The sequence below is a fragment of the Gordonia sp. GONU genome (assembly GCF_024733855.1).
Taxonomy (GTDB): Bacteria; Actinomycetota; Actinomycetes; order Mycobacteriales; family Mycobacteriaceae; genus Gordonia; species Gordonia amicalis.
The window spans coordinates 1-55,059 of the sequence record NZ_JANRHB010000032.1 but is presented as its reverse complement, the minus strand read 5'-3'; the positions used below and the strand labels follow the sequence as shown (position 1 = coordinate 55,059).

The following is a 55,059-nucleotide window of genomic DNA, read 5'->3' as shown; positions in this document are numbered from 1 at the left end:
AGGAGCGGGGGTCAGTTGAGGTCGATGGGATGCGTCGCGAGGAGCGGGGGTCAGTTGAGGTCGATGGGATGCGTCGCGAGGAGCGGGGGTCAGTTGAGGTCGATGGGATGCGTCGCGAGGAGCGGGGGTCAGTTGAGGTCGATGGGATGCGTCGCGAGGAACGGGGGTCAGTTGAGGCTGAGGTCGATGGGGTGAGTCGCGAGGAGCGGCAGCGGCCAGGGCTGCCGGCGGAGGATGTCGAACCAGACGTCGGTTGCGGGCGGGGCCAGCAGGTCGCGGGGGAGTGCCGAGGCGAGCATCCAGCTGAACTGGTCGAGTTCGTCGTCGAGCTGACCGATACCCCATCCGCTGTAGCCGGCGAAGATGCGCACGCCTTCGAGCACCTCGGCGAGCGGTTCCGGGTCGGCGTCGAGATCGACGAGCACGACGCGGCCGTCGACCGGGCGCAGAGCGGGATGGTCCTCGACGTCGTGACCGTGCTTCATGACGCCCAGGCACAGTGCCGCGTCCTGGTTGACCGGACCGCCGACGTAGAGCGCGCGCGGGGACGCCGCGATGTCCGTCCACTGGGGCAGCAGATTGTGCACCGCGGTCTGGCTCATGCGGTTGAGGATCACGCCGAGACTGCCGGCCTCGTTGTGCTCGATGACATAGATGACCGTGCGCGCGAAGGTCGGCTCGATGAGATCGGTCGACGCGATGAGTGCGGTTCCGGGCCGGACGCGATGGGTGGGATCTGCATCCCACGGGACCCCCGGCATGCGGCCACCGCCACCGCTGCCCGCCGAAGGATCCCCGGAGCGGAATTCCGGTGTGGGATCCTCTGCGTCGTCACCGCCCGCCACTCAGCCATCATCGCACGTCCGTCGAGTCCCGAACACGCCACAGTCGACGGACCCGCAACCCGTCGGTGAGTACGCTTGAACAAGTGAACAGCACCGAGGTGAGCCGCCGCCGAGGCTGGTCGGTGTTCATCGATTCGCTCCGTCATTCACCAGGCCTGGGACGGTTGCTGTTCGTCCGTCTCTCCAGCCAAGTCACCGACGGGATCTTCCAGGCCGCACTCGTCGGAAGCATCCTCTTCAACCCCGAACGCCACGCGGATCCGCTCGCCGTCGCCGGGGGTCTCGCGGTGCTGTTGTTGCCGTATTCGCTCATCGGACCGTTCGCGGGAGCACTGCTCGACCACTGGGATCGACGCAATGTGCTGCTGTACGCGAACCTGTTGCGCGGCGCGATCATCGGACTCGTCGCGATCGCGGTCGCCTCCGGGGCCCCCGATGTCGTGGTGCTGATCTCGGCGCTCGCCGCCACCGGCGCGAGCCGGTTCGTGGCCGCCGGCCTGTCCGCCGGACTCCCGCACGTCGCCCGGCGCGAGGTGATCGTGGCGACCAATGCGCTGTTCACCACCCTCGGTGGCGCGATGCTGAGCGTCGGGCTCGGGATCACGCTGGGTCTGCGCGCGATCTTCGGCGACGACAATTCGGGCAGTGCACTCACCATGCTGGCAGGCATCGCACTCGCCGTCGTGTCCGGCGGTCTGGCCCACCGATTCCGACCGCTGCAGCTGGGTCCCGACGTACCCGACGATCCGGGCAGGTCGGCGTTCCACGCGGTGTCGGTAGGTCTGTGGCACGGCGCCCGGGCGGTCGCGCACCACAAGACCGTTGCGGCCGCACTCACGGCCATCGGCGCCCACCGGCTCGTGTTCGGCATGAACACGCTCATGATCCTGGTGCTGACGCGGCAGATGGGACCCGGAGACGGGCTCGACCGCGTCAGCCTCGTCATCGGATTCACCGGAGCCGGTGCCCTCCTCGCCGCGGTGGTCACCCCGATCGCGGTGGCCCGCGTCGGGCGGTACCCGACGCTGATGTGCGCGCTGGCCATCGGGGCGATCGCCGAGGTCACGGTCCTCGGATTCCACTTCGCGGTGATCTGTGGGTCGGCGTTCGTGCTGGGGTTGATCGGTCAGGTCGCCAAGTTGTGCGGCGATGTCGCGATGCAGGTCGACGTCGGCGACGCGGTGCGAGGTCAGGTGTTCTCGGTGCAGGACGCGGTGTTCAACATCGCCTACGTCGGCGCGGTCACCGTGGCGGCCGTGGCGATCCCCGTCGACGGTCATGCCACCGTGCTCGTCGTCCTCGGCGTGGCGCTGTACCTCCTGGGCATGGTGGCGGTACGTGCCCTGTACAACCGCGCCGTGGCGGTCGGTGAGCCGACGGCCGGCCCACAGGCCCTCACCGACCCCGCCGCGTGAACCGCGGATCGCGCCTGTCATAGGCGGCGTCGGCGACCCCGTCCCCGTTCAGATCCACCACCACCGTGTCGGTCGTGCCGTCGCCGTCGGCGTCGACGTACAGGCGCTCGGCCACGACCCGACCGCCCCTCTCCGCCCCCACCAGTTCGGCATCGGCGTCTCCGTCCGCGTCCAGGTCGAGTCTCAGGAGGCGTGACCCGTCGGGTTCACCCGAGGTGTGGTCCTCGGGCGCCGGGTCGTGGGGAGCACCGGCACCCAGGGCGTCACGGGCAACGGCCCGGTCCCACAGACCCGCGCCGGAATCGCGGTAGAACGCGTCGGGCACGTCATCGTCATCGGTGTCGAGCGCGGCCGCGTCGGCGATGCCGTCGGCGTCGGTGTCCCACATCGCGTCGTCGCGCCGACCGTCACCGTCGAAATCGAGTCGGACCGCGTCGGGCCCGGCATCGCCGAGAGTGGTGTCTGCAGGAGTGGACCAGCGCGTCGTCGAACCGTCGCCGGGCCCGAAGAGATACTCGATCACCGGGTCCATGCGTTGTTGGACGCAAGCACCACCCCGCCCGGTTCCATCGATCGCATGCCACATCACACCCGGCGTGTGACCGAGACCGTCCGTACCCGGTAGGTTGAGGCCCTATGTACGTCAGCGACCTCGGCGAGCAATGGCATGCAGCGCGGCTGAAACCAGCCCTCGCGCATCTCGACTCCGCCTCCGCCGGCCGATCGTCGTACGCGGTGATCGGTGCGATGACCGCGCACCTGTGGCGTGAGACCGAGCGCGGTTCCTACGTCGCCGCCGACGATCGCGCCGAGGAAATCGCCCGCGACACACGCAATCTCGCCGCACTGCTCGGGCACACGGCGGACGAGATCATCTTCCGCGAGAGCGCCCGTGCAGCACTGCGCGCACTGCTCACCAACTGGAGTCTCCCCGTCACCTCGACGGTCTGGGTGGCCAAGAACGAGTTCGGCCCCAACCTCGAGGAGTTCGAGCGTCGGGGTTACGCCGTGCACACCATGCCCGACGGCGACGTGTACGGCCACATCGACACCGATGCGCTCGAGAACATGCTGCAGTTCGAGCAGCCCGACTTCATCCACGTCTGCCACATCGGGTCGATGTCCGGCGCGGTGCAGCCGGTTGCGCGGATCGTCGAACTCGCCCACCGAGCCGGCGTGCCCGTGGTCGTCGACATGGCCCAGTCGGTCGGTCACGTCCCCACCGTGACCGGCGCCGATGTCGTCTACGGCACCAGCCGCAAGTGGCTGACCGGCCCGCGCGGCGTCGGTTTCGTCGCGGTACGCCGAGACTCGTTGCGGCCGGTCGAGATCGACGGATCAGATGCCTTCATCGCCGGCCGTCTCGGGCTCGGGATCGCGGTCCGCGAACTCCTGGACATCGGACAACAACGGGTCTTTCGTGAGCTGGCGACGATCGGCAAGGCCACCCGCGAGCGGCTGCACGGCATCGCCAGCTGGGAGGTCCTCGAACCCCTCGACGAGCCGTCGGCGATCGTGACCCTGGCGCCGCCCCCCGGTTGGCAGTTCGACGACGTTGCCGCCGCGCGGGACAAGTTGCTCTCCCTCGGCATCCTGGTCACCGCGGCCGACGCCTGGCGGGCCCCGCTGGCAACCGAGACGCCCGTCCTCCGGCTGAGCCCACACCTCGACGTTCAGCGAGAAGACCTCGACCGTCTCGCAGATGCGTTGCGCACCATGGGTTATTGACAGATCGATCAGCCTCTCAGGGATCCAGGACGGCCACGTGAAATCCGACGAAGACGGCGCTCCGCGCCGCAGCGACGACATGTCCGAACCGAGAGACGACCTGGGTGACGACGAAGATCCGCGTCGAGTGCGTTCCCGCACACGACTCGTCGACGCGGCGGTGTCGTTGCTGAAGAGCGGTGGAGTCGAAGCGGTCACCGTGAACGCCGTCAGCCGTGCGTCCAAGGTCGCGCGAACCACCCTGTACCGGCATTTCGGCACCACTGGCGATCTGCTCGCGGCGGCCTTCGACCGTCTGCTTCCCGACGCGATCGAACCCACGGAACTCACCGGCTCGTTACGAGACCAGCTCGTCGAACTGATGCATCAGAACGCCGCGCTCGCCGACAGCGCGCCGATGCACACGACCGTGCTGGCCTGGCTGGCCATCAGCACCGACTCGCCGGAGCACACCACCGATCGCGAACGCCGACTGGCCGAGTTGCGAGAGCGGGTCATCGCCCAATATCGCGCACCACTCGACCACTTCCTCGACAGCGACATCGCACAGGCCGAGCTCGGGGACGTCGACCACGACCTGGCTGTCCTGCAACTCGCCGGTCCTCTGGTCTTCGCCCGCCTTTCCGGAATATTGACCCTGACCGCAGCCGATCGTGAGCGGATCGTCGACGACTTCCTCGCGGCCCACCGGAAGTCCTGATTTCCCGCGCCACAACCCCCTTCGCAAGTTTCGATACATCCTGTAGCGTTGCGATCCAGTATGTATCGGATCGGGGAGGTCGTCGTGGACGCTGTCAGCAAGACCGATCACGTGCCGCCCCCGACCGGCGGGCGGCAGCCGAAACCGCAGCGACGTGGCGAGTACAGCCCGACCCTGGAACGGCTCGCTCGGTTCACACTGCGACACAAGCTCGCCGTGGTCGGGGCGTGGATCGCGACCGCGGCTGCGCTCGCGATCCTGTTCCCGCAGCTGGAGGCAGTCGTCCGAGAGCAGTCGCTCGATCCGCTACCTCGCGACGTGGCGTCCTTCCAATCGCTGGACCGGATGGGGGAGGCCTTCGACGAGAAGGGCGCGACCAACTCTGTCTTCGTCACCATGGAGAACCCGGCAGGACTGTCCGAAACCGTCCGGGATCGCTACGAGACGATGGTCGACCGGCTACGTTCCGATTCCGAGCACGTGCTGTCGGTCCGTGACCTCGTCGGTGATCCCCAGACTGCGCGTCAGGCCACCAGCGCGGACGGGCAAGCGTGGTACCTGCCGGTCGGTGTCGCCGGAACAATCGGCGGCACCACCTCCACCCTGGCGATCGAAGCGGTTCGGGAGATCGCGCGGGACGCGTTCGACGGCACCGGAACGTCGGTGCACGTTACCGGACCGCCCGCCACCTTCAGCGACCAGATCACCACCGCCGAAGCCGATCTGACCGTCATCACCCTGGCGACGATCGCGCTGATCGTGACGATCCTGCTGATCGTCTACCGCTCGGTGTTCACCGCGCTTCTCCCGCTCATCGTCGTCGGCATGAGCCTCGCGGTGGGCCGAGGACTGTTGTCGTGGTTCGGCCAGTCGGGTTTCCCGCTGTCCCAGTTCACCATTGCGTTCATGACGGCGATCCTGCTCGGCGCGGGGGTGGACTACTCGGTCTTCTTCATCAGCAGATTCCACGAGAGACTCCGACAGGGCATGGATCCCGACGATGCCATCGTCGACGCCGCCGCCTCGATCGGACGAGTCATCCTCGCCTCGGCGGCGACTGTCGCCCTGGCGTTCCTCGCGATGCTTCTCGCGAAATTGAGTGCGTTCGCGTCGGTCGGTCCCGCCTGCGCGGTCGCGGTCGTCGTGGGGTTCGCCGCAACGGTGACCTTGTTGCCGCCTCTGCTGTCCACGGCAGCGCGCCGCGGCATCGGTCTGCCCCGCACCGAACTCACCAGGAAGTACTGGAACAGGGTGGGCGTCTTGGTGATTCGTCACCCGGGCCCGCTCTTCGCCGTCAGCATGGTCACGCTCCTCGCGCTGAGCGCTGTGGCCGCGACCATGCAGGTCACCTACGACGACCGCACCGGTCAGCCCACCGGATCCGACAGCAACCTCGGCTACGCGTTGCTGGACAGCCACTTTCCGCGAGATACCGTGATCGCGGAGTTCCTCCTGATCCAGTCACCTCGGGACATGCGCACCGCACGCGGACTCGCCGACCTGGAGCAGATGGCGACGCGAGTCGCGCAGATGCCCGGGGTCACCAGAGTCGTCGGGATAACCCGACCGACCGGCACCCGTCTCGAACAGGCCGAGTTGCCCTGGCAGAACGCTCGAATCGGCGACGAGGTGCAGAAGTCCGTCGATGCCGGCACTTCCCGACGTGGCCAGTTGGAGACCCTCGCAGGCGGGGCCGACCAACTTGCGGACGCTCTGGCACTCCTCGATCGGCAGATCAGCGAGGGCCTCGCACCGCTCGCGCCGTTACTGACCCAGGTGCAGTCCACGGGTTCGGCTCTGGCACAGTACGAACCGATGTTGTCGGTGCTGGGAGACAACGCACCTGCGATCGACAACCTGATGCGTACGAGCAACTCGCTACGGCCGGCAGCGGAAAGCGTCGACAACGCGATCACCGCACTCGCGCCTGTGGTGCCCCAATTGGACACGCCCTGGTGCGACGCGGTGCCGACGTGTGTCCAGCTCCGCACCCGGGCACGCGATCTGGTGCGCACACACCGCAGCGGGCTCTTCACCGAGATGGCCCGGCTCGGCGACGATCTTCAGTCCGCAGACACCCCGGTATCCGAGGTGGTCGGCCGATTGCAGAGTGCGGCAAAGTCATTGAACCAGACGGTGGGTTCGATCCCGGCCGACCTGTCCGGACAGCTGACACAGTTGCAGAGCGGAGTACATCAGCTGGCCGAGGGGGCCGGACTCCTCGCCGACGGGGTACGATCCCTCGTCGACTCGAATCTCGACATGCTCGGGGGCATGTCACAGCTCGCCACCCAGCTACGCGCAGCCTCACGAGACGTCGGCAGCACCGATTCGGCCGTCGGCTTCTACCTACCGTCGAACGCCTTCGATGACGACCGATTTGCCTATGCTGCACAGCAGTTCGTCTCTCCGGACGGCAAGACCGTCCGGTTCATCGTGCAGACATCCAGCGATCCCTACTCGGCCGACGCGATGCGCCTCAGCGACGGGATCCGGGGCGTCGCCGAAAGTGCGTTGCCCAACACCACTCTCGACGCCGCCGAGGTCTCCATGGCGGGCTTCCCGGCGATCAACTCCGACCTCCAGGAGTTGATGACCAGGGACTTCTGGGTTCTGGCCCTTGCGACGCTCCTCATCGTCGGACTGATCCTGATGGCCCTGCTCCGCGCAATCGTGGCACCGCTCTACCTGTTGATGACCGTAGTACTCAACTACGCCGCAACACTCGGAGTGGGAGTCGTGTTCTTCCAGTACATCCTGGGCGAATCCATCCACTGGACGGTTCCCCTGCTGGCCTTCATCGTCCTCGTCGCCGTCGGCGCCGACTACAACATGCTCCTGGTCTCACGACTGCGGGAGGAGTCGATCACGAGCACCAGGGTCAGTGTGCTGCGCACCATCGTCAAGACCGGATCCGTGATCACCTCGGCCGGGATCATCTTCGCGGGCAGCATGTTCGGGCTCATGGCCGGGTCGGTGTCCACGCTGGTGCAGGCGGGCTTCATCATCGGAATGGGTCTCCTGCTGGACACGTTCGTCGTCCGGACAATCGTCGTCCCCCTCATCGCGGCGAGGCTCGGCACCGTGAACTGGTGGCCGAGAAAACCCCACCAGCGCGCGCCACACCGCCGACAGGCGACCTCGCTGGTCGGAGCGACGCCGGCCGGCGATGTCAGGCGAGTGTGACGCCCACGATCGTCTCGATCTCGGGCCGGGCCAGGTCCGCGTCGCGCCGGACCAACCCGATCCGCGTCCGCCTGTGCAGGACGTCGTCGACGTCGACGGCACCCTCGTGCGTGACCGCGAACTCGATCTCGGCGCGGGTGACGTCGATACCGGGCGCGACCGGCTCCAGCGGTCGGTCGACGGTGGCCGACTCGACTACCGTCGGCGCCTCCCCGCCGAAGCGCGCCACCAGCGACGGTGGGAGTCCCGACTCACGCGGGGCGCGCAGAGCTCCGACCAGCGCAGTCGTGGTGGTGACACACTCACCCGCGGTCAGTTCGGTGGTGGCCAGGGCGGCGTCGACCGCATCCTCGGCCATCCGGCGGTAGGTGGTGAGTTTGCCCCCGAGCACGGTCACCAAGCCGTCGCCGCGCACTCGGACGTGGTGCCGGCGGGAGACGTCCGCGAGGCCTTCCGATGCCACGCCATCGGCGGTCCCGCGCTCGTCGATGAGCGGCCGCAGACCGGCGAACACGCCGGTGATGTCGGAGCGATCGAGGGGCCGTGTCAGTGCCGGGCTGATCGCGTCGAGCAGGAAGTCGATCTCGGCGTCGTCCGGGGTGGGGACATCCGGGATCGGGCCCGGGGCAGCGACATCGGTGATACCGATGTAGACGCGACCCAACTGGGCGGGCAGAGCGAAGACGTACCGGGACAACGAATTTCCCACCGGTACGGTCAGCGCGGCGGTCGGGTTGCCCAAGGTCGCCGCGTCGACGACGAGATGTGTTCCGCGGCTGGGTTGCACGGCGATCGAGTCGTCGACCGATCCGGACCACACCCCGGTGGCGTTCACCACCATCCGTGCGCCGACGTCGAAGCTCTCCCCCGAGAGGAGATCGGTGAGCGTGGCACCCCGACCGTCGACCCGATCGGCTCGGGTGTGCGTGCAGATCAACGCGCCGTACGCGGCCGCGGTGCGCGCCACGGCGACGACGAGCCTTGCGTCGTCGATCAACTGGCCGTCGGTGGTCGACACACCGCCGCGGAGTCCGGCCGGCGACAGGGTCGGGCACCGCCCGAGGGTCTCCATGACCGACATCCGCGACGGCGGCGGCAACAGCGAGCTCGACGTTCCCGCAGTGCGGCGCAACAGATCTCCCGCACGCATACCGGCGCGGAGAATCGAGGTCTGGCGCTCGCCACGATCGGGAAGGATCTGCCGAAGCGGCGAGATCAGGTGTGGGGCAATCGACGTCATCAAATGGTGTCGCTCGACGGCACTCTCCCGGGCGATTCGCACGTCACCTTTCGCGAGGTACCGGAGTCCGCCGTGGACGAGTTTGCTGCTCCACCGCGAGGTGCCGGACGCGAGGTCACCTTGCTCGACGAGGGCGACACGGAGACCACGGGTGGCGGCGTCGAGCGCGACACCGACACCGGTGATCCCGCCGCCGACGACGAGGAGGTCGACCGGTTCGGCGGTCGACGCCAGCGACTCGAGAGCCCGTCGGCGGGTTCGCACGGACAACGTGGCCATCAGAACGACACCCTCACGGCATTGGTCGCAGGTAGCCGACGACCACGCTGTGGAGTTCGGTACCCCATCCCTCGGCCAGGATGTCCGACACCAGCGCGCCCGACTGTAGGAAACCCTGCGCGATCAGCAGCACCATCGACGCCATCCGCTTGGCGTCGCCGGCGCGTACCTGTTTGCGACCCTGGCCGTGCGCGAGCATGTCCGCCAGCAGGGCCAGCATCCCTTGCTGACTGGTGCCGAGACGTTCGAACACATAGGGCGCCATGAAGTCGCGCTGTTCACGCCACAGCGACGAGATGAGCTCGCTGTCGCGCAACGCCCCGACCACCGTCACCACCTGGTCGGCCAGTGCGTCGAGGTCCTCGGGCTCACCGCGCTCGCCGACCACGTCGTCGACGATGGTGAGAACCTCGCGGGTGAGCAGATCACGGATGATCTCGGTGATGTCGGACCAGCGCCGGTAGACAGTGGGACGACTCACCCCTGCTCGGCGGGCGACCTCGGAGACGGTCACCTTGCGACCGCCATTACGCAGCAGGCAGACCCTGGCCGCGTCCAGAACGAGATCCCCGATCTCCTCGTTACGGATTGACATGATGTGTAACACTGTAACGGATCACTCAATCGGCGGGGGGCCGACCAGATGACCATCGAACACGCCACGATCGTGGCCAGCCCATACGCGCGGCACGGAACCGGCATGCGCGTGGCCCATCACGCCGCCGACCTTCTTAGGGCTCAGGAGATCGAGGTCGAGGTCATCGTCGGTGAGGACATGGCCGACGCCGCCGACCTCGCCGGAAAGGCCGCCCGGGGTGACACCGACGTCCTGGCCGTCGCGGGCGGGGACGGCACGATCCGGCTCGCGGTGGAGGCCAGCATCGGCTCGGGCAAACCCCTTGCCGTCATCCCCGCCGGCAGCGGCAACGACTTCGCCCGCAATCTCGGCATCCCGCTCGACACCGCCGAGGCCGTCAAGGTGATTCTCGGCGGCCACCGGCAGCCCGTCGACCTGGGCCGCGTCAGCTTCCCCGACGGCCGGACCGCGCTGTTCGCCACGGTCGCCGCCACCGGTTTCGACGCGGCGGTGACCGCACGCGCCATCGACATGCGCTGGCCCCGCGGACAGGCGCGCTACACGATCGCCGCGCTGCTCGAACTCATCGCCCTGCGGTCACGGCACTATCAGGTCCGTGTCGACGACGAGACCGTCGAGGCCGACCTCATCTTCGCCGCCATCGGGAACACCACGTCGTACGGCGGCGGGATGCGGATCACCCCGACGGCATCGGTGTCCGACGGACTGCTCGACGTCACGCTTGCCAAGAACCCGCCGCGCCTGGCCCGACCGACGCTCGCCGGCGTCTTCCCGAAGGTGTTCACCGGCAAGCACGTCGATCACCCCCTGGTCCAGACGATGCGCGGCTCAGAGGTCGAGCTGTACTGCGATCCACCCGCACTGGTGTCCGTCGACGGCGATCTCGTCGGGGAACTGCCCGCCGTGTTCGAGGCGGTCCCGCACGCGGTCGAGGTGTTCACGCCGGCGGCGCAGCATCACTCCGGGAGCTGACACCCACTTCTCGCCGCGCCCAACTTCTGTCCGCGCCTACTTCTCTCCGCGCCTACTTCTCCCCGCGCCTACTTCTCTCCGCGCGACGCCCACCACTCCCGTAGAGCCTGCTCGGCCTCCTCGTGGCTCAGCGGCCCCCGATCGAGGCGGAGTTCCTTCAGATGCCGCCAGGCCTGCCCGACGATCGGGCCGGGCGGCACGCCCAGCATCTCCATGATCGCGTTGCCGTCGAGGTCGGGACGAACCTTCTCGAGATCCTCCGCCGCCTTGAGCGCTGCGATCCGCTGTTCGAGGTTGTCGTAGTTCTGCTGCAGCCGGCGGGCGCGGCGCTTGTTCCGCGTGGTGCAGTCGGCTCGCACCAGCTTGTTGAGCCGGTCGAGCAGGGGACCGGCGTCGTTGACATAGCGCCGCACCGCGGAATCGGTCCAGGCACCGTCGCCGTATCCGTGGAACCGCAGGTGCAGGAACACCAGGTCCGCGACGTCGGCGACGACAGCCTTCGGATACTTCAGCGCTCTCATCCGCTTGCGCACCATCTTGGCTCCGACCACCTCGTGGTGATGGAAGCTCACCCCGCCGCCGGGTTCGTGGCGTCGAGTCGCGGGCTTGCCAATGTCGTGCAGCAGTGCCGCCCAGCGCAGGACCAGGTCGGGATCGCCCTCCTCGAGGTCGATCGCCTGCTTCAGGACGGTCAGCGAATGCTGGTAGACGTCCTTGTGCTGGTGGTGCTCGTCGATGGTGAGCTTCATCCCGGGGATCTCCGGCATCACCCGTTCCGCCAGGCCCGTCTCGACCATCGCGCCGATCGCGTCCAGCGGGAACTCACCGCAGATGAGCTTGTCCAGCTCGGCGCGGATACGTTCGGCGGTGATGCGTTCGATCTCTCCGTTCATCTCGGTGATGGCCTGCCACACGCGCGGCGCGAGCCGGAATCCGAGCTGGGAGATGAAGCGGACAGCACGCAGCATCCGCAGCGGATCGTCGCCGAAGGACTGTTCGGGTGTCGCCGGGGTGTCGATGACACCGGCCAGCAACGCGGTCATCCCGTCGAGCGGATCGCAGAAGTCCTCGGCGCCCCGGGCGCCGATCCGCACGGCCATCGCGTTGACGGTGAAGTCGCGGCGGACGAGATCGTCTTCGAGGGTCTCGCCGAAGGTGACCTCCGGGTTGCGGCTGACCTGGTCGTAGGTGTCGGCGCGGAACGTGGTGATCTCGATCTGGTGGTCGCCCTTGCGGACGCCGACCGTGCCGAACTCGATCCCGACGTCCCAGAACGCGTCCGCCCACCCCTTGAGGAGACGGGACACCTGTTCGGGACGCGCGTCGGTGGTGAAGTCCAGATCGTTGCCGAGGCGGCCCAGCACGGCGTCGCGCACCGAGCCGCCGACCAGGTACAACTCGTGACCTGCCGACGCGAACAGCTCACCGAGAGGAACCAGGACGTCGTCGAGCTCCCGGAGGGCTATCGCCGCCGCGGCCATCAGCCGCACCTTGCGGTCCGGATCCGACACCGTCGGCCGTACATCCGACGGAGAAGAGTCATTCACGGCTTGCCACCCTACCGTCGTCACCCGCGGCATCGACGCCGTGGAGGAGGCCGGCCCACGGCCGGGTCGTGGTCACCTGTCGGTATCCGTCGTACACCGTGTCCGTGGGTTCCGTGGCCGGGCGTCCACATCCTTCTCGCACTACGAGGCGTCCGGGCAAACTGCAGGTGACATGCCGCTAGCATCGTGGAGTGTCCACCGATTCCTCGACCAACCCTTCAGACGTCAGCGACGTCTCGTCGGGTTCGCGTGGGGACGGCGCCGGACAGGCAGGTCAGAACCAATCCGGCCAGGGACGTCGTACCCGCCGTGGCCGGCGCCGTCGAGGACGGCGCAAGGGCGAGGGTCGCGGAACCGCGACTGCGCACAACAGCGGTGGTCACGCCGCCGCCGGACACAAGCAGTCCGGTTCCAAGCAGAGCGGGCCGACGCCGAACGGCCACAAACCCGGCACCCACAAACAGCACAATCCGGCCACACCACCGGCGCCGACGACCGGCCGGCCCACGCCGAACGATCTCGTCCGCGCCCGGACCGCCGATCCCGCATGCCCCGACCCCGTCGAGGCCGAGTCGGTGGAGAAGCTGCCCGTCGACCCCGACCGCGCACGTCCCCGGGTGACCCCACCCAAGCCCTCGGACATGGCCACGGTCACGGCGACCATCACCACCAAGGGCCTGACGCAGGCGACCGGAAAGACCGGCAAGGGTCGACGCCGCTCCGCGCGGGCCGATCGCACCGCCGACCGGACCGCCGATCGCACGAACACCGACAAGCTACGGACCGTCCGGGAGACCTCGGCCGGCGGACTCGTCATCTCCGATCTCGGGCTGCCCATCGACGAGTTGTCCGCCGCACTGATCGGGCGGGTGGATCGTCGCGGCCGGATGATGTGGTCACTGCCCAAGGGGCACATCGAGACGGGCGAGACCGCCGAGCAGACCGCCATCCGGGAGGTCGAGGAGGAGACCGGGATCCAGGGCACGGTCGTCGCACCGCTCGGCAAGATCGACTACTGGTTCGTGAGCGAGGGTCGTCGCATCCACAAGACCGTGCACCACTACCTGCTGCGCTGTGTCGGTGGTGAATTGTCCGACGCCGACTACGAAGTCAGCGAGGTGGCGTGGGTGCCGTTGCACGAGTTGCCGCGTCGCCTCACGTACTCTGACGAGCGACGACTCGCCCGGATGGCCCGCGGTGTGATCGCCGATCTCGCCGCCGACCCGACCCGGCTCGCCCAGTCCGAGGCCGACAGCATTCGCACCGAACCAAACGCCTATGAGAAAGCCGCCGCAGCGCGCAATCAGCGCCGCAACGAGCCCCCGCCCGCGGCTCGTCCGCGCCGGCGCCGACGCCGTCCCCGACGGCCCGCGGCCGGCGATGGCTGACCCGCGTCAGTTGCCTGCCCGGTCCGGTCCGTTCCCCCGACTCTCTCGCCGCGGACCCGAGCGACGTCACGATGGTCGCGGCGGGATCCTCCTACCCCGGCGGGTGCAGATCGTGACCGCGTTGGCAGCGGTGCTGGGGATCGTCGCACTGCTGTCCCTGCCGGGCGTCGCAGCACCGGCTTCCGCCGTGCCCGAGACGAATGCCACCGGGTCGGCCGCCGCACAGCAGTCGTCGCCGCGGTTCGCGCGCATCGTCATCGACTCGATGACCCCGTCGATCATCACCACCACCAGCCGTCCGGTGGTGACGGTGAGTGGTCGCGTCGACAACATCGGCGACCGCTCGATCAGCAACCTGTCCATCCGACTCGAGCGCGGTGATGCGGTCGCCACTGCGTCGGGACTGCGCACCGAGCTCGCCGATGACGACCCCGCGGTCGCCGTCGCGGGCCCGTTCGAGGCGCTCAGCGAGTCCCTCGCACCGGGGGAGAGCGTCGGCTTCCGGATGTCCATGGCGCTGTCCGCCGGCTCCGGGCCGGACGGCCAGGGGCTCGGGATCTCCGAGACCGGCGTCTACCCGATGCAGGTCAACGTGAACGGCACCCCCGACTACGGCAACGCGGCGCAGGTCGCGGGATCGCGAATGCTGCTGCCGGTCCTCTCGTTGCCGCCCGACGAGATCCGCGCCCGCGACTACGTCGACCCGACTACCGACGACACGGGATCGCCGGCCGTCCCCGGCCTGGGACCCGACGGTTCCATCTCCGCCGACCTCGCCAGACCGGCCCGGATGACCCTGCTCTGGCCGCTGGCCGCACCGCCACAGCTCGCCCCCGGAGTCCTCGGCGGCAACAGCGAACCCGTCCGTCTCATCAGCGAGGACATGGCCCGCTCCCTCGACACCGGTGGCCGACTGAACGAACTGCTCACGGCACTCCAGAAGGTGGTCGGGGAACCACCGCGGGAGGAGTCCGGCCCGCCCTCGTCCGAGCCGGCCGCCGCGGATTCGTCGGAACCGACGCCCGCCGCGATGCCCGGTTCGGAGAAGCTCGCCGACAGCATGTGCCTGGCCATCGACCCCGACCTCCTGGTGACCGTCCGCGCCATGTCCCTGGGCTACGAGGTGTCGACCAACCCCGCCGACCCGACCTCGGCCACCCGCCCGGGCAACGGTTCGGACGTCGCGCAACGCTGGCTCGACGCGTTGCGCTGGACCGCGAGCCGGATGTGCGTGGTGGCCCTGCCGTTCGCCCAGGCCGACCTCACCTCGCTCAGCCGGATCGGAATCCCGGGACTCACCGAGGCCGCACTGCGTGGTCCCGCCGACATCATCGACGTGATCCTGGACGTCCGGAGCGTGCGTGGACTGTCGGTGCCCGCTCTCGGCGCGATCGACGACGCCGGTGCCGACGCCCTCGCGCAGGCCGAGATGACGTCGACCGCCTTGGCGTCGAACTCCGTCGTCCCGACCGGCCGCCGCGACGACACCGGTCGGTACCGCGTCGGACGCCTCACCGCTCAGACCTTCGACGCACCGATCACGGCCTCGCTCGCCGCGATCGGCACCGCGCCGCGCACGCCCGCCCTCACACCCGATTCACAGCAGGTGGATCTCACCGACGAATCGGCCGGTAGCCGGCGCCAGAGCGCTCTCGCCGCACTGGCCTATCCGGCGATCGCGGCGCCGCAACCGGATTCGGGAGAGGACGGTTCCGCGCCCCGCAATCCGGTGGTGGGCCGATCAGCGTTCCTCGTCCCGCCGACCTACTGGTCCCCGACGGTCGCCGATTCGGATGCGTTGTTCGCGACCGCCCGCCTGCTGCTCGAGTCGGGTGCCGCGACCCCGACACCGTTGCCGACCCTCGTCCAGGAACTCGGCGCCACGACCGCCACCGGCCGCCTGACGAACCCGCCGGGTGTGGGACCGGTGGGCCGCCTCGGATCCGTGCTCACGACGCAGGCCACCGCCGCCATCCGGCGCAATGTCGAGGACAGCTGGCAGTTCGAGGGCGCGCTGGTCCGGTCGGCCGATGTCGCGGCGACCCCGGAGCGGTACATGTCGCCGCTGCATGAGGACCAGTTGCGCGCCATCAGGTCCCCCGACGGCGACGGATCCGCCGTCTACACGCATCTGCGCCGGCTCCAGGAGGAGCGCGTCGACGCCGTCGCGTCGACCCTGCACCGGCTCGGTCAGTCGGTGACGATCCTCGACCCCGGCGGCCGCTACACGCTGGCGTCCGAACGCAGCCCCGTCCTGCTGGCCGTCCGCAACGACCTCGCCCTGCCGGTCCGTGCCCGCCTGACCACGTCGGCACCCGAGGGGGTGGAGATCGGCGATCTCGGGGTGATCGAGATCCCGGCCCGCGGAACACGCCAGATCCAGCTCCCCACACGTGGGGAGACGTCCGAGGCGATCACCATCGACATCCGGCTGGCCACGGTGACCGGGGTGTCCCTCGGCCAGCCGATCACCCTTCGGGTGCACACAAACGCCTACGGCAAACCGTTGTTCTACATCACGATCGTCGCGGGCGTGGCGCTCGTGCTGCTGACCGCCCGCAGGTTGTGGCATCGATTCCGCGGTCAGCCCGACCCCGCCGACGCCGACCGTCCCGAACCCGACGAACTCGAGCGAATGCTGGCGGGAAGCGGGTATCAGGAGCGACGCCGTACCCTGCAAGGCGAGGGTCGGCCGCCCGGCGAGGAGCCGGCAGACCACCCGCACGACCCCTGATCGAGCACTACCCGAGGACGGCGAAACAGTACGTGAACTGGAACGATGTGCCGCGCGAACCGCGGCCGGGGACACCCGGTGCGGTGCCTCCCCAGCGTCCGGAACGCGCCGCTCCCCGCCGGATTCCGCCCGGCTCCGGGCCCGTACCGCCACCGCCCCGTCCCGGCCCCCCGGCGCCGCCACCGCACAACCCCGGTGCCCGGCACACCCCTGGCCCCGTACCCGGTGGTGTCCGTGTCGACGCCCCGCCGGCGGCTCGTCCCGGTCGGCTCGATGCCGCCGGATACCGCGAACGACACAGTGGCGAGACGGACGCTGTCCACACCGGCTCGTCGAAGAAGGTGACCGCCGGCGACGACGGGACGTCGTCGACCGGTCTGGCACGTGACTCCGACTCGAGCATCCTGCGGACTAGCGGCTCGATCGCGATCGCCACCCTCTTCAGTCGCATCACCGGCTTCTTGCGGACCGTGCTGATCCTGGCGATGCTGGGATCGGGCATCGCCTCGGCGTTCCAGGCCGCCGACGTGCTGCCGAACATGATCGCCGAGGTCGTGCTGGGCGCGGTGCTGACGGCCATCGTCATCCCGCTGCTCGCCCGCGCGGAGGCCGAGGATCCCGACGGGGGCCAGGGGTTCATCAACCGGATCTTCACGATCACGGTCGTCGTCCTCGGAACCGCGACCGTGCTCGCGGTCATCGCCGCGCCGCTGCTGACCTACCTCAACCTCGGTGACGGACAGGTCAACCGGGATCTGTCGACACATCTCGCCTACCTGCTGTTACCGGAGATCCTGTTCTACGGTCTCTCGGCTCTGTTCATCGCGATCCTCAACCTGCGCGGCCTGTTCAAACCCGGTGCGTGGGCGCCGGTGCTGAACAACGTCGTCCAGATCACGACGCTCGTCCTGTACGCCCTCGTACCGGGGGAGATCACGCTCAACCCGGTCCGGATGAGCGATCCGCAGCTGCTCGTCCTCGGCATCGGCTGCACCCTCGGCGTCGTACTCCAGGCGATGATCCTGGTGCCGTTCCTGCGCAAGGCGGGCGTGCACCTGCGACTGGAGTGGGGCATCGACGCGCGTCTGCGCCAGTTCGGCAACATGGCCGTGGCGATCGTCGCCTACGTCGCGCTGCTGCAGGTCGGTTTGATCGCGACCTACCGGATCGCCGCCTCCGCGCAGGCGTCGGGCGTCAGCATCTACTTCACCCACTGGCAGTTGCTGCAGCTGCCCTACGGCGTTCTCGGCGTCACCATCCTGACCGCGATCATGCCGCGACTGTCGCGCAACGCGGCCGCCGACGACACGAAGGCCGTGGTCGACGACCTGTCGCTGGCCACCAGGCTGACGATGGTCGCGCTGGTCCCCGTCGTGTCGTTCATGACCTTCTTCGGGCCGGCGATCGCGATCGCCGTGTTCAACTTCGGCCGGTTCGACGCCTCCGACGCCGCCCAGCTGGGTTCGGTGCTCGCCTGGGGCGCGTTCACGCTGATCCCGTACTCGATGACGCTCGTCCAGCTGCGCGTGTTCTATGCCCGCGAGGACGCCTGGACCCCGACGTTCATCGCCCTGGGCATCACGGTCGTCAAGGTCACGTCGTCGTACCTGGGTCCCGTCCTGTTCGACGACCCGTCGAACGTCGTGCGGTGGCTGGCCCTGTCCAACGGTCTCGGCTACCTCGTCGGCGCCGTCGTCGGACATTTCCTGCTGCGCAGCCGTCTGCACGGCGCCCGGCTGTCGAACGTCGCCCGCACCACGCTGGTCACCATCGCGGTCTCACTGAGCGTCTCGGCGGCGGTCTGGGCGATCGCGAAGATCTCCGGCCTCGACCATATGATCGGCTGGTTCGGCAAGGTCGGCTCGGTCCTGTATCTCATCCTGACCGCCGGTGTGGTGCTGACGGTCACCTACGCCGGCCTCGCCGCCGCGCGGGTGCCCGACGTGGTCGCGATCAGCAACGCGGTACGCCGTGTCCTCGGTCGGTTCATTCCGGCGCTCGCACCGCCGGCGGAGCCCGAACGTGAACAGTCCCCGGCGATCACAGTTCAGTTTCCGCGCGTCTCCGGAGACGAATCGCTCCCGTACTCTGGTCAGGTACAGGTGCTACGCCGCTTCGACAGGGGTACCGCGACGTGGCAGTCGTACTCCGTACATTCCGGTGGCGCGATCGGCGCGGGCCGGGGTGTGCGTCCCATCCCAGAGCGTGCACCGGTTCCGCGCGACATCAGATACCGGAGGAAAGGAGTCCGTCGCGTGAGTGACAGCGAGATCGACACGAGTGTGCCCACCGGGTCGCCCGTCGAATCCGGCCCCGGCGAACCGCAGGCTCCGCACGTACCCACTCACGCCAAGTCTCCCGACGCCCAGACTCCCGAGGCGGCCGGTGCCGCCGCACCGGGCGGTTCCACCCGTCCCCGCGGTCCACGACTGATCCCGGGCGCCGCGGTCGCCGGTGGACGCTACCGCCTGCTCGAACAGCACGGCGGCACCCGCGGCCTGCAGTTCTGGCGCGCCCAGGACATCAACCTCGACCGAGAGGTCGCGTTGACCTTCGTCGACGCCGACCAACTCGCACCGCCGCTCGAGCGCGGCCAGGCGGTCAAGACGACCGACCAGGGACCCCAGGCCGTCCTCTCACGCACCCTCCGGCTCGGACAGATCACCTCCGACGGGGTGGCGCGAGTCCTCGACGTGGTGCGTGGATCCTCCGGCGGGATCGTCGTCGCCGAGTGGGTGCCCGGATCGTCGCTGGCCGACGTCGCCCGGACCCAACCGTCGCCGATCGGCGCGGCGCGAGCCGTGCGTTCGCTGGCGGCCGCCGCCGAGATCGCGCATCGTTCCGGGGGTGCGCTGTCGATCGACCACCCCGATCGCATCCGTATCAGCCACGACGGCAACGCGGTTCTCGCTTTCCCGGGCACGCTCGCCGGGGACGACAAGGCCTCCGACGTCCGCGGCCTCGGTGCGGTGCTCTACGCACTGCTGCTGAACCGGTGGACACTCGATCCCGACAACGGGTCACGTCTGGTCACCACCGACGACGTCACCGAACCGATCGGCGGTATCCCGGTGGCCGCGCCGGGCGAGAACGGTCAGCCGCTGGAACCGCGGGCGGGCAAGCCCGACATCCCGTTCGAGATCTCGGCGGTCGCGGCGCGCGCGCTCGACGGAACCCGCGGGATCCGGACGGCTGCGACGGTCCAGCACGTCCTCGACCAGGCCACCGTCGTAGACCTCAACACCGACATGCTCCCCGCGATCACCGATGCCGACGCCCCGCCGCCGGTCACGGTCGCCTCACGTGTCGGCGGCACCGAGCACAAGCCGGGGAGAAAGAACATCGCGCTGCTCGTCGGTGCGGGACTCCTCGCGATCTTCGTGGTCATCGCGCTGATCGTGGGGGCCACCAACGTCTTCGGAAGTGGTGACGGCTCGAGCGACATCGATTCGATCCTGACCACGACGGAGCCGGCGACGCCGGGTGAACAGGCGCCGGGCGCAAAGGCGCCCACCGAGGCCCCGCCGGCCCAGGACATCCCGTTGCAGTCGGTGTCTGTGACCGACTTCTCGTCACAGCCGCCGGACAACTCGGCCAACGTCGGCAACGTCATCACCGGCGCCGCGCCGCCATGGGAGACCGACAACTATCGGGGGCGACCCGACTTCGGCGGTCTGAAGCAGGGCCTGGGCCTGATGTTCGACCTCGGCAGTGACCGGGCCGTGAAGTCGGTGACCATCGAGTCCCCGACCCCGGGTTTCGACGTGGAGGTCCGCACCTCGCCGAACGCGAAGCCCGCATTCGCCCGGACAACGCCGGTCGCCGCGGGGCGCGTCGACCAGAACCCGACGACGATCGAGATCGCGTCTCCGCAGGCCAGCCGCTACGTGATGGTATGGATCACCACCCTTCCCAGTGCGGCCGGCGGCTATCAGGCCGAGATCAGCCGCGTCACGATGGCGGGCTGACCGACTCGTTCGCGACGCTCGGCGCCGCGGCCTCGGCGGCCGGTCCATCCGTCTTCGGCGCCCACCCGGGCGGTCCGAAGATGTAGCCGAGGCGGGCACGCCAGCTCGTCGTCGACTTCACATCGCGGGCGATCGAGGCATACTCGTGCGTCTCGAGCTTCCAGATGTTGTAGGTGTCCACCGGTTTGGTGAGTCCGTAGCGCGGGCGGCGCACCTCCGGCGTGAAGGACCCGAACATCCGGTCCCAGATGATGAAGACGCCGCCGTAGTTGCGGTCGAGGTACTCGGGATCCCGTCCGTGATGCACCCGGTGATGCGACGGGGTGTTGAACACGTACTCGAACGGCGCCCACATCCTGTCGATGTGCTCGGTGTGGATCCAGAACTGGTAGATCAGGTTCAGCGAGTACGCGAAGAACACCAGGGCCGGTGGCACGCCGAGCAGTGGGAGCGGCAGCCACATCACGATCGCCGCGCTGATGTTCCACTTCTGACGAAGCGCCGTCGCGAAGTTGAAGTACTCGCTGGAGTGATGGGCCTGATGGGTGGCCCAGACGATGCGCACACGGTGCGACACGCGATGCACCCAGTAGTAGATGAAGTCCACACCCACGAAGGCGATGACCCATGAGTACCACTGGTTCATCGGTAGGTGCCAGGGTGCGACATAGGTGAACAGGGCGGTGTAGGCGATCAGCCCGAGGAGTTTCCAGAAGGCGCTGGTACCGATGGAGACGAGGCCCATGAGGACGCTCGCGCGCGCATCGCGTGTCTCGTATGCGCCCGGCCGAGGACCGCCCCCGTCATCATCGTGGCCGTCATCGTGCTCGAGCTTGGCCGCGGCGAACCACTCGATCGCGAGCATCGTCACGAAGAACGGGATCGCGAGGACAGTCGGCTCGCGCATCGGTTCCGGCAAGAACTCCAACACCGTGTACTCCCTAGAACACCATCTGACACGTCAGCATGTCAGTTTGATTCTGACAAGGTATCGTGTCAGAAGCTGCGCTGTAAAGAGCCGATCCGCCATTCGCGGGTCACGACGAGAGGAACGACGGATCGTGTCCACGTCCGCCACCGCGGGGCCCTCCGCCGCACCCATCGGGGGCCGACGCTACGGGGGAGCGGATCCGACCGAACGTCAGTCGCGCCGCCGCCGCGCGTTGATCAGCGCCGGACTCGACGTCTTCGGCAGCGAGGGCTACGCCAAGGCCTCGGTCAAGAGTGTCTGCGACCAGGCCGGCCTGACCCAGCGCTACTTCTACGAGTCGTTCACCGACCGTGCCGATCTGCTTGTCGCCGTCTACGACGACTGTGTCGACTTCGCGCGTACCGCGACTCTCGCCGCCGCGAGCCCGTTCCTGGACGCCGAAGCCGACGACACCGAAGCCGACGACACCGAAGCCGACGACACCGAGGACCGGCGAGAACCGAAAGAGGTTGCTCCAGCGAGGATTTCCGGATCAGGGATTGCCGGTGAACTCATCTCCGACGCCGCGCGTGCCACACTCCGGGCCTTCATGTCGGCACTGACCGACGACGAGCGGCGGGCGCGCGTCATGCTGGTCGAGGTCGTCGGCGTCTCGCCGGAGATCGAGCGCGTGCGGATGAGTGCGATCCACGGCTGGGCAGAGCTGATCCTGATGCTGGCGAGGGGGAGTCGTCCGCCCACCGCCCGCCAGCGGCTGGCCTCGGTCGGACTCGTCGGCGCGGTCACCCAGTTGATGGTCGACTGGTACGTTGCGGGACAATCGGATTCCGACATTCCCCGCGAACCCCTCGAAGACGTCCTCGACGTGTGCGTCGAACTCTTCGTCGCCGCGCACGATCGTCTGCTGAACTGACGTCACGATTCTCGTACTCCGCCAAAACGGCTCCATAAGACGTGCTCGGGGAGTAGATTTCGGACCATTCTGCTTCAAGCCGCGGGTCCGCTACTGCCGGGAGGCGACGGATGAGTACAGCAGAGGAGCGCGCGAGACAGCTGGATCTTGTTGCGCGCCTTAAATCTTCTTATCCGGAACTCCCGGACGCACCGACTCCCGATCTCCTCGATCACGCGCGTATCACCGCCTACCTGAAGCCGGTTCACGATGTCGGCGGAGAGCCCGATGCGCCGATCTTCTATGAGGGAAAGGCATATGAGCTGTGGGAGCACATGACCTACGTCATGTGTGAAGTGCTGGCGTGGCGCGGGATCTGGCTGTCCGAGGAGCGTCGGCGCATCGGCAACGTCGACGTCGGTCGTGCGGAATACCTCGGACTCCCGTACTACGGCCGCTGGCTCCTGGCGGTGGCGAGGGTCCTGGTCGAGAAGCATCACATCGCCCTGGGTGAGCTCTCCGAACGCATGCTCGAGGTGCAGGAACGTTATGCCGGGGGACTGGTCGGCAAGACCCTCGAGGCGCGACCCCGTGGTGCCGGCGACGGTTCCGACGTCCCCCGCAACACCCACCACCGCCACGCGGTCGGCGTCGGCGATCCGCAGATCTACGCCGGAACGGCCGGCGAGGCACGGTTCACCGTCGGGAATCGTGTCCTCGTGCGTGAACTACCGGTCGTCTTCTACACGCGCACACCGGAATACGTTCGGGGTGCCACCGGCGAGATCGCTGCCGTCGCCTACGAGAGCCCCGCACCGGAGGACGAGACGTGGGGTCTGTCCGACGCGCAACCCGAGTGGTTCTACGTCGTGGAGTTCCGGATGAGTGAGCTCTGGCACGGATACACCGGCCCCGACGACGACACCCTGCGAACCGAGATCCCGGAGAGGTGGCTGGCGCCGGCCGGTCGAGAGGAGGGCCAGGAACCATGAGCGACGCCCCCGGTGCGCACGTCCACGACCATGATCACGACCACGCGCGCACGGTCGCGCCGATGGTCGAGGAGGTCACCGATTTCGAGGTCCTTGAGATCGCTCTGCGTGAATTGTGCATCGAGAAGGGACTTTTCACCGCGGAGGAACACCGAAGGTTCACCGAGTTCGCCGAGCAGATAGGTCCGACGCCGGCGGCGACCCTGGTCGCCCGGGCGTGGGTGGAACCGGATTTTCGAGAGTTGGCCCTCGCCGAACCCATGACCGCGAGCAAGGAGGTCGGCGTCGACTGGCTGGAACCCACCGGTTTCGGAACGCCCAGTGATTTCACCGCGTTCTCGATTCTGGCCGACACGCCGACGCTTCATCACGTGATCGTGTGCGCGTTGTGTTCGTGCTATCCGCGACCGATTCTCGGCAATTCGCCCGAGTGGTATCGCACGCCGAACTACCGGCGTCGGATGGTTAGGTGGCCGCGACAGGTGTTGTCGGAGTTCGGTCTCCAACTACCGGACAACGTGTCGGTGCGGGTCCAGGACTCCAACCAGAAGCACCGGTTCATGGTGATGCCGCAACGTCCGGCCGGAACCGAGGACTGGACCCGAGACCAGCTGGCCGAGATCATCACGCGGGACTGTCTGATAGGGGTGGCGCTCCCGAAGCCGGGCGTCACCACCAACGCGGTCACCACGGTGCGGCCCGCCGTCCACCCAGCAGGAGAGTGACGATGTCGACGCGGGCCGAAACCGGAGATGTCCACCCGTCCCTCGCCGAGGTCGTCGAACGCGACCAGGTGTGGCCACGAATGGCCGCCAGGTACGGGGTCGCCAATCTCGTTCCGCCGTGGAAGACCAGCCTCGACGGTCTCTGCGATGCGCTCGACCGCGCCGCCGACAACGGCTGCGCGGCACCCGGGACCGTGGAGCGCCGGGACGAGGAGGACCGGTTGGCGGCGACCACCTATGCCGACCTTCCCTATCCGGAGAATCAACTCGTCGCCCTGGCCCACACGCTGCTCGACCGCGGGGTGATCGACGAAGGCGAACTCGCCGAACGGATGGCCGCGGTCCGGGCGCGACTGGAGGCGTGAGGCCGCGGACAAACCGGCTGTCCACAATGGGATCATCCTTGTAGACAACCGCCTCACCACTGCGTCGTGTGTTGACTTCTCCATTACTCTCAGCGCATGGCCGGGGGGAAAGACGCAGTTGACCTGCGTACCGATGAGCAGTTGTTGCGGGCTCACGTCGCCGGCGACCCGGGTGCGTTCTCCGATCTCGTCAACCGCCACCTCGACTATCTGTGGTCGGTCGCCCTACGAACCAGCCAGAGCCCCGAGGACGCCGCCGACGGATTGCAGGATGCGCTGCTGGCCGCTCATCGAACCGCGGCGGATTTCCGCTCCGACGCGAAGGTGACCAGTTGGCTGCACCGGATCGTCGTCAACGCATGTCTGGATCGGATTCGTCGCAACAACTCCCGCAAGACCGTCCCGTTGCCCGAATGGGACGTGATGTCGATCGCGGACACGAGTGACGACATCTCCGCGGTGGACCTGTCGGTTTCCATCGGCCGGGCGCTGCACACACTGCCCGAAGGCCAACGACAGGCCATCGTCGCCGTCGACCTCGAGGGGTACTCCATCGCCGAAGCCGCATCACTGCTCGGTGTCGCCGAGGGGACGATCAAGAGCCGGTGCGCGCGAGGGCGCCTCAAACTCGCCCAGGTCCTCGGCCATCTCCGGACTGCCGATGACGCGTAACCCCATGCCTGCCAACATCTTCCCGGCTGTCCCGGTCGGAGTGGAACCGGAACGGCGCGTCGCGCGTCCAAGTACTCGACGACCACCGACGACGCCCATCGAAATGCCACCATCGAGAGACCGACGCCCGACCTCCGGAATGGAAGACTGACACCATGACCCCGCGGGGACCAGACGACACCGAGTCCGGCGATCTGCCCGATCCGCCGTACTCGGCAGACATGCTGGCCGAGTTCCATGCCGGCGTGCTGTCCGAGCGCGCCACCGACCACATTCGTGCGAAGATCGCGGATGACGCTGCAGCACAGGAGATCCTGGCTGCTCTGGATCGGACGGCAAGGCAACTCCGCGCGTCGACGCCGGCCCAGCATCGGGTTCCGGATCGGGTTCGCGCCGATGTCCAGGCCATGCTCGCCGCCCTCGCCGGATCGTCCTCGGCCACATCCCCCTCGTTCACAGACGTCCCGTCCACCGCTGCACCCTCCACATCCGCAGGCACGGCCTCGGCACCCGCCGATCCGGACGCGCCGGTGGATCTCGCCGGACGACGCGAATGGTCACGCCGCACGAGGATGGTCGTGCCGCTCGTGCTGGTGGCGGCCGCAGTCGTGGTGGTCGCATTCGGCTCGATCGGTGTGCTGCGTCTGATGTCCTCGTCCTCGGACGACACTCCGCGGCCGACGCAGGCCCAGCCTGCGTCCACCCGGACTCTGGACCCGACCGGTTCCGCGTCGGCGCTCTCGGTCCTCGGCCGCACCGACGGCGCGCCGTTCGAGTCGGTCGCGGCACTCCGCCGGTGCACCGCGGCCCACCTCGTCCCCGCGACCGCGGTCGTCGTCGGCTCGGGGCGGATCATCTTCCACGGTGCCCCCGCTGCCGCCATCCTGCTGTCCACCGGAATCGCCGGCCGCTTCGACGCCCTCATCGTCGGTCTCGAGTGCGACACCGGCAGTCCCGCTTTCCTGGCCCGGGGGACGATCGGCGGCTGACCCGACATCCGTAGGCCGAGACCTGCGTCACCACGCCGGGCGCGTGGACTTGACCGGGAACATCTGCGCTTACCCTTGTGTTGAAGCAGCCGTGATCCCGACGAGACACATCCGGGATCTCGTATACCCCACCAGCACGGAGGACGGATGAGCCAGCCAGAGACCCAGCAGATCCACGACGTGATCATCATCGGATCTGGTCCTGCCGGGTATACCGCGGCGATCTACACCGCGCGCGCCGAGCTAGCACCGATCGTCTTCGAGGGAACCCAGTTCGGTGGCGCGCTCATGACCACCACCGAGGTCGAGAACTTCCCCGGTTTCCAGACCGGTATCCAGGGTCCGGCCCTGATGGACGAGATGCGCGAGCAGGCGATCCGATTCGGCGCTGACCTGCGCATGGAAGACGTCGACACGGTCCGCCTCGAGGGCGACATCAAGGAGGTCGAGGTCGGCGGAGAGGTGTTCCGCGCACGCGCGGTCATCCTCGCGATGGGTGCCGCCGCACGGTACCTGGGTGTCGAGGGTGAGCAGCAGCTCCTCGGCCGCGGTGTCTCGGCATGTGCGACCTGTGACGGATTCTTTTTCAAGGACCAGGACATCGCCGTCATCGGCGGTGGTGACTCCGCGATGGAGGAGGCCACCTTCCTCACCAAGTTCGCGCGCACCGTCACCCTGGTCCATCGCCGCGAGGAGTTCCGCGCGTCGAAGATCATGCTCGACCGGGCACGCAACAACGACAAGATCCGCTTCGTCACCAACGCCGCTGTGCGTTCGGTCCTCGGCGAGGGTTCGGTCAGCGGTCTCGAGCTCGAGGACACCCGCACCGGCGAGGTGAGCACCCTCGACGTGACGGGCATGTTCGTCGCGATCGGCCACGATCCGCGCAGCCAGCTGGTCCGCGGACAGGTCGATCTCGACGACGAGGGCTATGTCCTCGTCCAGGGACGCACCACCTACACCTCGCTGCCCGGTGTCTTCGCCGCCGGCGACCTGGTCGACCACACCTACCGTCAGGCCATCACGGCGGCCGGTAGCGGTTGTTCGGCGGCCATCGACGCCGAGCGCTGGCTCGCCGAGCAGGGCGAGGCGCCCGAGCACACCGTCGACGCCGAGTCCGTCGCCGACGTCGAGGCTGTTCAGGCACCTGCCTGACCTGCACTTTCCACTCCGAACTTCATTCTTGAGTCCATCTGAGGAGGACACCACCATGGGTGCAAACACGGTCGTCGTCAACGACACCACCTTCAAGGACGCCGTTCTCGGCGCCGACAAGCCGGTCCTGGTCGACTTCTGGGCCACCTGGTGCGGCCCGTGCCGCATGGTTGCCCCGGTCCTCGAGGAGATTGCCCGCGACCACGGCGACAAGCTCACCATCGCCAAGCTGGATGTCGACGAGAGCCCGGCCACCGCGCGTGACTTCCAGATCATGTCGATTCCGACCATGATCCTCTTCGACAAAGGTCAGCCGGTGAAGACAATCGTCGGCGCCAAGGGCAAGGCCGCACTGCTCCGCGAGCTCGACTCGGTGATCGGCCAGTCTGCCTGACCTGCTGTTCCTTCTGATCCGCGGCGAGAGTCCGACGGGTGAACGACGTTGGTGTCGGCCCGCGGGCTCTCGTCGTTGGTAGTCTCGGCCCGGGTCCCCGACCATGCGGGACACGAGCCGACCACGACGCGGCTGGACCTGTTCCAGTTTGGTGTAGTGAACTTCAGCTGAGAGAATGCAGGCTGATGCTGACCGGTACCGCCGTAGTGCGGTCCGCCAGATATCGCCGGCAGGGCGTCACCCTGCCGCGATTCGTACGAGGGGTGACGACATGCCATTGTTCCGACTTGGGGATCACGGCTCGGCGGTGGCCGAGATCCGCGCCATCCTGGTCGGGCTCGGTCTGTTGCCCGAGGACGGGGACGCCGTTTTCGACGAAGCGTGTGACCGGGCAATTCGGGCGTTTCAGCAGCAACGAGGTCTGATCGTCGACGGCATCGTCGGTCCCGCGACCTACCGCGTCCTGCGGGAGGCCTCGTACCGTCTCGGTGCCCGCGTCCTCTCGTATCAACTCTCGGCGCCGATGGTCGGCGACGACGTCGCCACCCTCCAGCACCGACTCCAGAACCTCGGCTACTACACTTCCCTCGTCGACGGCATCTTCGGGCTCAACACCCACAACGCAGTGTGTCTGTACCAGAGTGAATACGGACTGGCCTCGGACGGAATCTGTGGTCCGGCGACGCTGCGCTCCCTCGAGCGACTCGGCACGCGCGTCACCGGTGGCTCGCCGTACGCGATCCGCCAGGAGGAGCAGGTTCGGCGCTCCGGTCCACAGCTGTCGGGCAAGCGGATCCTCATCGATCCGGGCTCCGGGGGGTTGCATCCCCTCTCGACCGGCGATCTCGCCGAACGCGAATCCGATCTCCTCTGGGATCTGGGTGCACGTCTCGAGGGGCGGATGGCCGCCGCCGGGATGCAAACCTTCCTGTCTCATGACGGTCGTGGCCGTCCCGGTGACAACGAACGCGCCCGGGTAGCCAACCTGATGGATGCCGACCTGATGATCTCGCTGCGCTGCGGCCACTACCGCAACGTGCAGGCCAACGGTGTCGCGTCGTTCTACTTCGGCAACAACCAGAACTCCTGCTCGACGATCGGGCGTAATCTCGCAGGCTTCATCCAGCGCGAAATCGCTGCCCGCACACCGCTTGCCGATTGTCGGACGCATGAGCGCACGTGGGATGTCCTGCGACTCACCAGGATGCCGGTGGCACTCATCGACGTCGGATACATCACCAACCCGCACGACGCTGCGGTGCTTGCCAATTCGGATTGGCGCAATGTCATCGCCGACGCCATCCTGGTCGCGGTGAAGCGGTTGTACCTGCTCGACCAGGACGACCGGCCTACGGGCACTTACACTTTCGCGGATCTCCTGGCCGCGGAGAACGCTTCGCGCTGACCCGCGCCGTACCCGACCCCACCGGGACGGCCGTTCGCTGCCGCCCGGCGAGATCGATCTCCGCCATCACCACGAGCTTCTCCAGCGCGCTCTCCACCTCGAACTTCCAGCCGAGTCCTTCATCGAGTTCGAGACGGAACCGCGGAAACCGCTGATGGGATGAAACGACATCGAATCCGGAGTTCTTGAGGAACGACGCATCGATCATGCAGGCTGTGCACAGATCGGCCTGCGGATCCTCGAGGATCTCCCGCGCGACTTCGATGATCGCCTCGTCCGTCCAGAAGTCGAGGTCGGGGAGGGCGCCTCCAGTGGAGGCCGGTCCCGACTCCGTCGATCCGGACGTCGCCGAACCCGTCGGAGAACCGAACTCGGCCGCGCCGGCACCGTTACGCACGAGCCCGAATGACTCCACCGCACGGACACCGCGGCGGATCAGATCGCCGAGAACCGCGTCGAGAAGAATCGTGGCGACCTCGTCGTGTCCCGGCTCCGTGCGAATACTGGTGAGCAGGACCGCGTCGTGACTGACCGGGGAAGTGGGGAAGTGCTGCGAACGGGGCACCCTGTTCGGCGGAGCGTAAAAGGCCGTGCCGATGACATTGTTGGTCGTCGATTCGATGGCGACCTGTCCGCACGCGCCCCATTCGAGCAGTAGCCCGGAGATCCAGGCCTCCTTGTCGAATTCGCTCTCATACGATTCGCCGTGGGCGGTCGGCTCGACTTCCCAGAAGACACATCGCCGGGTGTGCTGGGGCAGCAACTCGAAGGATCCGAGTTCCAGCCGCACGATCGACACGCTCATGTCACCGAGCTCCGGTCCGACGACATGAATCTACGAAAACCATTGAGCTGCAGCCCATCTCACTAAACCGGCGGTCGTCTGACCGATCAATCGTCACTGTGACATTACTTCCGCATCCGCTGGTACCGGGAAGTTCGCGGTGAAATTCACTTCTTTGGATCAATGAACTCGACGATGCGTTCCAAGTCATCAACTGATCCGAATTCCACGACGATCTTCCCTTTCCGCTTTCCTAGACTGACTGTAACCCTGGTGTCCAGACTGTCGGACAGTCTCTCGGCAAGGTCTTGGAGTCCTGGCATCTGCATCGGTTTACGCTTCGGCGCGACCGGAGCCTTCGAATCGGGTCCGTCCCCACGATTGGCGAGTGTGACGGCTTCCTCCGTCGCGCGAACCGACAGTCCCTCGGCGACGATGCGCGCGGCCAGCGCCTCCTGAGCGTCGCTCCCGGTCTCGAGGGAGAGGAGGGCACGAGCGTGCCCGGCTGACAGGACGCCTGCCGCTACACGACGCTGGACGGGAATGGGTAGCTTGAGCAGCCGGATCATGTTGCTGATGAGCGGACGTGATCGGCCGAGTTTGGCCGCCAGCTGCTCGTGGGTCACGCCGAATTCTTCGAGGAGTTGTTGGTAGGCGGCCGCCTCTTCCAGCGGGTTCAGCTGCGCCCGGTGGATGTTTTCGAGCAGTGCGTCGCGCAGCATATCGCCGTCTGCCGTCTCGCGGACGATGGCCGGAATGGCCTCGAGGCCGACTTCCTGGCTGGCCCGCCACCGACGCTCACCCATGACGATCTGAAAGGCGACACCATCAGCGGTCGGCTCTTTCAGGCGCCGTACGACGATGGGCTGCATCAGTCCGAACTCGCGGATCGAGTGCACGAGCTCGGACATCTGCTCGTCGTCGAAGACCGTACGCGGCTGGTTCGGGTTCGGTTGGATCTGCTTGGGCGGGATCTCGCGGTAGACAGCGCCGGCCTCTTCGCGACTCAGCACGTCGATGGTCGGGGCACTCGTCGGGGTGGCCTGACCGTCGACCCCAGGCGTCGGACCCTTACCGATCACGACATCGGCGGCCGCGTTTCCCAGTCGGGGAGTGTTTGTCTGGTCGTCGGTGGGGCCGGTGGGAATGAGCGCAGCCAGTCCGCGACCCAATCCGCCTCGACGCTGAGCGGTGTCCCGTTGACTCATGCCTCTACCTCCACTCGGAACTGGAACCCTGCTGTCGTCATGCCTGAGCGCTTTCCGCTGCACCGCGGAGAGCCAGCTCTCGCGCGGCATCCATATAGCTCATCGCGCCACGTGAACCGGGGTCGTACTCGATGATCGTCATCCCGTAGCCAGGTGCCTCGGACACCTTGACGCTGCGGGGGATGATCGTGCTCAGCACCTTGTCACCGAAGTGGCGTCGGACCTCCTCTGCAACCTGATCGGCGAGCTTGGTTCGTCCGTCGTACATCGTGAGAACGATCGTCGACACGTGCAGCGCACGGTTGAGATGCGCCTGAACCAGCTCGATGTTACGAAGGAGCTGCCCGACACCCTCGAGAGCGTAGTACTCGCACTGGATGGGGATGAGCACCTCTCGCGCAGCAACCATTGCGTTGACGGTCAGAAGGCCGAGCGACGGCGGGCAATCGATGAAGACGTAGTCGATCTGATACTCGGCCAGCACCTCATCGTTGAGCGCGTTGCGCAATCTGTTCTCGCGCGCGACCAGCGAGACGAGTTCGATCTCGGCGCCGGCCAGATCGAGTGTCGCCGGTACACAGAAGAGGCCCTGCTGGCTCGGCGACTCCTGGATCGCTTCTTGGAGCGTCACTTCGCCGAGGAGGAGTTCGTAGACGGAAGCGATGTCCTGGGCGCGGTGATCGATGCCGAGGGCGGTGCTCGCGTTGCCCTGGGGGTCGAGGTCGACCACCAAGACACGGAGCCCGCGCAGCGCCAGACCGGCGGCGAGGTTGACTGCGGTGGTGGTCTTGCCAACACCGCCCTTCTGGTTCGCGACCGTCATGATCCGGGTGTGCTGCGGGCGGGGGAGTTGGCCGGCACCGCCGGGGGTCAGGACCTGACTCGCGCGCTCAGCAGCCATCGCGATCGGGGTGTCGGCGTATGGTTGGCCCGCGACGTGCGGGGCTCCAGCGGGTGGCGTTTCACGTGAAACGTTCGGGTCTTGCTCGACCACGCGGGCACTCCTTTGACCTACCTGGTAGGCGTTCGAGTCGTCGGCGCCAGCGGACGTGGCCCCGGCTCCGACAGATGCAGAATCGTCAACGGCAGCACGCTGAGACGTGCTGCCAGAACGCTTTCTATTCTGCGCCTTGCGCGGACTCCATACCAATTCAGAACTCCCTCTATGTGACACCGTCGGCACAATCAGCCGACCCGGCGTGATCGATGAATCCGATACTCAACGACGCCGCGGCTTCTTCACCCCGGAGCGCTCCGTCTTGGTTCCCACGACGACGGTGGTCGGGGTCTCCAGGACCTCGCCGCACGTGACGACGCGGAGGTCGCTGATTCCCGAACGGCCGACGAGAGCACGATCTCGTTCGATCTCTTCGGCCGCCGAGGAGCCCTTGATCGCAATCATTCGTCCGCCTGCGCGAACCAGGGGAGCGGACCACTTCGACAGACGCTCGAGCGGTGCGACGGCACGGGACGTCACGACATCCGCCAGCCCGACCTCCGCCCGAACCGACCTCTCCTCCGCACGCCCTCGGACAACTCTCACATTCTCGAGACCAAGGGTCTCAACGGCTCGTTCGAGGAAGGTGCTCCGACGAAGCAACGGTTCGATCAGGGTGATCGACACGTCCGGTCGCGCGATGGCGAGCGGCAGACCGGGGAGGCCCGCACCGCTTCCGATGTCGAAGACTTTCTCATCCTCGTCGATTAGCTCCTCGATGACCGCACAATTCAGGATGTGCCGATCCCACAGCCGAGGAACTTCCCGCGGACCCATCAGGCCGTGATCGATTCCGTCGGTGGCCAGGATTCGCCAGTAACCTTCCGCCAGTTCCTTGCGCTCACCGAAGACCACATCAGCCGTGTCCGGTGGGATCTGTAGTGCATCAAGGTCGGGATGGTCATCGGGTTGAGCGTCTGACGACACTGAGCCTCCGTTTCTAGTTGGTCCTATGACAGTGTTTCACGTGGAACCTGACGCGACTGAGGGTCGGTGCACATGCCGCCGATCGGCGTGTGTTTCACGTGAAACACATCGATGTCATTCATGCGTGCGCTCTCTCAGCAGACAGCCGTGCCGAACCTGCCGCGCCTCCGGCCCCACGACAACCAGTGGCCCAAGCCAGTTCATGTCGGGCGGAACTCGCACGCCGCGCACCCGGCGCTGGAGACAGCACCGTCGGGAACCGTTCTGCAGTCACCAGCCACGCAACCTGACTCGTTGCCCGTCGCCGAACGGACACCGGCAACCGACGACGCCCGACAACGCTCTACCGTCTAGCGAAGCCCGGCGGACGCGGCAACGGGTGGCCTTCCGGACCAACTTGTCGGTGACACGGCAGGACACATCGGAGGGGGAGCGGCCCCGGGATGGGACCCGGTGAAGAGAGTGACCAGCGGACCCGACAGTGAACCGCGGCGGTAGTTACATCGCCGGGATGGCCGCGAGATCTGATCCGGATCGTCCGTACTCCTCCTCCCGATGCGGGAGCTCGACGCCGCTGGGGCCGACGACAAAGACGCATCGTCCTCCAGCGAGGGGAGTGGGTCGGGACGTTTCGCGGCGACCAGGCCGGGACTGGCTCGGGACGCTACACAAGAGCTCGACCGATTTTGCCGATGCACACCAGGCACGACGCGACGCTCTAGCTCAATACAGGACATCAGCTCAGTACAGGGCAGCAGAGCTGATGCATCCGATGAGCGAACTCTGGAATGCGTGAGCGCAGTTTCACGTGAAACCGCAGCCGGCTTCGCCGCCTCGACGACCGGACGACCCTGACGCATCAGCACACAGGGGCTAGGCGCGCCGCTGAAATCACGCGCCTGGCCGACGCTGACAGAACCGTGAGTGCCCAGCGTCCGACGACGATATGTGACATCACCTCAGCGACACCGCGCCGGTAGTCGGGCACCACTCCGGGCACCACCGATCCACCGGCGGGCCCGATACCGGAGGGGCGTTGTGTATCAACGGGCCCGCTGAAACAAAACGACACGTGACGTAATGTTCTGCATACTGAGGCTGTCGAAAACTCGTGCTCAAAGTCGCACCTCGAACGATTTCAGGCCGCATGTTTCACGTGAAACAACACCGGTGTAATTCCGTTGCGATCGCGGACGGCCCGGGGGAGAGGACTACCTCGAAGACGACTCAGGCCCCGACCGACGGTCGGGGCCTGAGTCAACTCGTGGTCCGGGAGTCCTACTCGGGGAGAACCACCACGCGGCGCTTGGGCTCGGCACCCTCGCTCTCGCTGACGACGCCGTCGACAGCGGCGACCGCGTCGTGGACGATCTTCCGCTCGAACGGGGTCATCGGATCCAGCGCCTCGCGCTCGCCCGACTTGAGCACACGCTCGGCAACCTCACGGCCAAGACGTGCCAGGCGGTCACGGCGATCCGCACGCCACCGAGCGATGTCGAGCATCAGCCGACTGCGCTCTCCGGTCGCCTGCTGGACCGCGAGACGGGTCAGCTCCTGGAGTGCATCGAGAACTTCACCCTTGCGTCCGACGAGCTTGGTCAGGTCGTCCCCGCCGTCGATGCTCACGACGGCACGGTCGCCGTCGACATCCAGATCGATGTCGCCGTCGAAGTCGAGGACGTCGAGCAGTTGCTCGAGGTAGTCGCCCGCGATCTCGCCCTCCTCGACGAGTCGATCCTCGTCATCCTCGTCATCCTCGTCATCGTCCTGGTCGTCGTCGAAGTCCTCAGCGGACTCCTCGGTGACGTCGGTGTCGGCAGCATTCTCCGCACCGGTCGAATCAGTGGTGTCGGCCTGGGCTTCGGTCGAGACCTTGGCGTCATCCTGCGCCTCGGTCTCCGAACCGGTTTGAGTTGCAGTCTCTGCTGTCATCTCATTCACCTAACTCTGTGCTTCGTCGAACAAGTCCTGTGCGGTCATCGTTTGCCGCCGCGCTTTCCACCGCGCTTGGCGGTGGACTTCCCACCCCGGTTGGGGGGTTGCTTCTTTGAGGCCGGGCCCGCGCCGGCGCCTGAGCGCGTCGGCTTCTGTCCCGGCTTCGGCTTGGCGCCCGGGCCGGCGTCGGCCGTGGAGGATCCGTCGGGGGAGGAGTCGGAAGTCGAATCCGCGTTGTCGGTCGAATCCGCCTTGATCATCGACACACCCGTCGACTCTGAGGCGGTCGACGCGTCGGCAGCTGTGTTGCGCTTCTTCGGACGGTCCGGACGTGCGCCCGGTTTGGGAGCGTTCGCCTTCAGCTTCTCCTGCTTGAGACGCCTGGCCTCTTCCTCTTCCTTGGCGATCTTGCCGAACACCAGGTGCTGCTGCCCGTAGGTCCAGATGTTGTTGCTCATCCAGTACAGGAGGATCGCGACGGGGAAGAACGGACCGGTGATCAGGATGCCGATGGGGAAGACGTACAACGCGAGGTTGTTCATCATCCGGGTCTGCGGATTCTCGAGGGCCGCCTCGGGCTGACGTGCGACCGATGCGCGCGAGTTCATGTGCGTGGCGATCGACGCGATGATCATCATCGGGACGATGACGTAGGCGATCTGCACACGGGTGAAGTCGATGGGGTCGCCGGGGTTGACGAAGGCCTGGAACTCGGTGACCGGCTCCGTCAGGTAGGACGACAGCGGCACGCCGAACAGTCGGGCGTCGAGGAAGTTCTGCACCTGTTCGGCGCTGAAGACGTAGTTGCCGGTGGCGCGGGTCTCGGCGGCACTCATGTGGAGCTGTCCCATGCCGGTGCCCATGCGGTTGAACGAACGGAGCACGTGGAACAGACCGATGAACACCGGGATCTGCAGCAGCATCGGCAGGCAGCCGAGCATGGGGTTGAAGCCGTGCTCCTTCTGGAGCTTCTGCATCTCCTCGGTCATCTTGACCCGATCCTTGGAGTACTTCTTTCGGATCGCCTGGAGCTGCGGGTTGATCTCCTGCATCTTCTTCGTGGTGCGGATCTGCTTCACGAAGGGCTTGTAGAGAATCGCGCGCAGGGTGAACACGAGGAACACCACGGACAGTGCCCAGGCGATGCCGTCGCCACCGGGACTGTCGGGCGTGACATAGCTGAAGAGCCAGTGCCACACCCACATGATCCCGGACACCGGGTAGTAGATGAAGTCGAGCACGGGTCAGATACCCCTTACTTGTTGTTCTCTAGGTGGAATCGTTCCGCCGGGACGGTGGCTGATGGGTCCGGCTCCGGCCACTGTGGGCCGACTGCTGCCCGCCGGAGAGTTCACGGACCCGGCCGCAAAGGTCACTCCACAGTTCACGGGGACCTTTGTCCGGAACCGGGTCGTATCCGGGCCTGTGCCACGGCCCGCACTTGAGCAGCCGGATCGTTGCCAGCGCCGAGCCGTACAGAAAACCGTGACGTTCGAGCGCTTCCACTGCATAACCCGAGCAGGTCGGCTCGAACCGGCACGTCGGTAAGCGAAGAGGCGAAACCCACGTCCGGTAGAGCTCGATGAGAAAGATGACCGTGCGGCGCGGGAGCAGGTGGGCTCCTCGGCGCATCCGGGCCAGAACGGTGAGCTGATCGTCCGCCGGCGCGGGCGAGTCGGTCCGAGTGATCGGCGTCGACGATGACGGGGTGGGGGAGTGGTCCCGGGTGGGGGAGGGGACCAATCCGCGGTCATCCAGCTCGGCGTCGCTCATCGTCCGACACCGGCCCCGGTGGGTACCGCCACGGAGTGCGCCATATCGGCGACCCGGCGGCTGGTGAAGGCTGACCGCAGTTGGTCGGCCAGTTCTTCACCGGTCCTGTCCGCGGCGCCGCGTCGGGCGCGGATCACCACGTAGGTCTCCACGGTCGGGCAGAGGTGCCTCGTCGCCGCGAACGCAGCCCGTAGGCGTCGGGCGACGGCGTGACGGACCACGGCGTTGCCCACCGATTTGCTCACGACAAGGCCGAGCCAGGGTCCACCTGTCATGGCGACATCGCGTCGCAGCCCGGTGGGATCCGGCCACTGTGAGCTGACCGGTGCCAGGTGTACGACGAAGTCACGAGCATTCACCCGCGCACCGGACTTGAGGGTGCGTGAGAAGTCGGATCCACGAGAGATCCGATGAGAAGACGCAGTCATCGATCAGCTGACCGGACCGCGAGGATCCGGTGAGTAGCCGACGATCAGGCGGTGAGCTTCGCGCGGCCCTTGGTACGACGGCTGCTGACGATCGCACGGCCGGCGCGGGTCCGCATACGCAGACGGAAGCCGTGCACGCGCGAACGACGACGATTGTTCGGCTGGAAAGTACGCTTGCCCTTGGCCACGGTGACTCCTTGTGCTCCCTGTGAGCACGCCGGTTACCCGCACGTGACCCACATGTTGTCGTTGGTCGTTGATCCAGAACGGTGCCGAACTCGTGTCGGTGATGAACTCGGCGAACTTGACAAAACGCCGCGCAAATCCGCTACCTGGATGACCAGTCGAGACTACTGATAGCGCGCGCTCAAATCAAACGCGGTCGTCGGGCCGGCTGAACAGTGTCCCACCAGGTGTGTTCTGAAGCACTTGAGTCACGAAAATCAGTCCGAACGAGTCAATTGTCCCGATCGCTTTGTACCCCGCCGAGACCTCTGTTACGTTCTGTCACAGCGTCGGCCGCGAACCCCTGCCGGACACCAGGATGTGTCCCTGGGAAACCGAGGTTACCGACCAAAGTCCCAAGTTCGTCATCACCGTTGTACACAGGTGTGGATAACTCTGTGGAGAGATGCGGTTGATGACGTGGGTGCCCCGGCCCTCGTCAACGCTGGTAGTTTTCCGGGTCAGGAGGCCAGCCCCGTGACTTCAGACCGCGACACATTCGGTGAGGTGTGGCAGCAGGTCGTCGCCGAACTCAACGACGACGAAGCCGCACGTGACCATGAACCACTGACACGCCAGCAGAAGGCGTGGCTGTCACTGGTTCGTCCCCTCACACTCACTGAGGGTTTCGCTCTTCTCACCGTGCCGACCGCTCTGGTCCAGGAGCAGATCGAGCGGAATCTGCGGGAGACCATCCGTTCGGTCCTGAGTCGTCACCTCAATGAGCCGGTCGATCTCGGTGTCCGCATCGCGACCCCGCGCAACGACGAACCCGTACCGGATCCGGCCGCTCCCGAACCCCGCGCGGTCAACGGCGCGGCGGTCGCGTCCGACTACTCCGCGGTGCCGGGTGCGGCCATCGGTGCCGGATTCCCGGCCACTCCCGGTACCGGACAGACACCGGGCGCCGACACCGGGAGGCCGTCGGGCGACTGGGCCTCGTACTTCGCCGAGCGGCCGACGACCACGCCGTCTCCCTCCGGCGCAAACCTGAACCCCAAGTACACCTTTGACACTTTCGTCATCGGTGCGTCGAACCGCTTCGCGCATGCGTCGGCGGTCGCGGTGTCCGAGGCCCCGGCCCGGGCGTACAACCCGCTGTTCATCTGGGGAGAGTCGGGGCTGGGCAAGACCCACCTGCTCCACGCGGCCGGGCACTACGCCCAGCGTCTGTTCCCCGGGATGCGCGTCAAGTACGTCTCGACCGAGGAATTCACCAACGACTTCATCAACTCGCTGCGCGACGACCGACGGGTGGCGTTCAAGCGTCGCTATCGCGACGTCGACGTGCTGCTCGTCGACGACATCCAGTTCCTGGTCGGAAAAGAAGGTATCCAGGAAGAGTTCTTCCACACCTTCAACACGCTCCACAACGCCAGCAAGCAGATTGTCATCTCGTCCGACCGTCCGCCGAAACAGCTTGCAACACTTGAAGATCGGCTACGGACCCGGTTCGAGTGGGGGCTGATCACCGACGTTCAGCCGCCGGATCTGGAGACCCGTATCGCCATCCTGCGCAAGAAGGCGCAGATGGACAACATCGCCGTGCCCGACGACGTTCTCGAGCTCATCGCGTCGAAGATCGAACGCAACATCCGCGAACTCGAGGGTGCGCTGATCCGCGTGACGGCCTTCGCCTCGCTCAACGACGCCGCTCTCGACAAGTCCCTCGCGGACGTCGTTCTCCAGGCACTGCTGCCGAACTCGGGCACCCTCGAGGTCAGTGCCGCCAGCATCCTGGCGATCACCGCCGAGTACTTCGACGTCTCGCTCGAGGAACTGCGCGGCCCCGGCAAGACCCGGTCCATCGCCCAGGCACGTCAGATCTCGATGTACCTGTGCCGCGAGCTGACCGACCTGTCGTTGCCCAAGATCGGTGAGACCTTCGACCGGGACCACACGACCGTCATGTACGCCGAGCGCAAGATCCGCAAGGAGATGGCCGAGCGGCGCAAGGTCTACGACCACGTCCAGGAGCTCACCGCGCGTATCAAGCAGCGTGCGGTGGGCTGAGCGGGCTCCTTCTCTTCTCCGCTTTCCACGCGCCTCTCGTGCCCTCGGGCCCGGGAGGCGCGTGTCGTCTGTCGGCACATGCCGAGGACTGCCCGCGAGGGATCTGTCGCCGGCTGCGTATCGAGGTCACCCCCGGCCGCTCGGAACCCCAACTCTGCTCCCCGGGTCGAGACTCGCGCGTCGTAGTTTCTGTGTCCTCCCGCACTCGACAGGCCATCACGAACGACAGATTTCGGCGTCCGAAGGCTGTGCACCGGCTTGGGATAACAGGGGCAGACTTGTGCACTGTCGGTGGACGCCGCGCGAACAACAAGTTTTCTCCACAAACTCTTGGGATTCGGCTCAACGACAGTCCACCGGTCATACACACCCGCGTACCCCGTCCGACTGGCCCGATGGCACGGTTGTCCACAGATTCCACAGTTCCTATTACTGAGATGGATCCCTCTCTAAAGAGAAATCTTTTGTAAGAAGGGCTGTGCACAACACCCATCCGCGGGCCGAGCGCCCCCGCCGTCGCGGACGGACTGACTTGGCCCCAACCATCCCGGCATCGGCGGTGGCGTTCTACAGTGGGATTCCCGGAAGTGGGACGTGATCGACCATGCCGCCGTTTCGGCTTCGGCATGCCGACGATCCGCACGAGAGAGAAGGGCAACCTCCCAGCATGAAGTTCCGTGTCGCACGTGACGAGTTCGCTGATTCCGTCGCCTGGGTCGCTCGAAGCCTGCCCTCTCGTCCGCCGGTACCGGTCCTGGGTTGCGTGGTGCTCAACGTCGGCGAGACCGGTCTGACCGTCTCCGGATTCGACTACGAGGTCTCGGCCCAGGAGAACCTGGGCGCCGAGGTCGCCGAGCCCGGCCAGGTGCTGGTGTCCGGTCGTCTGCTGGCCGACATCACCAAGGCGCTGCCCAACAAGCCCGTCGACGTGACCCTCGACGGTTCCCGCGTCGCGATCACCTGCGGTAGCGCCAAGTTCTCCCTGCCGACGATGCCGGTCGAGGACTACCCGCAGCTGCCCGACGTCCCGTCGATCACCGGCACCATCCCGTCGCAGCTGTTCGCCGAGGCGATCTCCCAGGTGGCCGTCGCGGCCGGCAAGGACGACACCCTGCCGATGCTGACCGGCGTGCGAGTGGAGATCGAGGGCAACTCAGTGGTCCTCGCGGCCACCGACCGTTTCCGCCTCGCGGTGCGCGAATTGCAGTGGGAGCCTTCGGACCCCGATACCAAGGGCGCGGTTCTCGTCCCGGCCAAGACGCTTTCGGAGAGTGCCAAGACCGCCGGCGCGGAGGGTACCGGCGTGGTCTCGCTGGCTTTCGGCGCCGGTGCCGCCATCGGATCCGACGGCATCCTGGGCATTCTGGGCGAGACCAAGAAGACCACCACGCGTCTGCTCGACGCAGAGTTCCCGAAGTTCCGTCAGCTGCTGCCCGCCAGCCACACCGCGGTGGCGACCATCGACAGCGCTCCGCTGATCGAGGCGATCCGCCGTGTCGCGTTGGTCGCCGAGCGGGGCGCCCAGGTCCGGATGGAGTTCACCGAGGGATCCGTGCTGCTCACCGCCGGTGGCGACGAAGCGGGCAAGGCCGAGGAAGAGTTGCCGGTGTCGTTCCGCGGCGAGCCGCTGACCATTGCGTTCAACCCGGGTTACCTGCAGGACGGGCTGTCGGCGATCAACGCCGACAGCGTCGACTTCGGTTTCACCACCCCGAGCCGTCCGGCGGTTCTGCGCCCGGCCAGCGGCGAGGATCCGGTCGCCGACGAATCCGGCGCCTTCGTGGCCCCCGAGAGCGCGTTCAGCTACCTGCTGATGCCGGTCCGCCTGCCGGGCTGACCCGCACCACGCACCCAGCCGATCACCGCAACCGACAGTGTTCGTTCGTGAGCTGCACCTGAGGGATTTCCGCTCGTGGCGGGCTGTGGACCTCGATCTGCGGCCCGGCCCGACGGTCTTCACCGGCCGGAACGGCTTCGGCAAGACCAACCTGCTCGAGGCGTTGTTCTACCTGGCGACCCTGCGGTCCCATCGGGTGAGTTCCGACGCCCCGCTGGTGCACTCCGGATCCGCGTCGGCTCTGGTCACCGCCACCGTCGAGAACGACGGCCGGGAACTGACGGTGGAGCTGCGCATCAACGCCGAAGGCGCCAACAAGGCGTCGATCAACCGCAGTCCGGCCCGTCGCTCCCGCGATCTGCTCGGGATCCTGCGCACCGTGCTGTTCGCCCCGGAAGATCTGTCGCTGGTCCGTGGGGATCCGAGCGATCGTCGACGCTTCATCGACGAACTCGTGGCGCAGCGCGGTCCCCGCTGGGTGGCCGCGCGTGCCGACTACGACCGGGTGCTGCGACAGCGGTCGGCACTGCTCAAGACGGCGGCCGCGGCCCTGCGTCGAGGCGGGGACCAGGCCGACTCGGTCATCAGCACCCTCGATGTCTGGGACGGCCAGCTCGCGGATCTCGGCGGTCAGGTGACCGCCGCACGGTTGCAGGTCCTGGGCGAACTGGAACCTCATTTCACCCGGTCCTACGCCTCGATCGCGCCGCATTCACGGCCGGCGACGCTGCGCTACCGGCCTCCCGGCGGGGTCGAGTTCGACACCGCCACGGCCGAGTCGATCAGTGAGGTCCTCGCCGAGCGACTGGGCGAACTGCGCGACAAAGAGATCGAGCGAGGTATGTGCCTGGTTGGACCACACCGCGACGACATCGACATCGTCCTCGGCGCTGATGTGGCGAAAGGCTTTGCCTCCCACGGTGAATCGTGGTCGTTGGCGCTGGCGTTGCGGCTCGGATCCGTCGAGTTGACGCGCGCCGAGGGCATCGAGCCGGTCATCATGCTCGACGACGTCTTCGCCGAACTCGACGTGAAGCGTCGGGAGAAGCTCGTGGAGTTCACCGCCGGCGCGGAGCAGTTGCTGATCACCGCCGCCGTCGCCGATGACATCCCGACCGAGATCGGTGGTCGCCGCATCTTCGTCGACGTCCTCGACGACGAGGACGGTCGTCGCTCCACGATCGTCGGGGACGACACGGATGCGGTGACCGAGCGGGTCGAGGAACCGGTGAGTGGGGTCTCCGATGAGTGACGAAACACACGGGTCGCGTCCCGACGCGGCGGGGGAGCCGTCGAACCGGCCGATCGAGCCGGGCGAACTCGGCGGATACGAACGTGCCCGCAAGGCCCTCGAGGAGGCGCGCGCCGCGGCGCGCGCGGCCGGGAAGTCGGTGGGACGCGGTCGAGCGTCTCCGGTCCGCCGGACACCCAGGGGTGCGCAGAGCCGTAAGCGATGGTCGGGGTCGGGGCCGGACGCGCGGGATCCCCAGCCGTTCGGTCGTCTCGTCGGCGGCCTGGCCAAGGACCGCGGCTGGCAGGAGAAGATCGGCGAGGGCACCCTGTTCGGGATGTGGGATACGATCGTGGGCGCCGACATCGCCGCACATGCGAAGCCGATTGAATTGCGGGACAACGTACTTCACGTGCAGGCCGAGTCCACCGCGTGGGCGACGCAGCTGCGGTACGTGCAGTCGCAGATCCTGGCGAAGATCGCGGCGGCGGTCGGCGACGGCGTGGTGAAGTCCCTGCGCATCAGCGGGCCCAAGGGGCCGTCGTGGCGAAAAGGCGAGCGACATGTGCGGGGGAGGGGCCCCCGTGACACCTACGGGTGAGCCGGGCCTAGCAGACTCGACCGCACATTACTAGTCGATGCGCCCCGTGAGCCGATTTTCCTCCCCAGGCCACGATCGAACCGGGCTCTGTCCAAAATAATCGATCTGAGGGCCTGTTAGCGGCCCCGGATGCACGTTCCTGGGCAAGTCAGGCAGTACACTGTGAGGAGTTGTCCCGACAGGGGACCACAAACGGCAGATCGACCGTCGCCTTCAGGCAACCCGGGAAGTCCCGGGCATTCCTGTGTGCGCATCGCCCTGCCCGCCCCCTGGTCGAGTAGATCGACGACGGATACCGGGTACCTGGGATCCGCCGATGAGCAGAACAGGAGCGGACGCACCTCGTGGCCGACACCAACGACACCGGACCCAAGAAGAGCAAGAAGAAGCCGTCAGAGTACGGCGCCGACTCGATCAACATCCTCGAAGGTTTGGAAGCCGTCCGCAAACGGCCCGGCATGTACATCGGTTCCACCGGTGAACGCGGCCTGCACCATCTGATCTGGGAGGTCGTCGACAACTCGGTCGACGAGGCGATGGCCGGCTTCGCAAGCCGCGTCGACGTCACGCTCCTCGAGGACGGCGGCGTCCAGGTCGTCGACGACGGTCGTGGCATCCCGACCGGCATGCACCGGACCGGCGTTCCCACCGTCGAGGTCGTCATGACCCAGCTGCACGCCGGCGGCAAGTTCGACTCCGATGCCTACGCGGTGTCCGGTGGTCTGCACGGCGTCGGCATCTCGGTGGTCAACGCGCTGTCGACCAAGGTCGAGCTCGAGATCGCGAACGACGGCTTCAACTGGGAGCAGACCTACTCCTACGCCAAGCCGGGTCCCCTGGAGAAGGGCGACGCCACCCGTAAGACCGGTACGACGGTGCGGTTCTGGCCGGACCCGGAGATCTTCACCGAGACCACCCGGTTCAACGCCGAGACCGTGGCGCGGCGTCTGCAGGAGATGGCCTTCCTCAACAAGGGTCTGACCATCACGCTGACCGACCAGCGACCCCAGGCCGTCGAGGCGCCGGGCGATGCCAACGGCGACGACGAGGCCGCCCCGACCACCGAGGTCGCCGAGACGGTCAAGACCGAGACCGAGAAGGCCGCGGCCGCGGCGAAGCCGAAGACGCGCACGTACCACTACCCGGACGGGCTCGTCGACTACATCAAGCACCTCAACCGCACCAAGCAGTCGATCCACACCACCGTCATCGGGTTCAACGCCAAGGGCGAGGGGCACGAGGTCGAGATCGCGATGCAGTGGAACGCCGGTTACTCGGAGTCGGTGCACACCTTCGCCAACACGATCAACACCCATGAGGGCGGCACCCACGAAGAGGGCTTCCGTGCGGCGCTGACCAGCACGGTCAACAAGTACGCGCTCGAGAAGAAGCTGATCAAGGAGAAGGACGGCAAGCTCACCGGCGACGACATCCGCGAGGGTCTCGCCGCGGTGATCTCGGTGAAGGTCGCCGATCCGCAGTTCGAGGGCCAGACGAAGACCAAGCTCGGCAACACCGAGATCAAGGGCTTCGTCCAGCGCACCTGCAACGAGCACCTGGGTCACTGGTTCGAGGCGAATCCCGCCGAGGCCAAGATCATCATCAAGAAGGCCGCCGACTCCGCACAGGCCCGCATGGCGGCGCGTCGTGCACGAGAGATGGTGCGCCGCAAGACCGCAACCGACATCGGCGGCCTCCCCGGCAAGCTCGCCGACTGCCGCAGCAACGACCCGACCAAGTGCGAGGTCTACATCGTGGAGGGCGACTCGGCCGGCGGTAGCGCCAAGTCCGGTCGCGATTCGATGTACCAGGCGATCCTCCCGCTGCGCGGCAAGATCATCAACGTCGAGAAGGCCCGTATCGATCGCGTCCTCAAGAACGCCGAGGTCCAGTCGATCATCACCGCCTTCGGCACCGGCATCCACGACGAATTCGACATCTCCAAGCTGCGCTATCACAAGATCGTGCTGATGGCCGACGCCGACGTGGACGGCCAGCACATCTCGACGCTGCTGCTGACGCTGCTGTTCCGTTTCATGCGTCCGCTCATCGAGCACGGTCACGTGTTCCTGGCGCAGCCGCCGCTGTACAAGCTCAAGTGGCAGAAGTCGGCTCCGGAGTTCGCCTACTCCGATCGCGAGCGCGACGGCCTGCTCGAGGCGGGCCGTGCGGCCGGAAAGAAGATCAACAGCGACGACGGCATCCAGCGCTACAAGGGTCTCGGCGAGATGAATGCCAAGGAACTGTGGGAGACCACCATGGATCCGGCGGTGCGCGTCCTCCGCCAGGTGACGCTCGACGACGCCGCTGCCGCCGACGAACTGTTCTCCATCCTCATGGGTGAGGACGTCGCCGCACGTCGAAGCTTCATCGCCCGTAACGCGAAAGACGTTCGTTTCCTTGATGTCTGATCACGGATCGATTGAGTTCGCAGTGATCGGAGAAAGAAACCACAATGACTGACACCACCCTGCCGCCCGCCGGCGGTGAAGGCGACCGCATCGAACCTGTCGATCTCGGCCAGGAGATGCAGAAGAGCTACATCGATTACGCGATGAGCGTGATCGTGGGCCGCGCGCTCCCCGAGGTGCGCGACGGCCTGAAGCCGGTGCATCGCCGACTTCTGTACGCATCCTTCGATGCCGGTTTCCGACCCGACCGCAGCTACGTGAAGTCGGCGAAACCCGTTGCGGAGACGATGGGTAACTACCATCCCCACGGCGACACGGCGATCTATGACGCCCTGGTGCGTCTCGCCCAGCCGTGGTCGATGCGTTATCCGCTCATCGACGGACAGGGCAACTTCGGTTCCCGCGGCAACGACGGCGCGGCCGCCATGCGTTACACCGAGGCCCGCCTGACCCCGCTCGCCATGGAGATGCTGCGTGACATCGGCGAGGAGACAGTCGATTTCACGCCGAACTATGACGGCAAGACCAATGAGCCGACGGTCCTGCCCGCGCGGATCCCCAACCTGCTGATCAATGGATCCGGCGGTATCGCCGTCGGTATGGCCACCAACATGCCGCCGCACAACCTCAATGAGGTTGCCGACGCGGTGTTCTGGGCCCTGGAGAACCACGACGCCGACGACGAGACCACCCTCGCCGCCTGCATGGAATGCATCAAGGGACCCGATTTCCCCACGGCCGGACTGATTGTCGGCAGCCAGGGGATCAAGGACGCCTACACCACCGGTCGCGGCAGCATCCGCATGCGCAGCGTCGTCGACATCGAGGAGAACAAGGGCACCACCACGCTGGTGGTCACCGAGTTGCCCTACCAGGTCAACCCGGACAACCTCATCCAGTCGATCGCCGAGCAGGTCAACGAAGGAAAGCTCAAGGGCATCAGCCGGATCGAGGACCAGTCCTCGGACCGCGTCGGCATGCGCATCGTGGTCACGCTGCGTCGTGACGCGGTGGCCAAGGTCGTGCTGAACAACCTGTACAAGCACAGCCAGCTGCAGACCAGCTTCGGCGCCAACATGCTGTCCATCGTCGACGGGGTGCCGCGCACCCTTCGTCTCGACCAGATGATCCGCTACTACGTGGCGCACCAGATCGACGTCATAGTACGGCGCACGCGGTACCGGTTGCGCAAGGCCGAGGAACGCGCACACATCCTGCGCGGTCTGGTGAAAGCCCTTGACGCGCTTGACGAAGTGATCGCCTTGATCCGCCGGTCGGCCAACACCGACACCGCGCGCACCGGCCTCATCGAGCTGCTCGACATCGACGAGATCCAGGCCGACGCCATCCTGGCGATGCAGCTGCGTCGCCTGTCGGCGTTGGAACGTCAGAAGATCGTCGACGAACTCGCCGAGATCGAGCTCGAGATCGCCGATTACAAGGACATCCTCGACAAGCCGGAGCGTCAGCGCGCCATCGTGCGTGACGAGCTCAAGGAGGTCGTGGAGAAGTACGGCGACGAGCGCCGCACCAAGATCATCGCCGCCGACGGTGATGTCAGCGACGAGGATCTGATCGCGCGCGAGGACGTCGTCGTCACGATCACCGAGACCGGCTACGCCAAGCGCACCAAGACCGACCTCTACCGCAGCCAGCGTCGCGGCGGCAAGGGCGTCCAGGGCGCGGGTCTCAAGCAGGACGACATCGTCAAGCACTTCTTCGTGTGCTCGACACACGACTGGATCCTGTTCTTCACCACCAAGGGCCGGGTCTATCGGGCGAAGGCCTACGAGCTGCCCGAGGCCAACCGCACCGCACGCGGCCAGCACGTCGCCAACCTGCTGGCCTTCCAGCCGGAGGAACGCATCGCGCAGGTCATCCAGCTCAAGACCTACGAGGACGCGCCGTACCTGGTGCTCGCCACCCGCAACGGTCTGGTGAAGAAGTCCAAGCTCGTCGACTTCGACTCCAACCGCTCCGGCGGCATCGCCGCGATCAACCTGCGCGGTGAGGACGAACTGGTCGGCGCCCAGCTGTGCAGTGCCGACGACGATCTGCTGCTCGTGTCGCAGAAGGGTCAGTCGATCCGCTTCCACGCCGACGACGAGGCCTTGCGTCCGATGGGCCGGCAGACGTCGGGTGTCCAGGGCATGCGGTTCAACGCCGACGACACCCTGTTGTCGCTCAACGTGGTTCGCGAGGACACCTACCTGCTCGTCGCGACGTCGGGTGGTTACGCCAAGCGCACCGGTATGGACGACTACCCCGTCCAGGGCCGTGGCGGCAAGGGTGTGCTCACCATCGCCCACGACCGTCGGCGCGGTGAACTCATCGGCGCGCTCATCGTCGACGACGACTCGGAGCTGTACGCGATCACCTCGGGCGGCGGTGTCATCCGCACCGCGGCGAAGCAGGTCCGCAAGGCGGGACGCCAGACCAAGGGTGTGCGTCTGATGAACCTCGACGAGGGCACCACCGTCATCGCGATCGCCCGCAACGCCGACGAGCCGGAGGAGACGGACGCCTCGGAGTAGGCGTTAGGGTTGAGAACACGTGCAGCCGACCAGTCGGTGACGGTAGAAAGTGACCCGACGCGTCGATGTCCATCGGCAGTGACGCCAGAGTGAGGGATTGCCTGTGAGCACACCGAACGAGCCGAACCAGGAAAAGAACGGGCGCCCGTCCGGTCCCGGTTCGGGCACACCGACCGGTGGGCTGGTGCCGCCGTGGCAGCGTGGACCGGTCGAGGATTCGTCGGGCTCCGCGCCGACCGAGGCGTTCGGGCGTGAGGACGACTCGCGCCCGAACGCACAGGACAATCGCGACGGCCGGCCGCAGGAGAATCGAAGCGGCCCGCCGCAGGATCACCGTGGCGGCCCGCCGCCGCGCGGCATCGTGACCAACAGCGGCACCGCCGCCGCCAGCATGAGCGGCCAGCAGGCTCCCGTCACCAAGCTCGACAGTCCACGGCGACCGGGTTCGGCCGTCGCGACCGACGAGCCCGGTTTCGTCGAGTCGCCGACGAGCACGATCGACCGGGAGAACCTGCCCGGACAGGATCTGCCCGATCTCGATCAGATCCACCACACGGCCGATCTGAAGCGTCCGCCGGAGGCGCCGCCGGCCGTTGCGCCGGCGAAGGTTCCTCCGCGGTCGGCTCCGCGTCAGGTCGGAGCCGGCACGGCTCTGCGCGCGGCGGTGCAACTGCGCCGGATCGATCCGTGGGCGACCTTCAAGATCGCCGCGGTGCTGTCGTTCGTCGGGTTCTTCATCTGGATGATCGCCATCGCCGTGCTGTACCTGATCTTCGACGGCATGGGTATCTGGGATCAGGTCAACAACAGCTTCGGAACGCTCGTGGCGGACGAATCGAGCTCCGCCGGGGATGTCATCGGAGCCGGCACCGTTTTCGGCGTGGCGGCCCTGCTGGGGGCCATCAACGCCATCCTGCTGACAGCCATCGCGACGGTCGGCAGCTACATCTACAACATCTGTGCCGACCTCGTCGGCGGCGCCGAGGTGACCCTCGCGGACCTCGACTGAGTCGAGCCCCTGACCAGCCGTTTTGGCTGGTCGGGGATCCGTCGGGTAACCTCACTTCTCGGTTCAAGGGCCTATAGCTCAGGCGGTTAGAGCGCTTCGCTGATAACGAAGAGGTCGGAGGTTCAAGTCCTCCTAGGCCCACTGCGACACCGAAGTTTTCGGACTTCCGATTCGCACCCGTCGACCTGTTCTCGGTCGGCACGGGGCCTTAGCTCAGTTGGTAGAGCGCTGCCTTTGCAAGGCAGATGTCAGGAGTTCGAATCTCCTAGGCTCCACCACTGAAAGAACCGCAACGCACCACCGGACCCCGGTGGTGCGTTTTGGTTTCGCGCACACGGAGAATGTGAGCGGGTCACGCGCGGACGTACTCCGTGAACGTCACCCCGGTCTCGAACTCCCGGCTGCTGACCCGTTCGAACCGACCCGGCGCATACGACCCCGGCGCGAACAACGGGGTGCCGTTGCCGAACAGCAGCGGTTGCTGCTTGAGCACCAGTCGGTCGATCTCGGCGGCCAACTGCGTCGCCAGGGATCCGCCGCCGCACAACCAGATGTCCTTGCCCTCCCGGGGCTTGAGTTCCCGCACCAGCTCGACGGGATCCCGGTCCGTGAATGTCACCCCGTCGACCGGTTGCATCGGGTGATGGGTGAACACGTACTGGTCGAGGTGCCGGTACGGACTCGGAGCTTCCGGCAGTCCGACGGCGTAGGTGTTGGCTCCCATGAGGACGGTGTCGAAGCCACCGCCGCTCTGGTCGATGCCGAGGGCTGATGCGTAGTCGGTGGGGATCGTGTCGGGGAAGCGCTCGTTGATGCCGGTCATGTGGTCGCCCTCGACGAGGAAGGCGTCGAACTGTCCGTCCGGTCCCGCGATGTACCCGTCGAGGCTCACCGCCACGTAGTACACGAGTTCTCGCATGCTCACTCCAATCACTTCAGATGTAGTGGTTAGGAATGTACAACAGCTGTAGTGGTTCGCGCTATCGTTTTTGCCATGGCCCGAAACGACGAACGACGCCGCGCACTCGCCGACGCCGGACTGACGGTGCTCGCGACAGCGGGCGCACGGGGACTCACGCACCGTGCAGTGGATCGGGAGGCGGGCGTTCCGCAGGGCACGACGACGAACTACTTCCGGAACCGGGCAGCGCTCCTCCACGGGCTGGTCGAGCGCATCGGTGAGCGTCTCGCGCCCAGTGACGAATTCATTGCCGAGCGCGCCGGCCGGCCGCCGAGTCAGAAGCTCTTCGCCGAGTATCTGCGCAACATCGTCGAACGGCTTCTTGCCAATCGCGACGTGACGATCGCGCTGATCGAACTACGGCTCGAGGGCATCCGACGACCCGAGGTCGCCGAGATCATCGGCACGTGGCGTCATACCGGGTTCGCCGGTGACGTGGCCTTCAACGAGCAGGCCGGCCTGCCCGGATCGGCGCGGGAGATCGCGCTCTTTCACTACGCGGTGGACGGGCTGATCCTCGATCAGCTCACCGGACCGCTCTTGCCCGACGAGCGCATCGACGACATCGTCGATGCGCTCGTCACGGGGCTGTTACCGGCCTGACCGGCGCTACGCCGACTCCTCCGCCATCTTTTTCACCCGCTGCACGACCTCGTGCGCCAGCTTCTCCGACGACGCCGGGTTCTGCCCGGTGAGCAGGTTGCCGTCGGCCTGGGTGTGCACGGTCCACGGCAGTCCGAGGGTGACCTTGAAGCCCTCGTGCGTGAGCCGGTCCTCGAGCAGCCAGGGTGCCTTGTCGGCCAACCCGGCCTGCTGCTCCTCGGCATTGCCGAAGCATGTGACGGTGCGGCCGGAGAAGACGTTCGCGCCGTCCTCGCCCTTCGCGGCCAGCAGGACCGCGGGTCCGTGACAGACGATGCCGATCGTCTTCTTGGCCTGGTCGGCGGCGATGAGGAGCGCGCCGGCATCGGCGTCCACTGCGAGATCCTCCATCGGTCCGTGGCCGCCGGGCACGAATACGGCGTCGTAATCGGCGATCTTCACGTCGGACAGCGCGATGGGTTTTTGGAGTTCGGGCGCGGTCTCGACCACATTCCGGATCTCGTCGGCGCGTTCCGCGGAGCCGACCGCGTCGGGACTGAGGCTGCCCTCGTCGACCGGTGGACGCACGCCGCCCGGCGTTGCGACGGTCACCGAGTAGCCGGCCTTGCGGAAGACCTCGAGGGGCGCCGCCGCCTCCTCGGCCCAGAATCCGGTCTTGTGACTCGATCCGTCGTTCAGCGTCCACGCATCGGCGCCGGTCATGACGAAGAGAATGTTGTGTGTCATCTTGCTCTCCTTCGGTTGGGATGACCCGTCAGCGGGTCAGGTGAGCCCGGTCAGTTCCGCCGACTTCTCCCACAGGCCGTCGATGAGCCTCTGGTCGTGTGCCTGACGGTTCTCGCGTCCGTTCGGCTTGTGGCGGCTGAAATAGACGCCGTTGACCGACGGATCCGCGCCGCGCTCGGCGAGTGCGATGAGTGGTGCGGCGCCCTGCTCCGGTGTGATGGTCACCAGCTTGGCAAGCGGGGATCGGTAGGCCAGGCCGACGAGTCGCGAGTCCCGACCGAAACTGGTCGCCGCCGGACCGGGATGCACTGCGGCGGAATAGATCTTGTCATCTGTCCAGCGCTGCGCGATGCCGCGGGTGAACAGGATGTTCATCAGCTTCGCGGTGCCGTAGGTTCGTCCGCCGAATGCCCTGCGTCGCTCGAAGTCCAGGTCGTCGAGATCCACACTCCCGGCGAGATTGCCGACGCTCGAGGTGTTCAGGACCAGCGACGGACCGCCGGCGGCCAGTCGGTCGCGCAGCAGATTGGTCAGCAGGAACGGCGCGAGGTGATTGATCTGGAAGTTCGGCTCGTGTCCGTCTGCGGTCCGCATCGACGGCGAGAACGTCCCACCGGCGTTGTTCATCAGGACGTCGATGGAGTCGACGGTGCCGACGATCTGAGTGGCCAGCTCACGCACCTCGGAGAGATCGGCGAAGTCGGCGGTGAACGGAGTCGCACCGGTTTCGGCGGCGATCGGCGCGAGTTTCCGTGGGGACCGTCCGACGATCACCAGATTCGTCGAGGGCCCGGCCAGCGCGCGGGCCGCGACGGCACCGATCCCGTCGCTGGCACCTGTCAGCACGATGGTGCGTCGTTCACTGGCCATCGGCAGTCCCCTCCGATCCGCCGACCGCATGATCCCTGCTCGAATCGGCATCGGCTGGCGCCGCGTCGTAGGTGGCCTTCTCCTCCGCGATGCGCTTGGTCTCACCGATCGGGGTGTCGTCGGCCGAGGGGAACACCGACCCCGGGCCGTCTCGTTCGCCGGGCTGCTCGGGCATGTCGGGGTCGGCCTTCAGGTCGGCTTCGGTGGTCGTCCAGTCGGGCTGCTCGTTGTCCGCCATCTCTCCACCATGCCTGAGGATCGGCGATACGTCACCGGTCCAGATGTGGATACCGGCGCCGGAACTTCTCGGCCCGCCCCCGCGACGTCGGGGATGGTGGACACCCGGTGTAGAAGGGGTGCGAGTCGCTGGTGACGTCGATGACGATGAGCGGGTACACATTTCCGTCGCTCCACGTGGTCGTGGTCGCCGGGTCAGTTGTCGGATGGATCCCCGGTCATGGGACTGTCGGCCATCGGGACAACGATGTCGTCGACGTCGTCGCAGGGGTCTGCGTGGAACCGTCCGAAAGGATCGTCGAACGTTGACCAGAACTCCTGTCCGGCAGCGAATTCGACGTCGTTCACGCAGGCGTTGCGTAATGCATCGGCGATGTCGTCCGGGACGCCGCGGTGGACGAGCACGACCAACGACGAATGGCGATCGCCGTGGTCGTCGTCCCAGCGCAGCGCGCCGAGTGCGCGCCGCTCAGGTGTGACCTGCGTGAGTTCGTCGTCGTCCATCTCGGCCAGCCAGCGTCCTCCGGGTGCGACGCGCAGACCGCCGCCGGCCGACTCCAGCCACAACGCCTCGCCGGATTGCGTGGCGAGCCACAGCCGCCCACGGGCGCAGACCACGCCGTCGAGAAGGGAATCGATCGCGTCGTGCAGGCGACCGGGATGGAGTGGCCGGTCGGCGGTGAACTCCATCCAGGTGACACCGCAATCAGGGTCGAGGGAGGGCTGATCGGCGAGGAGCGGGTCGTGTGGTCCGTCGATGCGCCCCCGGCGCGAGGATCGCGGGATCGCGGTGACCAGCTGCTCCATCAGCAGGGGACTGACCGGGCGTTCCGGCAGCTCGAACATCATCGGCGCCTGCGGTGCCAGCCGCTTGAGGACGGCCATGAGACGAGCGGATTCCCAGGCGTCCCGAGTGCTGGGATCCGTTCCGGCGACGACGAGGGCGTCCGCGAAGGCGACTTGACCGACCGCGACCTGTGCCAGTGTGCGCTCGTCGTCGGGCGGGACGGGCAATACCTCGCCGAGGATGCGGTCGCCCGTCGCGGAATCCAGCCAATCCTGTTCTGCCACAGCGGTGATCGTGGAATCGCCCCGTACGTCCAGTGCTGCCGGTGCCGCCGGGATGCCGGACATGCCGTCGACGATGACGTGCTCGATGGACCAGGCCACCCGTTCGGGCTCCAGAATCGGGTCGAGCGTGAGCACGATGCGCCGCACCGACGATCGCCGATGAAGACGCCGAAGCAGGGTAAGCAGGTCCTCCCGCAGCGTGCACGACACACAGCCGTGGGCGAGTTCGATCACGGTGACCCCGTCGCGCCGCCGACCATCGGCCTCCCGCCAGCTCAGTGTTCGCACCACCCGGCCCTCGCCGACGTGTCGCAGATCGTGATGGACCTGCACCGTTCCGGCGTCGGCCTCCAGCGCGTCGCCGATCCGCGAGAGGACGGGCCGGTCGAGGCCGGTCACCAGGACGACTGGCGTCCGGATGTCGGCCGGCAGGTGGCGCATCTGACCGTCGGCGGCGTCGGGCTCGAACACGGCAACACTCCTGGCTATTGAGAATCATTTCCATTTACGTGAGGTCGACGGTACCGTGGCCGCGACACTAATGCCAATCATTGTCAATAAGGAGGACGTCATGTCTCGACGGTGCCAGGTCACCGGCCGTGAACCGGGCTTCGGCAAACAGGTCTCGCACTCCCATCGACGTACGTCGCGTTGCTGGGACCCGAACATCCAGCGCAAGCGGTACTTCGTCCCCAGCGAGGGCCGGTACATCACCCTCCGGGTGAGTACGAAGGGGATCTCGACCATCGACAGGTACGGCATCGAGTCCGTGTTGCGCACGATGCGCGCTCGAGGAGAGAAGATCTGATGGCGCGCAACGAGATCCGGCCCATCGTCAAGCTCCGGTCCACGGCCGGTACCGGATACACCTACGTGACCCGGAAGAACCGCCGCAACGACCCGGACCGCTTGGTGCTCCGCAAGTACGACCCGATCGCCCGCGCCCACGTCGATTTCCAGGAGGACCGGTAGAACGCGCGGATACATCGGAGCCGGTCTCTCCCGTGTGCGGTTCCGCGAACTCGCTCATCGCGGAGAGTTGCCCGGTATCCACAAGTCCAGCTGGTGAACCACGACCTCAGGAGACATCCATGGCACGCAGAACACGCCGGGAGGACGAACGTCCCGCCCGCAAGAAGAACCAACTGATCACACGCCCACATACGACAATCGCCACCCCCGGGCGGTTCGCCGTCTACTGATGGCGAGTCCGCCGGAGGTGGATCTCAATGCGGGTGCGCAAGGATCAGACAGCTGATGGTTTTGGGGCGACTCTTCTGTTTGCTGGCGTGCCTAGCGGTCGCTAGTCGGCCTGGAAGAATCGGGTGATGAGGTCTGCTGTGGCGCCCGAGTCTCCGTGATGACGAAAATGGCTCAGATCGACCTTTACGAAGACCGCTTCTGCGGCGAAATAGGTTGTGTCGCCGACGGTACCGTTGGCTTCGATGAAGAGCGCGCGGTCGGTTTCGTCGACGAGGGAGGCGGTGATGTGCACGGGGGTGTGCAGTGGGACCGGGCGTCGATACTCCACGGTGAGGGTTCGGGTGACTGCGGGTGT

The 55,059-nt window shown here is 66.8% G+C and carries 48 protein-coding genes, 2 tRNA genes and 2 pseudogenes; 30 read left to right on the top strand and 22 right to left on the bottom strand.

All coding sequences use genetic code 11. The features are described from left to right. Window positions 1–167 precede the first annotated feature (167 nt). Window positions 168–761: a YqgE/AlgH family protein gene (locus tag NWF34_RS20880; RefSeq protein WP_081712392.1), complete on the bottom strand. Its 594-nt coding sequence runs from the start codon at window positions 759–761 to the stop codon at window positions 168–170. A gap of 167 nt (window positions 762–928) precedes the next feature. Here NWF34_RS20880 and NWF34_RS20875 point away from each other — a divergent pair, with 167 nt between their 5' ends. Continuing rightward, window positions 929–2,260: an MFS transporter gene (locus tag NWF34_RS20875; RefSeq protein WP_024497956.1), complete on the top strand. Its 1,332-nt coding sequence runs from the start codon at window positions 929–931 to the stop codon at window positions 2,258–2,260. Here the strand turns inward: NWF34_RS20875 and NWF34_RS20870 are convergent. After that, on the bottom strand, window positions 2,241–2,792 hold the full coding sequence (locus tag NWF34_RS20870) for a hypothetical protein (RefSeq protein ID WP_024497955.1): 552 nt from the start codon (window positions 2,790–2,792) through the stop codon (window positions 2,241–2,243). The two genes, NWF34_RS20875 and NWF34_RS20870, sit on opposite strands and share 20 nt — an antisense overlap. A 104-nt stretch (window positions 2,793–2,896) precedes the next feature. On the opposite strand from NWF34_RS20870, the gene NWF34_RS20865 reads away from it, so the two are divergent. From NWF34_RS20865 to NWF34_RS20855, 3 genes are read left to right on the top strand one after another with little or no spacing between them, the layout of a single operon-like run. After that, complete coding sequence (locus NWF34_RS20865; RefSeq protein ID WP_006438696.1) at window positions 2,897–3,988, top strand: aminotransferase class V-fold PLP-dependent enzyme; 1,092 nt, start codon at window positions 2,897–2,899, stop codon at window positions 3,986–3,988. Window positions 3,989–4,025: 37 nt separating this feature from the next. Then, entirely contained in the window at window positions 4,026–4,688 is a 663-nt protein-coding gene (locus NWF34_RS20860) for a TetR/AcrR family transcriptional regulator (protein ID WP_024497954.1), read from the top strand. 60 nt (window positions 4,689–4,748) lie between these two features. After that, entirely contained in the window at window positions 4,749–7,874 is a 3,126-nt protein-coding gene (locus NWF34_RS20855; protein ID WP_248664844.1) for an RND family transporter, read from the top strand. Here the strand turns inward: NWF34_RS20855 and NWF34_RS20850 are convergent. Both NWF34_RS20850 and NWF34_RS20845 read right to left on the bottom strand, forming a co-directional pair. Further along, complete coding sequence (locus NWF34_RS20850) at window positions 7,861–9,393, bottom strand: glycerol-3-phosphate dehydrogenase/oxidase (RefSeq protein ID WP_024497953.1); 1,533 nt, start codon at window positions 9,391–9,393, stop codon at window positions 7,861–7,863. The two genes, NWF34_RS20855 and NWF34_RS20850, sit on opposite strands and share 14 nt — an antisense overlap. A gap of 13 nt (window positions 9,394–9,406) precedes the next feature. Beyond that, complete coding sequence (locus NWF34_RS20845) at window positions 9,407–9,988, bottom strand: TetR/AcrR family transcriptional regulator (RefSeq protein WP_024497952.1); 582 nt, start codon at window positions 9,986–9,988, stop codon at window positions 9,407–9,409. 48 nt (window positions 9,989–10,036) lie between these two features. Here NWF34_RS20845 and NWF34_RS20840 point away from each other — a divergent pair, with 48 nt between their 5' ends. Continuing rightward, window positions 10,037–10,963, top strand: a complete 927-nt coding sequence (locus NWF34_RS20840; RefSeq protein ID WP_024497951.1) for a diacylglycerol kinase family protein — start codon at window positions 10,037–10,039, stop codon at window positions 10,961–10,963. Window positions 10,964–11,031: 68 nt separating this feature from the next. Here NWF34_RS20840 and NWF34_RS20835 read toward each other — a convergent pair whose 3' ends face one another. Then, window positions 11,032–12,474 (bottom strand): CCA tRNA nucleotidyltransferase, encoded by a 1,443-nt coding sequence (locus NWF34_RS20835; RefSeq protein WP_024497950.1) that lies wholly within the window; start codon window positions 12,472–12,474, stop codon window positions 11,032–11,034. A gap of 227 nt (window positions 12,475–12,701) precedes the next feature. On the opposite strand from NWF34_RS20835, the gene NWF34_RS20830 reads away from it, so the two are divergent. From NWF34_RS20830 to NWF34_RS20820, 3 genes are all read left to right on the top strand, one after another. After that, window positions 12,702–13,898 carry an NUDIX hydrolase gene (locus NWF34_RS20830; RefSeq protein WP_024497949.1) on the top strand — a complete coding sequence of 399 codons (1,197 nt, stop codon included), beginning with the start codon at window positions 12,702–12,704 and terminating at the stop codon, window positions 13,896–13,898. Further along, a complete protein-coding gene (locus tag NWF34_RS20825) occupies window positions 13,891–16,632 on the top strand; it encodes a DUF6049 family protein (protein WP_375295696.1) in 2,742 nt (913 codons plus the stop codon). Before NWF34_RS20830 ends, NWF34_RS20825 begins: the two co-directional genes overlap by 8 nt. Before the next feature lie 341 nt (window positions 16,633–16,973). Continuing rightward, the gene (locus tag NWF34_RS20820) at window positions 16,974–20,600 is read left to right on the top strand and encodes a murein biosynthesis integral membrane protein MurJ (RefSeq protein WP_024497947.1); all 3,627 of its coding nucleotides are present in this window, start codon (window positions 16,974–16,976) and stop codon (window positions 20,598–20,600) included. Here NWF34_RS20820 and NWF34_RS20815 read toward each other — a convergent pair. Beyond that, complete coding sequence (locus NWF34_RS20815; RefSeq protein WP_096274866.1) at window positions 20,584–21,531, bottom strand: sterol desaturase family protein; 948 nt, start codon at window positions 21,529–21,531, stop codon at window positions 20,584–20,586. The genes NWF34_RS20820 and NWF34_RS20815 overlap by 17 nt on opposite strands. A 130-nt stretch (window positions 21,532–21,661) precedes the next feature. Here NWF34_RS20815 and NWF34_RS20810 point away from each other — a divergent pair, with 130 nt between their 5' ends. The 9 genes from NWF34_RS20810 to NWF34_RS20770 all read left to right on the top strand — a co-directional run bounded on the left by NWF34_RS20810 (window position 21,662) and on the right by NWF34_RS20770 (window position 29,120). Further along, window positions 21,662–22,444: a TetR/AcrR family transcriptional regulator gene (locus NWF34_RS20810; protein ID WP_024497946.1), complete on the top strand. Its 783-nt coding sequence runs from the start codon at window positions 21,662–21,664 to the stop codon at window positions 22,442–22,444. 110 nt (window positions 22,445–22,554) lie between these two features. Further along, window positions 22,555–23,415 carry an SH3-like domain-containing protein gene (locus NWF34_RS20805; protein ID WP_035760296.1) on the top strand — a complete coding sequence of 287 codons (861 nt, stop codon included), beginning with the start codon at window positions 22,555–22,557 and terminating at the stop codon, window positions 23,413–23,415. Then, entirely contained in the window at window positions 23,412–24,140 is a 729-nt protein-coding gene (gene scnC / locus NWF34_RS20800) for a thiocyanate hydrolase subunit gamma (RefSeq protein WP_024497943.1), read from the top strand. Before NWF34_RS20805 ends, scnC begins: the two co-directional genes overlap by 4 nt. A 2-nt stretch (window positions 24,141–24,142) precedes the next feature. Continuing rightward, complete coding sequence (locus NWF34_RS20795) at window positions 24,143–24,505, top strand: SH3-like domain-containing protein (protein ID WP_024497942.1); 363 nt, start codon at window positions 24,143–24,145, stop codon at window positions 24,503–24,505. Window positions 24,506–24,601: 96 nt separating this feature from the next. After that, a complete protein-coding gene (sigM, locus tag NWF34_RS20790; RefSeq protein ID WP_006437521.1) occupies window positions 24,602–25,177 on the top strand; it encodes an RNA polymerase sigma factor SigM in 576 nt (191 codons plus the stop codon). 155 nt (window positions 25,178–25,332) lie between these two features. Continuing rightward, window positions 25,333–26,166, top strand: coding sequence for a hypothetical protein (locus tag NWF34_RS20785; RefSeq protein WP_258325988.1), 834 nt, complete (start codon window positions 25,333–25,335; stop codon window positions 26,164–26,166). A gap of 147 nt (window positions 26,167–26,313) precedes the next feature. After that, window positions 26,314–27,321 carry a thioredoxin-disulfide reductase gene (gene trxB / locus NWF34_RS20780; protein ID WP_258325987.1) on the top strand — a complete coding sequence of 336 codons (1,008 nt, stop codon included), beginning with the start codon at window positions 26,314–26,316 and terminating at the stop codon, window positions 27,319–27,321. A 55-nt stretch (window positions 27,322–27,376) separates the two neighbouring features. Next, window positions 27,377–27,715: a thioredoxin gene (gene trxA / locus NWF34_RS20775; RefSeq protein ID WP_006437518.1), complete on the top strand. Its 339-nt coding sequence runs from the start codon at window positions 27,377–27,379 to the stop codon at window positions 27,713–27,715. A gap of 271 nt (window positions 27,716–27,986) precedes the next feature. Then, the gene (locus tag NWF34_RS20770) at window positions 27,987–29,120 is read left to right on the top strand and encodes an N-acetylmuramoyl-L-alanine amidase (RefSeq protein WP_024497939.1); all 1,134 of its coding nucleotides are present in this window, start codon (window positions 27,987–27,989) and stop codon (window positions 29,118–29,120) included. On the opposite strand, the gene NWF34_RS20765 is transcribed toward NWF34_RS20770, so the two are convergent. From NWF34_RS20765 to rpmH, 9 genes are all read right to left on the bottom strand, one after another. Further along, window positions 29,065–29,925 (bottom strand): hypothetical protein, encoded by an 861-nt coding sequence (locus NWF34_RS20765; RefSeq protein ID WP_024497938.1) that lies wholly within the window; start codon window positions 29,923–29,925, stop codon window positions 29,065–29,067. The genes NWF34_RS20770 and NWF34_RS20765 overlap by 56 nt on opposite strands. Before the next feature lie 146 nt (window positions 29,926–30,071). Next, window positions 30,072–31,112, bottom strand: coding sequence for a ParB/RepB/Spo0J family partition protein (locus NWF34_RS20760; protein ID WP_024497937.1), 1,041 nt, complete (start codon window positions 31,110–31,112; stop codon window positions 30,072–30,074). Window positions 31,113–31,149: 37 nt separating this feature from the next. Further along, complete coding sequence (locus NWF34_RS20755; protein WP_024497936.1) at window positions 31,150–32,106, bottom strand: ParA family protein; 957 nt, start codon at window positions 32,104–32,106, stop codon at window positions 31,150–31,152. A gap of 225 nt (window positions 32,107–32,331) precedes the next feature. Further along, the gene (gene rsmG, locus NWF34_RS20750) at window positions 32,332–33,036 is read right to left on the bottom strand and encodes a 16S rRNA (guanine(527)-N(7))-methyltransferase RsmG (RefSeq protein ID WP_024497935.1); all 705 of its coding nucleotides are present in this window, start codon (window positions 33,034–33,036) and stop codon (window positions 32,332–32,334) included. Window positions 33,037–34,314: 1,278 nt separating this feature from the next. Beyond that, the gene (locus NWF34_RS20745) at window positions 34,315–34,968 is read right to left on the bottom strand and encodes a R3H domain-containing nucleic acid-binding protein (protein ID WP_024497934.1); all 654 of its coding nucleotides are present in this window, start codon (window positions 34,966–34,968) and stop codon (window positions 34,315–34,317) included. Window positions 34,969–35,012: 44 nt separating this feature from the next. Further along, entirely contained in the window at window positions 35,013–36,212 is a 1,200-nt protein-coding gene (yidC, locus tag NWF34_RS20740; RefSeq protein ID WP_024497933.1) for a membrane protein insertase YidC, read from the bottom strand. A gap of 28 nt (window positions 36,213–36,240) precedes the next feature. Then, window positions 36,241–36,744 carry a membrane protein insertion efficiency factor YidD gene (yidD, locus tag NWF34_RS20735; protein WP_152528503.1) on the bottom strand — a complete coding sequence of 168 codons (504 nt, stop codon included), beginning with the start codon at window positions 36,742–36,744 and terminating at the stop codon, window positions 36,241–36,243. Next, window positions 36,741–37,172, bottom strand: a complete 432-nt coding sequence (gene rnpA, locus NWF34_RS20730; protein ID WP_024497932.1) for a ribonuclease P protein component — start codon at window positions 37,170–37,172, stop codon at window positions 36,741–36,743. The genes yidD and rnpA overlap by 4 nt, the downstream gene beginning before the upstream one ends. A gap of 44 nt (window positions 37,173–37,216) precedes the next feature. Continuing rightward, complete coding sequence (gene rpmH / locus NWF34_RS20725) at window positions 37,217–37,360, bottom strand: 50S ribosomal protein L34 (RefSeq protein WP_006437507.1); 144 nt, start codon at window positions 37,358–37,360, stop codon at window positions 37,217–37,219. Between the two features lie 514 nt (window positions 37,361–37,874). Here rpmH and dnaA point away from each other — a divergent pair. The 9 genes from dnaA to NWF34_RS20680 all read left to right on the top strand — a co-directional run bounded on the left by dnaA (window position 37,875) and on the right by NWF34_RS20680 (window position 49,311). Continuing rightward, window positions 37,875–39,410 carry a chromosomal replication initiator protein DnaA gene (gene dnaA, locus NWF34_RS20720; RefSeq protein WP_024497931.1) on the top strand — a complete coding sequence of 512 codons (1,536 nt, stop codon included), beginning with the start codon at window positions 37,875–37,877 and terminating at the stop codon, window positions 39,408–39,410. Between the two features lie 667 nt (window positions 39,411–40,077). Beyond that, window positions 40,078–41,247, top strand: a complete 1,170-nt coding sequence (dnaN, locus tag NWF34_RS20715) for a DNA polymerase III subunit beta (protein ID WP_006437505.1) — start codon at window positions 40,078–40,080, stop codon at window positions 41,245–41,247. Between the two features lie 37 nt (window positions 41,248–41,284). Then, on the top strand, window positions 41,285–42,499 hold the full coding sequence (gene recF / locus NWF34_RS20710; RefSeq protein WP_258325986.1) for a DNA replication/repair protein RecF: 1,215 nt from the start codon (window positions 41,285–41,287) through the stop codon (window positions 42,497–42,499). Next, window positions 42,492–43,079 carry a DUF721 family protein gene (locus NWF34_RS20705; protein WP_006437503.1) on the top strand — a complete coding sequence of 196 codons (588 nt, stop codon included), beginning with the start codon at window positions 42,492–42,494 and terminating at the stop codon, window positions 43,077–43,079. Before recF ends, NWF34_RS20705 begins: the two co-directional genes overlap by 8 nt. A 344-nt stretch (window positions 43,080–43,423) precedes the next feature. Then, on the top strand, window positions 43,424–45,490 hold the full coding sequence (gene gyrB / locus NWF34_RS20700; protein WP_024497929.1) for a DNA topoisomerase (ATP-hydrolyzing) subunit B: 2,067 nt from the start codon (window positions 43,424–43,426) through the stop codon (window positions 45,488–45,490). 44 nt (window positions 45,491–45,534) lie between these two features. Further along, window positions 45,535–48,024 (top strand): DNA gyrase subunit A, encoded by a 2,490-nt coding sequence (gyrA, locus tag NWF34_RS20695; protein WP_024497928.1) that lies wholly within the window; start codon window positions 45,535–45,537, stop codon window positions 48,022–48,024. Between the two features lie 103 nt (window positions 48,025–48,127). Next, window positions 48,128–49,033: a DUF3566 domain-containing protein gene (locus NWF34_RS20690; protein ID WP_024497927.1), complete on the top strand. Its 906-nt coding sequence runs from the start codon at window positions 48,128–48,130 to the stop codon at window positions 49,031–49,033. A gap of 67 nt (window positions 49,034–49,100) precedes the next feature. Beyond that, window positions 49,101–49,174: transfer RNA gene (locus tag NWF34_RS20685), tRNA-Ile, on the top strand. Window positions 49,175–49,235: 61 nt separating this feature from the next. Then, window positions 49,236–49,311 (top strand) — tRNA-Ala (locus NWF34_RS20680). A 74-nt stretch (window positions 49,312–49,385) separates the two neighbouring features. Here NWF34_RS20680 and NWF34_RS20675 read toward each other — a convergent pair. Continuing rightward, a complete protein-coding gene (locus tag NWF34_RS20675) occupies window positions 49,386–49,952 on the bottom strand; it encodes a dihydrofolate reductase family protein (protein ID WP_024497926.1) in 567 nt (188 codons plus the stop codon). A 75-nt stretch (window positions 49,953–50,027) separates the two neighbouring features. On the opposite strand from NWF34_RS20675, the gene NWF34_RS20670 reads away from it, so the two are divergent. Further along, the gene (locus tag NWF34_RS20670) at window positions 50,028–50,597 is read left to right on the top strand and encodes a TetR/AcrR family transcriptional regulator (RefSeq protein WP_024497925.1); all 570 of its coding nucleotides are present in this window, start codon (window positions 50,028–50,030) and stop codon (window positions 50,595–50,597) included. A gap of 6 nt (window positions 50,598–50,603) precedes the next feature. On the opposite strand, the gene NWF34_RS20665 is transcribed toward NWF34_RS20670, so the two are convergent. From NWF34_RS20665 to mrf, 5 genes are read right to left on the bottom strand one after another with little or no spacing between them, the layout of a single operon-like run. Then, a complete protein-coding gene (locus NWF34_RS20665; RefSeq protein WP_024497924.1) occupies window positions 50,604–51,323 on the bottom strand; it encodes a type 1 glutamine amidotransferase domain-containing protein in 720 nt (239 codons plus the stop codon). A 36-nt stretch (window positions 51,324–51,359) separates the two neighbouring features. After that, window positions 51,360–52,193, bottom strand: coding sequence for an SDR family NAD(P)-dependent oxidoreductase (locus NWF34_RS20660; RefSeq protein ID WP_024497923.1), 834 nt, complete (start codon window positions 52,191–52,193; stop codon window positions 51,360–51,362). Further along, on the bottom strand, window positions 52,183–52,431 hold the full coding sequence (locus NWF34_RS20655) for a hypothetical protein (protein WP_024497922.1): 249 nt from the start codon (window positions 52,429–52,431) through the stop codon (window positions 52,183–52,185). The genes NWF34_RS20660 and NWF34_RS20655 overlap by 11 nt, the downstream gene beginning before the upstream one ends. A gap of 31 nt (window positions 52,432–52,462) precedes the next feature. Then, a complete protein-coding gene (locus tag NWF34_RS20650; RefSeq protein WP_081712389.1) occupies window positions 52,463–52,642 on the bottom strand; it encodes a 50S ribosomal protein L31 in 180 nt (59 codons plus the stop codon). Continuing rightward, window positions 52,626–53,942 (bottom strand): ribosome hibernation factor-recruiting GTPase MRF, encoded by a 1,317-nt coding sequence (gene mrf, locus NWF34_RS20645; RefSeq protein WP_258325989.1) that lies wholly within the window; start codon window positions 53,940–53,942, stop codon window positions 52,626–52,628. Before mrf ends, NWF34_RS20650 begins: the two co-directional genes overlap by 17 nt. A gap of 130 nt (window positions 53,943–54,072) precedes the next feature. On the opposite strand from mrf, the gene rpmB reads away from it, so the two are divergent. The 3 genes and pseudogenes from rpmB to NWF34_RS20630 form a co-directional block, all read left to right on the top strand. After that, window positions 54,073–54,309, top strand: a complete 237-nt coding sequence (rpmB, locus tag NWF34_RS20640; RefSeq protein WP_191834624.1) for a 50S ribosomal protein L28 — start codon at window positions 54,073–54,075, stop codon at window positions 54,307–54,309. Continuing rightward, window positions 54,309–54,473, top strand: coding sequence for a 50S ribosomal protein L33 (gene rpmG / locus NWF34_RS20635; RefSeq protein ID WP_024497920.1), 165 nt, complete (start codon window positions 54,309–54,311; stop codon window positions 54,471–54,473). The genes rpmB and rpmG overlap by 1 nt, the downstream gene beginning before the upstream one ends. After that, window positions 54,469–54,570, top strand: a pseudogene (locus tag NWF34_RS20630) (30S ribosomal protein S14); the annotation flags it as partial. The gene rpmG and the pseudogene NWF34_RS20630, both read left to right, overlap by 5 nt. Before the next feature lie 234 nt (window positions 54,571–54,804). Here NWF34_RS20630 and NWF34_RS20625 read toward each other — a convergent pair. After that, window positions 54,805–55,059: pseudogene (locus NWF34_RS20625) on the bottom strand (PaaI family thioesterase); the annotation flags it as partial.

Excerpts from the sequence above, each read along its gene's own strand:
- trxB (WP_258325987.1), top strand. The coding sequence starts at position 26,314 with ATGAGCCAGCCAGAGACCCAGCAGATCCACGACGTGATCATCATCGGA.
- NWF34_RS20855 (WP_248664844.1), top strand. The coding sequence starts at position 4,749 with ATGTATCGGATCGGGGAGGTCGTCGTGGACGCTGTCAGCAAGACCGAT.
- gyrA (WP_024497928.1), top strand. The coding sequence starts at position 45,535 with ATGACTGACACCACCCTGCCGCCCGCCGGCGGTGAAGGCGACCGCATC.
- dnaN (WP_006437505.1), top strand. The coding sequence starts at position 40,078 with ATGAAGTTCCGTGTCGCACGTGACGAGTTCGCTGATTCCGTCGCCTGG.
- sigM (WP_006437521.1), top strand. The coding sequence starts at position 24,602 with ATGGCCGGGGGGAAAGACGCAGTTGACCTGCGTACCGATGAGCAGTTG.
- NWF34_RS20705 (WP_006437503.1), top strand. The coding sequence starts at position 42,492 with ATGAGTGACGAAACACACGGGTCGCGTCCCGACGCGGCGGGGGAGCCG.
- scnC (WP_024497943.1), top strand. The coding sequence starts at position 23,412 with ATGAGCGACGCCCCCGGTGCGCACGTCCACGACCATGATCACGACCAC.
- NWF34_RS20850 (WP_024497953.1), bottom strand. The coding sequence starts at position 9,393 with ATGGCCACGTTGTCCGTGCGAACCCGCCGACGGGCTCTCGAGTCGCTG.
- NWF34_RS20845 (WP_024497952.1), bottom strand. The coding sequence starts at position 9,988 with ATGTCAATCCGTAACGAGGAGATCGGGGATCTCGTTCTGGACGCGGCC.
- NWF34_RS20870 (WP_024497955.1), bottom strand. The coding sequence starts at position 2,792 with ATGGACCCGGTGATCGAGTATCTCTTCGGGCCCGGCGACGGTTCGACG.
- rnpA (WP_024497932.1), bottom strand. The coding sequence starts at position 37,172 with ATGACTGCGTCTTCTCATCGGATCTCTCGTGGATCCGACTTCTCACGC.
- yidD (WP_152528503.1), bottom strand. The coding sequence starts at position 36,744 with ATGAGCGACGCCGAGCTGGATGACCGCGGATTGGTCCCCTCCCCCACC.
- NWF34_RS20785 (WP_258325988.1), top strand. The coding sequence starts at position 25,333 with ATGACCCCGCGGGGACCAGACGACACCGAGTCCGGCGATCTGCCCGAT.
- NWF34_RS20670 (WP_024497925.1), top strand. The coding sequence starts at position 50,028 with ATGGCCCGAAACGACGAACGACGCCGCGCACTCGCCGACGCCGGACTG.
- NWF34_RS20795 (WP_024497942.1), top strand. The coding sequence starts at position 24,143 with ATGTCGACGCGGGCCGAAACCGGAGATGTCCACCCGTCCCTCGCCGAG.
- NWF34_RS20660 (WP_024497923.1), bottom strand. The coding sequence starts at position 52,193 with ATGGCCAGTGAACGACGCACCATCGTGCTGACAGGTGCCAGCGACGGG.
- NWF34_RS20770 (WP_024497939.1), top strand. The coding sequence starts at position 27,987 with ATGCCATTGTTCCGACTTGGGGATCACGGCTCGGCGGTGGCCGAGATC.
- rpmB (WP_191834624.1), top strand. The coding sequence starts at position 54,073 with ATGTCTCGACGGTGCCAGGTCACCGGCCGTGAACCGGGCTTCGGCAAA.
- trxA (WP_006437518.1), top strand. The coding sequence starts at position 27,377 with ATGGGTGCAAACACGGTCGTCGTCAACGACACCACCTTCAAGGACGCC.
- mrf (WP_258325989.1), bottom strand. The coding sequence starts at position 53,942 with ATGCGCCACCTGCCGGCCGACATCCGGACGCCAGTCGTCCTGGTGACC.
- NWF34_RS20745 (WP_024497934.1), bottom strand. The coding sequence starts at position 34,968 with ATGACAGCAGAGACTGCAACTCAAACCGGTTCGGAGACCGAGGCGCAG.
- NWF34_RS20805 (WP_035760296.1), top strand. The coding sequence starts at position 22,555 with ATGAGTACAGCAGAGGAGCGCGCGAGACAGCTGGATCTTGTTGCGCGC.
- NWF34_RS20760 (WP_024497937.1), bottom strand. The coding sequence starts at position 31,112 with ATGAGTCAACGGGACACCGCTCAGCGTCGAGGCGGATTGGGTCGCGGA.
- NWF34_RS20825 (WP_375295696.1), top strand. The coding sequence starts at position 13,891 with ATGGCTGACCCGCGTCAGTTGCCTGCCCGGTCCGGTCCGTTCCCCCGA.
- NWF34_RS20655 (WP_024497922.1), bottom strand. The coding sequence starts at position 52,431 with ATGGCGGACAACGAGCAGCCCGACTGGACGACCACCGAAGCCGACCTG.
- NWF34_RS20880 (WP_081712392.1), bottom strand. The coding sequence starts at position 761 with ATGCCGGGGGTCCCGTGGGATGCAGATCCCACCCATCGCGTCCGGCCC.
- rpmG (WP_024497920.1), top strand. The coding sequence starts at position 54,309 with ATGGCGCGCAACGAGATCCGGCCCATCGTCAAGCTCCGGTCCACGGCC.
- NWF34_RS20665 (WP_024497924.1), bottom strand. The coding sequence starts at position 51,323 with ATGACACACAACATTCTCTTCGTCATGACCGGCGCCGATGCGTGGACG.
- NWF34_RS20675 (WP_024497926.1), bottom strand. The coding sequence starts at position 49,952 with ATGCGAGAACTCGTGTACTACGTGGCGGTGAGCCTCGACGGGTACATC.
- NWF34_RS20765 (WP_024497938.1), bottom strand. The coding sequence starts at position 29,925 with ATGAGCGTGTCGATCGTGCGGCTGGAACTCGGATCCTTCGAGTTGCTG.
- NWF34_RS20865 (WP_006438696.1), top strand. The coding sequence starts at position 2,897 with ATGTACGTCAGCGACCTCGGCGAGCAATGGCATGCAGCGCGGCTGAAA.
- NWF34_RS20840 (WP_024497951.1), top strand. The coding sequence starts at position 10,037 with ATGACCATCGAACACGCCACGATCGTGGCCAGCCCATACGCGCGGCAC.